General features: G+C 35.3%; 55 protein-coding genes (2 of these 55 cut by a window edge). 9 read left to right on the top strand and 46 right to left on the bottom strand.

The annotated features are described in order from the left end of the window. Together HZI73_RS12650 and buk are read right to left on the bottom strand one after the other, a co-directional pair. Nucleotides 1-550, bottom strand: the 5' portion of a protein-coding gene (locus tag HZI73_RS12650) for a phosphate butyryltransferase (protein WP_212698582.1). 377 nt of this gene lie to the left of the window's left edge; the window shows 550 of its 927 coding nt (coding positions 1-550); the start codon lies at nucleotides 548-550; the stop codon falls past the left edge of the window. Between the two features lie 12 nt (nucleotides 551-562). Further along, nucleotides 563-1,660 carry a butyrate kinase gene (gene buk, locus HZI73_RS12645; protein ID WP_246552494.1) on the bottom strand — a complete coding sequence of 366 codons (1,098 nt, stop codon included), beginning with the start codon at nucleotides 1,658-1,660 and terminating at the stop codon, nucleotides 563-565. 448 nt (nucleotides 1,661-2,108) lie between these two features. On the opposite strand from buk, the gene HZI73_RS12640 reads away from it, so the two are divergent. Next, complete coding sequence (locus tag HZI73_RS12640) at nucleotides 2,109-4,352, top strand: helix-turn-helix domain-containing protein (protein ID WP_212698581.1); 2,244 nt, start codon at nucleotides 2,109-2,111, stop codon at nucleotides 4,350-4,352. A 121-nt stretch (nucleotides 4,353-4,473) separates the two neighbouring features. On the opposite strand, the gene HZI73_RS12635 is transcribed toward HZI73_RS12640, so the two are convergent. From HZI73_RS12635 to HZI73_RS12620, 4 genes are all read right to left on the bottom strand, one after another. Continuing rightward, nucleotides 4,474-5,598 (bottom strand): aldo/keto reductase, encoded by a 1,125-nt coding sequence (locus HZI73_RS12635; protein WP_246552492.1) that lies wholly within the window; start codon nucleotides 5,596-5,598, stop codon nucleotides 4,474-4,476. A gap of 162 nt (nucleotides 5,599-5,760) precedes the next feature. Next, nucleotides 5,761-6,951 (bottom strand): D-alanyl-D-alanine carboxypeptidase family protein, encoded by a 1,191-nt coding sequence (locus HZI73_RS12630; protein WP_212698580.1) that lies wholly within the window; start codon nucleotides 6,949-6,951, stop codon nucleotides 5,761-5,763. A 293-nt stretch (nucleotides 6,952-7,244) separates the two neighbouring features. After that, nucleotides 7,245-8,558, bottom strand: coding sequence for a pyrimidine-nucleoside phosphorylase (locus HZI73_RS12625; protein WP_212698579.1), 1,314 nt, complete (start codon nucleotides 8,556-8,558; stop codon nucleotides 7,245-7,247). Between the two features lie 32 nt (nucleotides 8,559-8,590). Further along, nucleotides 8,591-9,757, bottom strand: coding sequence for a phosphopentomutase (locus tag HZI73_RS12620; protein WP_334300234.1), 1,167 nt, complete (start codon nucleotides 9,755-9,757; stop codon nucleotides 8,591-8,593). 660 nt (nucleotides 9,758-10,417) lie between these two features. Here HZI73_RS12620 and HZI73_RS12615 point away from each other — a divergent pair. Together HZI73_RS12615 and HZI73_RS12610 are read left to right on the top strand one after the other, a co-directional pair. Then, nucleotides 10,418-10,963: an NADH peroxidase gene (locus HZI73_RS12615; protein WP_212698577.1), complete on the top strand. Its 546-nt coding sequence runs from the start codon at nucleotides 10,418-10,420 to the stop codon at nucleotides 10,961-10,963. A 249-nt stretch (nucleotides 10,964-11,212) separates the two neighbouring features. After that, on the top strand, nucleotides 11,213-11,560 hold the full coding sequence (locus tag HZI73_RS12610) for a hypothetical protein (RefSeq protein ID WP_212698576.1): 348 nt from the start codon (nucleotides 11,213-11,215) through the stop codon (nucleotides 11,558-11,560). 120 nt (nucleotides 11,561-11,680) lie between these two features. Here HZI73_RS12610 and HZI73_RS12605 read toward each other — a convergent pair whose 3' ends face one another. The 4 genes from HZI73_RS12605 to HZI73_RS12590 all read right to left on the bottom strand — a co-directional run bounded on the left by HZI73_RS12605 (nucleotide 11,681) and on the right by HZI73_RS12590 (nucleotide 14,948). Then, nucleotides 11,681-12,538, bottom strand: a complete 858-nt coding sequence (locus HZI73_RS12605) for an aminoglycoside 6-adenylyltransferase (protein WP_212698575.1) — start codon at nucleotides 12,536-12,538, stop codon at nucleotides 11,681-11,683. A gap of 224 nt (nucleotides 12,539-12,762) precedes the next feature. Then, nucleotides 12,763-13,344 (bottom strand): hypothetical protein, encoded by a 582-nt coding sequence (locus HZI73_RS12600; protein WP_212698574.1) that lies wholly within the window; start codon nucleotides 13,342-13,344, stop codon nucleotides 12,763-12,765. Next, a complete protein-coding gene (locus HZI73_RS12595) occupies nucleotides 13,331-14,296 on the bottom strand; it encodes a hypothetical protein (RefSeq protein ID WP_212698573.1) in 966 nt (321 codons plus the stop codon). Before HZI73_RS12595 ends, HZI73_RS12600 begins: the two co-directional genes overlap by 14 nt. 157 nt (nucleotides 14,297-14,453) lie before the next feature. Next, nucleotides 14,454-14,948: a metallophosphoesterase family protein gene (locus HZI73_RS12590; RefSeq protein ID WP_212698572.1), complete on the bottom strand. Its 495-nt coding sequence runs from the start codon at nucleotides 14,946-14,948 to the stop codon at nucleotides 14,454-14,456. A gap of 366 nt (nucleotides 14,949-15,314) precedes the next feature. Here HZI73_RS12590 and HZI73_RS12585 point away from each other — a divergent pair, with 366 nt between their 5' ends. Further along, a complete protein-coding gene (locus HZI73_RS12585) occupies nucleotides 15,315-16,097 on the top strand; it encodes an endonuclease/exonuclease/phosphatase family protein (protein WP_212698571.1) in 783 nt (260 codons plus the stop codon). A 93-nt stretch (nucleotides 16,098-16,190) separates the two neighbouring features. Here HZI73_RS12585 and HZI73_RS12580 read toward each other — a convergent pair whose 3' ends face one another. The 6 genes from HZI73_RS12580 to HZI73_RS12555 all read right to left on the bottom strand — a co-directional run bounded on the left by HZI73_RS12580 (nucleotide 16,191) and on the right by HZI73_RS12555 (nucleotide 21,645). After that, nucleotides 16,191-16,607, bottom strand: coding sequence for a hypothetical protein (locus tag HZI73_RS12580; RefSeq protein ID WP_212698570.1), 417 nt, complete (start codon nucleotides 16,605-16,607; stop codon nucleotides 16,191-16,193). A 301-nt stretch (nucleotides 16,608-16,908) separates the two neighbouring features. After that, the gene (locus tag HZI73_RS12575) at nucleotides 16,909-17,931 is read right to left on the bottom strand and encodes a hypothetical protein (RefSeq protein WP_212698569.1); all 1,023 of its coding nucleotides are present in this window, start codon (nucleotides 17,929-17,931) and stop codon (nucleotides 16,909-16,911) included. A 20-nt stretch (nucleotides 17,932-17,951) separates the two neighbouring features. Further along, nucleotides 17,952-18,863, bottom strand: a complete 912-nt coding sequence (locus HZI73_RS12570) for a DMT family transporter (protein WP_212698568.1) — start codon at nucleotides 18,861-18,863, stop codon at nucleotides 17,952-17,954. A 174-nt stretch (nucleotides 18,864-19,037) separates the two neighbouring features. After that, a complete protein-coding gene (locus HZI73_RS12565; RefSeq protein WP_212698567.1) occupies nucleotides 19,038-19,400 on the bottom strand; it encodes a hypothetical protein in 363 nt (120 codons plus the stop codon). Nucleotides 19,401-19,580: 180 nt separating this feature from the next. Next, complete coding sequence (locus HZI73_RS12560; RefSeq protein ID WP_212698566.1) at nucleotides 19,581-20,486, bottom strand: GNAT family N-acetyltransferase; 906 nt, start codon at nucleotides 20,484-20,486, stop codon at nucleotides 19,581-19,583. A gap of 337 nt (nucleotides 20,487-20,823) precedes the next feature. Beyond that, complete coding sequence (locus HZI73_RS12555; RefSeq protein WP_212698565.1) at nucleotides 20,824-21,645, bottom strand: hypothetical protein; 822 nt, start codon at nucleotides 21,643-21,645, stop codon at nucleotides 20,824-20,826. Between the two features lie 384 nt (nucleotides 21,646-22,029). On the opposite strand from HZI73_RS12555, the gene HZI73_RS12550 reads away from it, so the two are divergent. After that, nucleotides 22,030-22,731: a DUF421 domain-containing protein gene (locus tag HZI73_RS12550; RefSeq protein WP_212698564.1), complete on the top strand. Its 702-nt coding sequence runs from the start codon at nucleotides 22,030-22,032 to the stop codon at nucleotides 22,729-22,731. 135 nt (nucleotides 22,732-22,866) lie between these two features. Next, nucleotides 22,867-23,901 carry a threonine aldolase family protein gene (locus tag HZI73_RS12545; protein ID WP_212698563.1) on the top strand — a complete coding sequence of 345 codons (1,035 nt, stop codon included), beginning with the start codon at nucleotides 22,867-22,869 and terminating at the stop codon, nucleotides 23,899-23,901. Between the two features lie 96 nt (nucleotides 23,902-23,997). Here the strand turns inward: HZI73_RS12545 and HZI73_RS12540 are convergent, their stop codons facing one another. Continuing rightward, nucleotides 23,998-25,110: a uroporphyrinogen decarboxylase/cobalamine-independent methonine synthase family protein gene (locus tag HZI73_RS12540; RefSeq protein WP_212698562.1), complete on the bottom strand. Its 1,113-nt coding sequence runs from the start codon at nucleotides 25,108-25,110 to the stop codon at nucleotides 23,998-24,000. 207 nt (nucleotides 25,111-25,317) lie between these two features. Here HZI73_RS12540 and HZI73_RS12535 point away from each other — a divergent pair, with 207 nt between their 5' ends. Continuing rightward, nucleotides 25,318-26,166: an AraC family transcriptional regulator gene (locus HZI73_RS12535; RefSeq protein WP_212698561.1), complete on the top strand. Its 849-nt coding sequence runs from the start codon at nucleotides 25,318-25,320 to the stop codon at nucleotides 26,164-26,166. An 84-nt stretch (nucleotides 26,167-26,250) separates the two neighbouring features. Then, nucleotides 26,251-26,457: a heavy-metal-associated domain-containing protein gene (locus tag HZI73_RS12530; RefSeq protein ID WP_212698560.1), complete on the top strand. Its 207-nt coding sequence runs from the start codon at nucleotides 26,251-26,253 to the stop codon at nucleotides 26,455-26,457. Nucleotides 26,458-26,542: 85 nt separating this feature from the next. Here the strand turns inward: HZI73_RS12530 and HZI73_RS12525 are convergent, their stop codons facing one another. From HZI73_RS12525 to HZI73_RS12395, 27 genes are all read right to left on the bottom strand, one after another. Continuing rightward, a complete protein-coding gene (locus HZI73_RS12525; RefSeq protein WP_212698559.1) occupies nucleotides 26,543-27,916 on the bottom strand; it encodes a glycosyl hydrolase family 18 protein in 1,374 nt (457 codons plus the stop codon). Between the two features lie 142 nt (nucleotides 27,917-28,058). After that, entirely contained in the window at nucleotides 28,059-28,760 is a 702-nt protein-coding gene (locus tag HZI73_RS12520; protein ID WP_212698558.1) for a M48 family metallopeptidase, read from the bottom strand. Nucleotides 28,761-28,765: 5 nt separating this feature from the next. Further along, nucleotides 28,766-29,422, bottom strand: coding sequence for an undecaprenyl diphosphate synthase family protein (locus HZI73_RS12515; RefSeq protein ID WP_212698557.1), 657 nt, complete (start codon nucleotides 29,420-29,422; stop codon nucleotides 28,766-28,768). A gap of 127 nt (nucleotides 29,423-29,549) precedes the next feature. After that, nucleotides 29,550-30,389, bottom strand: coding sequence for a class I SAM-dependent methyltransferase (locus HZI73_RS12510; RefSeq protein ID WP_212698556.1), 840 nt, complete (start codon nucleotides 30,387-30,389; stop codon nucleotides 29,550-29,552). 34 nt (nucleotides 30,390-30,423) lie between these two features. Further along, the gene (locus HZI73_RS12505) at nucleotides 30,424-30,720 is read right to left on the bottom strand and encodes a DUF2651 family protein (protein ID WP_212698555.1); all 297 of its coding nucleotides are present in this window, start codon (nucleotides 30,718-30,720) and stop codon (nucleotides 30,424-30,426) included. Between the two features lie 99 nt (nucleotides 30,721-30,819). Continuing rightward, nucleotides 30,820-31,701 (bottom strand): site-specific tyrosine recombinase XerD, encoded by an 882-nt coding sequence (gene xerD, locus HZI73_RS12500; protein WP_212698554.1) that lies wholly within the window; start codon nucleotides 31,699-31,701, stop codon nucleotides 30,820-30,822. A gap of 69 nt (nucleotides 31,702-31,770) precedes the next feature. Further along, nucleotides 31,771-32,394 (bottom strand): stage II sporulation protein M, encoded by a 624-nt coding sequence (locus HZI73_RS12495; protein WP_212698553.1) that lies wholly within the window; start codon nucleotides 32,392-32,394, stop codon nucleotides 31,771-31,773. A 241-nt stretch (nucleotides 32,395-32,635) separates the two neighbouring features. Continuing rightward, entirely contained in the window at nucleotides 32,636-33,166 is a 531-nt protein-coding gene (locus HZI73_RS12490; protein WP_212698552.1) for an NUDIX hydrolase, read from the bottom strand. Between the two features lie 22 nt (nucleotides 33,167-33,188). Beyond that, the gene (proC, locus tag HZI73_RS12485) at nucleotides 33,189-33,983 is read right to left on the bottom strand and encodes a pyrroline-5-carboxylate reductase (protein WP_212698551.1); all 795 of its coding nucleotides are present in this window, start codon (nucleotides 33,981-33,983) and stop codon (nucleotides 33,189-33,191) included. Nucleotides 33,984-34,006: 23 nt separating this feature from the next. Beyond that, on the bottom strand, nucleotides 34,007-35,437 hold the full coding sequence (gene purB / locus HZI73_RS12480) for an adenylosuccinate lyase (protein WP_212698550.1): 1,431 nt from the start codon (nucleotides 35,435-35,437) through the stop codon (nucleotides 34,007-34,009). Between the two features lie 238 nt (nucleotides 35,438-35,675). After that, nucleotides 35,676-36,869: a pyridoxal phosphate-dependent aminotransferase gene (locus HZI73_RS12475; protein WP_212698549.1), complete on the bottom strand. Its 1,194-nt coding sequence runs from the start codon at nucleotides 36,867-36,869 to the stop codon at nucleotides 35,676-35,678. A 419-nt stretch (nucleotides 36,870-37,288) separates the two neighbouring features. After that, complete coding sequence (locus HZI73_RS12470) at nucleotides 37,289-37,549, bottom strand: stage V sporulation protein S (protein WP_212698548.1); 261 nt, start codon at nucleotides 37,547-37,549, stop codon at nucleotides 37,289-37,291. Between the two features lie 260 nt (nucleotides 37,550-37,809). Beyond that, a complete protein-coding gene (gene rny / locus HZI73_RS12465; protein WP_212698547.1) occupies nucleotides 37,810-39,369 on the bottom strand; it encodes a ribonuclease Y in 1,560 nt (519 codons plus the stop codon). 161 nt (nucleotides 39,370-39,530) lie between these two features. Then, nucleotides 39,531-40,148: a regulatory protein RecX gene (locus tag HZI73_RS12460; protein ID WP_212698546.1), complete on the bottom strand. Its 618-nt coding sequence runs from the start codon at nucleotides 40,146-40,148 to the stop codon at nucleotides 39,531-39,533. A gap of 53 nt (nucleotides 40,149-40,201) precedes the next feature. Further along, nucleotides 40,202-41,128 carry a hypothetical protein gene (locus tag HZI73_RS12455; protein WP_212698545.1) on the bottom strand — a complete coding sequence of 309 codons (927 nt, stop codon included), beginning with the start codon at nucleotides 41,126-41,128 and terminating at the stop codon, nucleotides 40,202-40,204. Between the two features lie 272 nt (nucleotides 41,129-41,400). Continuing rightward, entirely contained in the window at nucleotides 41,401-42,450 is a 1,050-nt protein-coding gene (gene recA / locus HZI73_RS12450; RefSeq protein ID WP_212698544.1) for a recombinase RecA, read from the bottom strand. Nucleotides 42,451-42,577: 127 nt separating this feature from the next. After that, a complete protein-coding gene (locus HZI73_RS12445) occupies nucleotides 42,578-43,819 on the bottom strand; it encodes a competence/damage-inducible protein A (protein ID WP_330619758.1) in 1,242 nt (413 codons plus the stop codon). Between the two features lie 48 nt (nucleotides 43,820-43,867). Further along, nucleotides 43,868-44,401, bottom strand: a complete 534-nt coding sequence (pgsA, locus tag HZI73_RS12440; RefSeq protein ID WP_212698543.1) for a CDP-diacylglycerol--glycerol-3-phosphate 3-phosphatidyltransferase — start codon at nucleotides 44,399-44,401, stop codon at nucleotides 43,868-43,870. Beyond that, nucleotides 44,385-45,722: a 30S ribosomal protein S12 methylthiotransferase RimO gene (rimO, locus tag HZI73_RS12435; protein ID WP_212698784.1), complete on the bottom strand. Its 1,338-nt coding sequence runs from the start codon at nucleotides 45,720-45,722 to the stop codon at nucleotides 44,385-44,387. Before rimO ends, pgsA begins: the two co-directional genes overlap by 17 nt. 316 nt (nucleotides 45,723-46,038) lie before the next feature. Continuing rightward, on the bottom strand, nucleotides 46,039-46,887 hold the full coding sequence (folD, locus tag HZI73_RS12430) for a bifunctional methylenetetrahydrofolate dehydrogenase/methenyltetrahydrofolate cyclohydrolase FolD (RefSeq protein ID WP_212698542.1): 849 nt from the start codon (nucleotides 46,885-46,887) through the stop codon (nucleotides 46,039-46,041). Nucleotides 46,888-47,109: 222 nt separating this feature from the next. Beyond that, nucleotides 47,110-48,780, bottom strand: coding sequence for a formate--tetrahydrofolate ligase (locus HZI73_RS12425; RefSeq protein WP_212698541.1), 1,671 nt, complete (start codon nucleotides 48,778-48,780; stop codon nucleotides 47,110-47,112). Between the two features lie 42 nt (nucleotides 48,781-48,822). Then, nucleotides 48,823-51,267: an FtsK/SpoIIIE family DNA translocase gene (locus tag HZI73_RS12420; protein WP_246552490.1), complete on the bottom strand. Its 2,445-nt coding sequence runs from the start codon at nucleotides 51,265-51,267 to the stop codon at nucleotides 48,823-48,825. A gap of 63 nt (nucleotides 51,268-51,330) precedes the next feature. Further along, on the bottom strand, nucleotides 51,331-52,203 hold the full coding sequence (locus tag HZI73_RS12415; RefSeq protein WP_212698540.1) for an undecaprenyl-diphosphate phosphatase: 873 nt from the start codon (nucleotides 52,201-52,203) through the stop codon (nucleotides 51,331-51,333). 379 nt (nucleotides 52,204-52,582) lie between these two features. After that, nucleotides 52,583-53,155, bottom strand: coding sequence for a hypothetical protein (locus HZI73_RS12410; protein WP_212698539.1), 573 nt, complete (start codon nucleotides 53,153-53,155; stop codon nucleotides 52,583-52,585). 1 nt (nucleotide 53,156) lies between these two features. Further along, nucleotides 53,157-53,468 (bottom strand): DUF3795 domain-containing protein, encoded by a 312-nt coding sequence (locus HZI73_RS12405; RefSeq protein ID WP_212698538.1) that lies wholly within the window; start codon nucleotides 53,466-53,468, stop codon nucleotides 53,157-53,159. Next, complete coding sequence (locus HZI73_RS12400; RefSeq protein WP_212698537.1) at nucleotides 53,465-55,036, bottom strand: MutS-related protein; 1,572 nt, start codon at nucleotides 55,034-55,036, stop codon at nucleotides 53,465-53,467. The genes HZI73_RS12405 and HZI73_RS12400 overlap by 4 nt, the downstream gene beginning before the upstream one ends. Nucleotides 55,037-55,049: 13 nt before the next feature. Continuing rightward, nucleotides 55,050-55,817: a (S)-benzoin forming benzil reductase gene (locus HZI73_RS12395; protein ID WP_212698536.1), complete on the bottom strand. Its 768-nt coding sequence runs from the start codon at nucleotides 55,815-55,817 to the stop codon at nucleotides 55,050-55,052. 180 nt (nucleotides 55,818-55,997) lie between these two features. Between HZI73_RS12395 and HZI73_RS12390 the strand changes: the two genes are divergently transcribed. Beyond that, complete coding sequence (locus HZI73_RS12390) at nucleotides 55,998-56,804, top strand: helix-turn-helix domain-containing protein (RefSeq protein ID WP_212698535.1); 807 nt, start codon at nucleotides 55,998-56,000, stop codon at nucleotides 56,802-56,804. Between the two features lie 285 nt (nucleotides 56,805-57,089). On the opposite strand, the gene HZI73_RS12385 is transcribed toward HZI73_RS12390, so the two are convergent. Both HZI73_RS12385 and HZI73_RS12380 read right to left on the bottom strand, forming a co-directional pair. Continuing rightward, on the bottom strand, nucleotides 57,090-57,290 hold the full coding sequence (locus tag HZI73_RS12385) for a YlzJ-like family protein (protein WP_212698534.1): 201 nt from the start codon (nucleotides 57,288-57,290) through the stop codon (nucleotides 57,090-57,092). Beyond that, nucleotides 57,290-57,671: the 3' portion of a ClpP family protease gene (locus HZI73_RS12380; protein WP_212698782.1), read on the bottom strand. Its footprint extends 374 nt past the window's final position; the window shows 382 of its 756 coding nt (coding positions 375-756); its start codon lies beyond the right edge, outside the window; it ends in the stop codon at nucleotides 57,290-57,292. Before HZI73_RS12380 ends, HZI73_RS12385 begins: the two co-directional genes overlap by 1 nt.

The following is a 57,671-nucleotide window of genomic DNA, read 5'->3' as shown; positions in this document are numbered from 1 at the left end:
TGACCTTCTCCTTGGCACATATAACAGCAACTTTGGGTATTTCTATGCTCATGCTATGAGCTACTGTTACAGCATTCTGTATAATCTGTTTTTTTGTCTCAAGATCTGGTGCAATATTCATAGCCGCATCAGTTACCAGCAGTAAACGTTCATATGTAGGAATATCCAGCACCCCCACATGGCTCAGGACATTACCTGTTCTCAAATTGGCTTCTTTGTTTAGCACCGCCTTTAAAATAATGGACGTATCCACTAATCCCTTCATTAATATGTCTGCTTTTCCTTCTGTCACTTGCTTAACTGCCACAGCACAAGCTTCAGTTACATCTTCTATATGGATAATCCTATCAGGACTAACTGTCCAACCCATAGCATCTGTAATCTCTCTAATTTTTTTCTCATCCCCCACAAGAATAGGCTTAACAATACCTTCATCTGTAGCTATTTTCACCGCCGTTAGAACATCCTCATCTTGTGCAACTGCTACGGATAGTATGCGAGGTTCTTTATTTTTAGCTAAAGCCATTAAATCATCAAAATTACGTATCATTATCGATTCTCCTTATTTATAGATCTTAGCTTCCTCTTCTCCATTAAGAACGCGAAGAGCGCCTTCTGCTAACGCCATTAACTCATCCTCTCCAGGATACACAACAAGATTACCTAAAAAGCTTACACGCTCTTTTAATTGTCTTGTGAATAAATCTGAATGAGCAACGCCGCCTGTAAAAATAATCTGGTCATATTCACCTTTCAAGACCGTTGACATAGCTCCTATGGCCTTAGCTACCTGATAGATCATTGCATCATAGATAAGGGCTGCTTTCTTATCCCCCTGTTTAATCCTATCTTCAACAATACGTGCGTCATTAACACCAAGGTAGCTAACAAGACCTCCTTTACCCATTAGCATTTTTTTAATTTGTTTCTGGGTGTACTTTCCAGAAAAACATAATCGAACAATTTCACCTGCTGGTACTTCACCAGCACGTTCAGGCGAAAAAGGACCATCACCATCAAGTGCATTATTCACATCAATCACTCTGCCCTTTTGATGAGCACCAACGGATACACCGCCACCAACATGAGCAACAATAAAATTACAATCTTCATAAGCCTTACCTAGACGCTTAGCAGCTCTTCTTGCCACAGCTTTTTGATTAAGGGCATGAAATAAACTCATGCGTGTTGTGCCCTCAAGCCCTGTAATTCGTGCAATGTCTTCCATTTCATCCACACAAGGCGGATCAACAATAAAAGAAGGAATACCTTGCTCATCAGCTAATTCTTTCGCCATAATGCCAGCGATGTTGGATGCATGACCTTTTATGGCCCATTCTTTCAATGTATCAACTATATGATCATCTAACTTATACGTGCCGCCTTCAACAGGTCCAAGCAGTCCGCCTCTACCTACAATACTTCTTAGGCTGGAAAGTTCTATATGATGTGCTTTTAAAGCTTCTATAACAGCTTCTTTTCGAAATTCATACTGATCCAGTATGGTATCAAAGGTTTCTAACTTGCTTGCTTGATGACGCAATGTTTTTTCAAATACCAGTTGTTCACCATCAAACACCCCAATTTTTGTTGATGTTGACCCTGGATTAATCACCAATATCCTTGAATTGCCCATATGAAATACCTGTCCTTTCTTCATATACATAACTAATAGAAGTCCACATAACCGTTTAATAATTTGCCATAATGATTCATTAAAACAACAACTTATTAAACTAAAAATAAATATATTGAACAATTAAATGAAGTGTAAAAATGTTAGTCTAACATAAATAGCTATTAATTATTTATATGTATTCACGATATAAGCTTACCATTATTTAGATTTTTTATCGGTGCTACTTTTGGCAAAATAGGCTTCTTTTTTTGTCAACTTTATTTAAATGGATAGGCTAAGACAAATTTTATACCTTCCAAAGTAACTTTTTTGCTCTACATCACATTGACAACCCTATGATGATTAGCTACTATAAAAGAGACACGTGAACATGTAACTGCACCAGATAAAATATCAAGGTATATTGGACTTTTAAGAAAAGCCACCAACAAGCAACCTTTTCATTAATAAAAAACAAGGATGGTCGTATATGAATACAAAATTTGAAATCATCAAGCATAGCGGTAACTTACCTTTTAGTATATTCTTACATGAAAGCAACCGGGTATATCCTATGAACTGGCACAAGGAAATTGAAATTCTCTTTGTTTTACAAGGTGCCATTCGGGTTAAAATAAGAGATACAAGTTATATGGTCAATGAAGATAACATTATTCTTATTAACAGTTATGAAATGCACGAAATTACACCTATGGAAGAGAATATTGTTATATTAGTATTCCAACTTGACCCTTATTTCTATCAAAAATATTATAATGGTTTTACAGAAATTATCTTCCATATGAATTCAACCATGCTTAGTAAAGATCCTAATACCTATAGTACCATAAAAGAAAATTTAGTTATGATGATGTGGTACCGGTTGAATAAAGAAAATACCTATCAAATAAAATTACTCAAACAGTCCTTAGCACTGGTAGAACTGCTTCTTAGAAATTTTAAAAAAACCATGGTATATGACCGGCAATTAAATGACCGGTCACAACAACGCCTCATATCCATCATTGAAAAGATTAATAAAAATTATAATAAAAAATTGACACTCAGTCAAATAGCTGATCAAGAATATATTAGCATCCATTACCTTTCTAAGTTTTTTAAAAACCGAGTAGGTATAGGCTTTAATAAATATTTGAACCTGTTTCGCCTGAATATGTCCATGAATGATCTCCTTAATTCCAATAAGATGATTATTGATATCGCTCTGGACCACGGCTTCTCAAGTGTGAAAGCCTACAACAAATTATTCAAAGAAACGTATAACGATACGCCTAGCGCTTTTCGGAAAAAATACTTAAACGAATTGTCCCCTAAAAAGAAAGTGTCCTATATCTCTAATAACGGACGTTACATTCTTCATAATTATATACAACACCATGCCAAAGACTTTTTATCAGGTAATTTGAACCAAGTCTATTACTTGAATCTTAATATGCTGCAAAAGGATACAACACCTATAAAAAAAGAAAAGGTGATTCAGCTCAACCTTCCACCCATGGGATTCAATATAGTCATGGGTCAAAAGCTTCATGAGATTGTATCAGAGATAAAGATTGATTATATTCGCTTTAACGCATTTACCCATATGGTCATGTCTTATGATTCACAAGAACCACATTGGTTTTATATTGACCAGATTCTGGATACATTTATGGCATTGGGGACCCACCCTTTTCTTACCCTTGCTTATGATGAACAGTACGGTTCTATACAGCAATGGTTTTTATTAACAGAAAAGTTCATTCAACATTGTGTGCACAAGTACGGCATCCAAAAAGTTAGCCTATGGAAATTTGAACTGGTTTGTGAAACGCTTCAAGATATGGGTCAACACATACACTTTCTTAAGAAAGTCTCCCAACACCATTCTGCCCTTAAGCTGGGTATTACTTTACATGCTCAGGATGAAGGATTGTTACCTGATCTATTCAACCAGTTGATGGTTCCTCATTTGTCTTTCGTGACTTTAGAAATAGAAGCTAAGGATTATGACACTCGTAAAAATACCGTGTCAGGATTGCTGACACAGTTGAATCTACGTCACTTGCAGTTGTATTGCCACCTTATCTACCCAGCCAATGAACTCAATGACACATGCTTTATTGGTAGTTATTATATTAAGCAATATCTATCCAACCACCGTCATACGACACTCATTATACCATTTATGGATCATCCTACCCCTACTAAGCCTTTTCATGGGGCGTATGGTTTATTAACGTATAATGGTTTAAAAAAAGCTTTCTATAACGTTTATTATCTCTTAAGCAAACTTGATGGGGATGTAATTAGTCAAGGTGATTATTATATAGCCGTTAAGAATCATGATCGCTACTATATATTGTTGTATTATTACCACCAACAGCTGGATCATATACTCATTGATCCAGACAATACCATGACTTACAGTACCTACAAACAACAGGTGATGAGCCGATTAACCACCATTGTCTACGCAGGGCTTAAGTTAAATCATAGTCACTATAAAGTACGTACGTATGTTCTTAATGAAGACAATGGATGCATCTTTACCCATTGGATGAATATGGGTGCGCCTCAACATATGGATCAAGAGGATATGCGTTTTCTTATGAGCAAAGAACGCATGAAACTGCATGTTGCCAGTATTCCTGCAAAAGATACATTACATCTAGAGTGTTCCATGAAATCCAATGAGATACAATTAGTGGAAATATGGGAAGATATTGAATAACAAACCATTTCTTTTAAGGGCTCGTTTAACATTAAAATCATTCTTGCATGAAGCAAGAATGATTTTAATGTATCCAAACAATTATTATAATATTGTTTAAGTTTATAAATTGACTCAATGGTTAAACCATGATTTTACCATACGTATAATCCAATTTATAATCTATATTTTTTAATTTCTTAATGATATCAATATGATAGGGACATTTATTTAGACATTCACCACATTGGGTACATGCTTTTGCACTGACCCCTATTTTCTGATACAATTCAATGGCTTTTTCTTTGGTACCAAACCAATGCTTCAATCGCTCTTTTAATGCATAGTCTGCTGCACTTCCAAATGTACCATCCACCATCTGACGGTCGTATAATGCTTCTAAGAAAAACACATACGGAATATTGATGTTTTCTTGACATGGCAGACATTTTCCACACTGCCGACAAACATAATTACCTAACTCTTCAGCTCTCTGCATGAGGTTTTCAATAGCGTCATCTGTCATTTGCTTATAGTTGTTGGCATAACCAAAATCAATGTCTAACATGTCCCTTGTATTCATACCTGTCACTACAATGGAGACATCTTGGTTAAAGGCATATGTAAAAGCTTGTTCAACATGTTTATAAAGATAACCATCTGCTAAGGGTTTCATTATAATGACACCAACATTTTTTTCTTTGGCTAAAGGCAGAAGTTTTCCAAGAATATCTGGGAAATTACATACATCAAAATAGTTAATCGTTGTCATGACGACTTCAAAAGGGTATGTATGAAGTGCCGTAATTAAACTTTCTGGGTGCCCATGCATGGATAGTCCAATGTGCTTAACTTTTCCTTCTTTTTTTGCTTCTTCAGCTGCTTTTATTGCTCCGTCCTCTGCTAATATTCTTTTCAATGTTTCTGTGGAGTCTATAGCATGCATCAATAAAATATCCACATAATCGGTTTGTAAATTAGCTAAACTTTGATTGATGGTTTTCTTACATCCTTCATAATCACGATCATGGGCCTTTGTAGCTAAGATGTATTCTTTTCTTCTATGAGAAACTGCTTTTCCTATTTTTATTTCTGATTCACCATTTCCATAGCTTGGAGCAGTTTCAATATAGTTGCCACCTTGGTCCAGATATTGATTAAGAAGATATTCTGCTTCTCCGTAAGGTATCTCACACAGATGAAAACCACCAAATCCCAATAGACTTACTTCCACACCTGTTTTTCCAAGTACTCTTTTCTCCATCATTCAATACCTCCTTGATTTGATAGCATCTATTATAACATACAAATACCATAAGTGTTATGCATAAACCATTTATTGTACATTTAGTTAATAGTATAATAAAAGTGTGTTTCACAGCTTAATGTAAAACACACCTTTAACATCCATCATGCAACACTATTTCATTTATTGAAAGAACATCTTTAATAGTTTACCAATATAGTACCTAAATGTTGCTTTCGGTACATCTTTATCCGCAACGAGATCAATACGCCCCACGACTTCATCTCCAGCTTTATAGATAACCTCACCTAGTTTATCTCCAGCTTTTACGGGTGCATCAATACTTTCAAGCAGCTCAACATCATGGGTTACTTCCATACCGCTATTATTATCTAAAATACAACTAAAATCCTCCATAGCAATACCATCTAACTGATCCGATGTACCACGATTAACAGGTATATTCCCTAAAGATTTACCTTTAATTGGGTCTTTGTATAATTTGGTGTTAGCAAAGCCATATTCTAATAGCTTAATGGTTTCTTGGAAACGAGCTTTTGGGTCAGGTGCTGCCATGATAACGGCAATAAGGTCAAGATCATTTTTTCGTGCTGTTCCAGATAAACAGAATTTTGCAAGGCTAGTGGAGCCTGTTTTTAAGCCAGTTGCATATTCAGGGTACCATTTTAACAGTTTATTAGTATTAACCAATTCACTGACTTCTTCACCATTTTTTCTCTGATGCACCAATGTATCCATCCAGATTTTAGTAAAATCATATACCTGGGGGTATTTATTGATGAGTTCTCTGGACATAAGCGCTACATCATAAGCACTTGTCACATGACCATCAGCATCCAGACCACATGCATTAACAAAATTGGTATTTTCCATACCAAGTTCTTTTGCTTTATTGTTCATCATCTGGACAAAAGCTTCTTCACTACCAGCGATATGCTCTGCCATTGCTACTGCAGCATCATTGCCTGATGCAACGGCTATGCTTTTTGCTAGCTCCTTCACAGGCTGTATTTCACCCGTTTCTAAGAAAACAGTTGAACCACCAAAGCCTGAAGCATGTTCGCTTACCAAGACATCTTCATCCCACTTAATTTTACCGCTTTCTACAGCTTCATATAAAAGTAACAACGTCATGATTTTCGTAATACTTGCTGGCCGTAACTTTTCATGTGCATTGAGTTCATAAATTATTTTACCTGTTGTTGGTTCCATCAGTAATGCTGATTTAGCTTTTAGTTCTAAATTGGCAGTTGGAGCCGTTTTGGCATCTTCACCTGCATAAACAGTTGCGTACAGACCATTGCTTAATAATAAGGTTAGACTCAGTACATAACAAAACAACCTTTTCTTCATTCACTGCTCACTCCTTCTATGACAAATCATCCTAAGATATATAACCAATAGCAATAACGTGGACCATATAAGCTATCCATTTTCCAATATGTAACAGATTCATTTCAACTTACATATTGTACTAGATAAAAACTCAATTGTCATCATGAAATTACTAAAAATAAGTTAATTCTTACTATTAGAGTAAGCTTTTTGAAGAAATTTATCCTTAAATTTCTCTGGTAATTCTTTCATCTATATAGGATAGAAACAGCCGGATATTTTAACATTAACCATGGTTTATATCATTTGTTTTATTGATCTTTGGTAATAATTTTCTTAATAAAAGAGGAGGCTTCTGGCTTCTTATCTGAAATATCATAGGCTGCTAACACACGTTCTTTTGCCACTTGCATTTTCTCTTTATCGTTACCATGCATGTAAGCAAGGGTATCCCCTTCTTCTACTTTATCACCACGCTTTTTATCCAACACAAACCCAACACTTAGGTCAATAATACTCTCTTTTGTCTCCCGTCCCCCACCAAGAATTAATGTTGCAACACCTATTTCATCGGCTTCAATATGAGATACATAACCTGACTTGGGCGCTTTAATGGCTTCAACGAAATTTGCTTTTTTAAATAAATCTGTCTGATCTACAAAATCTTTATTACCACCTTGGGCTTCAACAAGGATTCTTAACTTTTCAAGTGCGGTACCTGTGCTTATGGTTTCTTCCAATAGGCGTCTGCCCTCTTCAGCTGTTTCAGTACGGCCTGATGCTTTAACCATATAACTGCCTAGAGTTAAGCAAAGTTCCACCAGATCCTCTGGGCCATTTCCTTTTAATGTTTCAATGGCTTCGATCACTTCCAAGCTATTACCAACAGCCCTGCCAAGGGGTTGATCCATGTCAGAAATTATGGCTATGGTATCACGACCAAGACCTGTTCCAATAGCAACCATTTCCTCAGCTAATTTTACAGCATCCTTTTCTTTTTTCATAAAAGCACCACTGCCTGTTTTAACATCTAATACAATGGCATTTGCACCAGAAGCAATTTTTTTACTCATAATACTACTGGCAATTAGGGACATGTTATCAACGGTAGCTGTTACATCTCGAAGGGCATATAATTTTTTATCTGCTGGAGCTAGATTAGCCGTTTGCCCAGCAATAGCAATCTTTAGATTATTTACATTATCTATAAATGTCTGTTCTTCAACCTTCGTATCAAATCCATCAAATGCTTCCAATTTGTCAATGGTGCCACCTGTATGGCCAAGACCTCGTCCTGACATTTTCGCTACTGGGATATCAAGGGCTGCAACCATGGGAGCAATAATGAGTGTTGTCTTATCCCCTACACCACCTGTACTATGTTTATCTACTTTCGTACCTTTTATCTCAGACAGGTCAAGCATATCACCACTTTTAGCCATTGCCATGGTCAACGCTAGTGTTTCTTTATCGTTCATACCTTGGAAATAAATAGCCATTAGTAATGCCGCCACTTGATAATCAGGTATTTTACCATCTGTATAGTGCTCAACAAAATAATTAATCTCTTCTTCTGACAGCACTTCACCTAACTTCTTATGTTCAATAATGTCGTACATCCTCATTCTACATACATCCCTTCTATGACTTCATCCTATTATTTCTTCATTTCTTTTAAGAAACTCTCACCTATTTTGAGTGCTTCAAGATTAAATATGTCGCTGATTGTTTGACCGATATCTGCAAATGTTTTTCTTGTCTTAAGGTCTACGTTTTCTTTTAGTGGTTTACCATAAGCTAATAATGGTACGTATTCCCTTGAATGATCGGACCCTGGCATCGTTGGATCGCAACCATGGTCCGCATTAATGATGAGAATATCCGTATCCTTCATGTTTTCAATGATTTCAGGTAATCTTGCATCAAATGCTTCAAGCCCCTTTGCATAACCTTCCACATCATTTCGATGTCCCCATTTAGAATCAAATTCCACTAGGTTGGTAAAAATTAATCCTTTGTTATCTTTCTTCATATAAGCAATTGTGCCATCTACCCCATCCATATTATCCTTCGTATGAATAGCTTCTGTAATACCTTTTCCTGAGAAAATATCTTCTATTTTACCGACACCGATTACATCTAGACCATGTGCTTTCATGTTATCCAGTACTGTCGCTTCTGGTGGCGTTAAAGAAAAATCTCTTCTATTTGCTGTCCGATAAAAGGAACCTGGTTCACCTTTAAAAGGACGTGCAATAACCCGTGCAACAGCATGCTCTCCTGTTAACATATCCCTAGCTTGACGACACATTTCATATAACTTTTCAATGGATATAATATCCTCATGTGCTGCAATTTGGAATACACTATCTGCTGACGTATAGACAATGGGGCGTCCTGTTTCCATATGTTCTTTGCCAAGTTCTTCGATTATAGCTGTACCAGATGCTGGCTTGTTCGCTAATATTTTCTTACCTACAAATGCTTCAAACTGATCTGTTATTTCTGATGGAAATCCATCTGGATATGTTGGAAATGCTACTGGTGAATAAATGCCTACCATTTCCCAGTGGCCTATTGTGGTGTCTTTTCCATTAGACAGTTCAGCAACCCTACCATAAACACCCTTTGGTTGTTTTACTTGTTCAAGATTAATCATGCCTTCTATATTGGCTAAACCTAGTTTGCGCATGTTAGGTATATCTAGCCCATATTCTTTAGCAATATTTCCTATGGTATGACTTCCTACATCACCAAATTTTGCTGCGTCAGGTAATTCTCCCATGCCTACGCTGTCTAATATAATCCATATTACTCTATTGATCATATGATAATCCTCCTTTATTCTATAACGCCATACCTATTGAACATAATAGAAGCCTGTTCTTATTAAGCGCCTCATATCATAGTTGAGTATGTATTATATGCATCGTTATTTGATGCCAAATTAACATGTATCATTAATCATACAAGTTTTTTCCATAGATGTATACGACATGTGTCCCCCTGTACGATTACATGAATTGACATGATGAAACTTTATCCATCTATATCCATCTTTATTATATCAAATTTTTTTATAAACCTATAGATTAATTTATCATAATCATAAAGTTTCATACGTTTATATCTCCATTTATCATAACGTCAAAAGACTAGTAGTCTGACGACTACTAGTCTTTATCGTATGAAGCTTATAAATTGCCTTTCACCCTAACCACACCTTTCATATAAGACTTACGTCTAAATCAGATGCATAAGCGAAAATCATCAAATATAAGCAAAATGTAAGATGAGTAATCATCTCACTAATGCTAGTATAACCGATATACAGATATTTATGCCTTATGGTGATTGGTATATAATTGAAAAAAATAAAAAATTTTTCATTATGCTATTGACATCAATAAGAATTATGATATAATAAATTCAACGGATAACAATTATCCAATAATATTAATTATTAAATAGGAGGATATTAGATATGAAAAAATTTATATGTACAGTTTGCGGATACGTTCATGAGGGAGATAGTGCACCAGAAAAATGTCCACAATGTGGCGCACCAGCAAGCAAATTTCAAGAGCAATCGGATCAAGAGATGACATGGGCTGACGAGCATCGTATTGGAGTTGCTCAAGATGTTGATCCAGAAATCTTAGAAGGTCTTCGCATGAACTTCACTGGCGAATGTACAGAAGTAGGCATGTACTTGGCAATGGCTAGACAAGCAGATAGAGAAGGCTATCCTGAAGTGGCTGAAGCTTACAAGCGTATTGCTTGGGAAGAAGCTGAACATGCTGCTAAGTTTGCTGAATTACTAGGAGAAGTCGTAGATGCAGATACAAAGACCAACCTTCAAAAGCGTGTCGATGCTGAACATGGTGCTTGTGCGGGTAAAAAAGACATTGCTACAAAAGCTAAGCAATTAGGCTACGATGCTATTCATGATACTGTTCATGAAATGTGCAAGGACGAGGCGCGACATGGTATGGCTTTTAAAGGGTTGTTAGATAGATATTTTGGGTAGGCGTTTATAGCCTCCTTCCGAATAATATAGTGAATATTTTTTGTTGATAACACATAGAAAGCCCAAATCTTTATTATAGGTTAAGGGCTTTTTTTATATCATCATAACCACTTATATCAATAAAAGATCAATATAAATATAGTCACAATATGTAAAACTTACAACCTAGTTTTTGACATTTATTTCTAAATATTTATGATAAAATATAGTCAGTTCATATATCAAATCATAAAAAGGAGGAAATATAGGATGAAAAAGAAATGTATGATACTTTTACTCACACTTATTTTTACACTGGGATTACCTCTTTCCATAAGTGCATCAAGTACTTATTCAGTGGATGTTAGTGGTTATGCTGATGTTACTTGCACCATTACTTCTTCACCTGCTGATACAACTGGTTCATATTACATAAAATGCTATTCACCTGGAGGTTTATTCACTACAAAGACAGTTTCCAAAGATCCATCTGGTGTAACTACTGTTTCCGTTCCGGTAAGACCTTGTAGATCACAGGTTAACTGGTATGTGGTTTATAGTAATGGTCAAGAAATAGGATCAGATGGTACATGGGTTCCCTATGCTAATGTAGATTAAGATGGAATCGTACTTTAAGTTAATCATTACAATTAGAAAAAGCCTATCCTCATTCGTGAAATAGGCTATTTTTTATTAGATATTTATTAATTATGCGATAGGTCTCATTTTATCTTATAATCATTTTTTGTGTGCTTTAATCCAATCTTTAACACTCTTTTCAATATGTACTGGATATACATAATCCAATGTATTAGCAATATGTTGTGAAATTCTACTATATAGTGTTAGTGTAGCATTTAAAGCACGTAAACTATCGTGTTTATCATAATGTCCAAAACAATGACTTAAATCAACTAATACATCCTCTGGTGCCCATTCATTAAGGAACCTTCCAGCATGCCATGTATCATAATCATCCCCATTTATCGTCTTGGAATACCATTCCATCATTTGTAATAATAATTCTTTTATATTCCCATCTCTTGCTTTTGCAACCCACATTTCTCCTCGCATAATTTGCTTAGCGGTATATAGTGTGGTGAACCAAAACATGTTAACGTGTTGAATAAATAGTTCTTCGTTAATTTTATTCTGTTCTGGTTTTTTAAAGGACTTAGGAATAATATTTGCTGACATTTTTTCCTTATCAATTAATGTACGAACACCTCTATGAAAAAAAGTAGGGATACTCTGTGTTCTTATCATATCTTGAAGTTTATTATAGGGGTGTATAACAAAATCAACTTGCCAACCACCTTCAAAAAGACACAATCTTTCAGGGTCGCCTCCAGCTGTCTGATACACAAAGCTACATATTGGTTTCCCTATGTTTTCTACCCATTTAGAATCCATTAAATAACCCTGAGGACTTGATGTATACATAACAATATCTAAATCTGAATTATCATCAGCTGGGTGGTCATGGCGTGCCCTTGACCCCACAACAAATGCAGCCCTAATGTCATCTACTGTCTTCGCCCATTCTACAAATTTTTTCTCAAATTCATGATACACTTCTCTAGCTTCACAACGCATACACTACCTCCATTATGGTTGATAACATTAACTCTTTCTGCTAATCTTATCCCTTACTTTTATATTACGTTAAAGGTTTATAGCTACATAATCGTTCTATCGAATAACTCCATTATTATCATCATATCAAATTTTCACCTATATATCCACTATAGAATAATGTACTCCTATTGTACGTAAGTTATTTAAACTACCACTTCTGGCACCCATAAAAAAAGGATTCATTATACAGAATCCTTTTCATTTTTATCAAGTATATTTTTTTTAAGCCTCTCCACAACTTCAGGTGGAATACTTTTTTTACTTTCTTTAATAGTATCTAAGACTTTATTAATATCTTTTACTGATAGAGCAAAAAAGATTAGTCCATAAATCAAACATATCAATTCAAAAACAGCTAAGAAATCAATAAGATAAGGTGATATCGTATATTGGAAATCTAACACACGCAATAATTTTTCTAAATCTAGAATAAAAATTAAGGCTAGAAAAATAGATATAATATTAAACCACAAACCTGTTATGATCTTGCCATTTTTTTTGTCCATGATGGAAGTACTTCTTAGTTTTTTAATAATGTCTTGGTCTGAAACACTAATGAGCAATCCTAATCCAGTAAACATGAATCCAGCTAAGATCGAAGCAACTGTTAATAAATTAAAATGCAGACCACTGTTATTGATTCCAGTGAGCTCATTTAGTTTAGAATAATCAGATAACCAAGACAGGACACATAGTACGATTGATATGCATAGGGCTGTGTATATTTTTTTCTTCAATGTGTCACCCCTTTTATCCTGCTTCATTAATATTATTGGAATTGGTTATGTAGATTAAATCCTCTCTGTTGGTTCGGTAGGCTTCAAGTAATTGATTGTAAAATTCTTCTGTGATTTCACTTATATTATAGTATATTCTTTGACCGTTTTCAACATGATAGGCCCTTATATCAATGGGGTAACTAAAAAGTCCTGCTTTAAAGTCAAAGTCCTGCATTTTTTCATTAGGACCTTTACCTCGTAATACGGCCTTATTATAGTGTTCTTTCGTTGCGCTTATAGCATCTAAGATTCTTGTAATTTTAGAACTTTCTGTTGTTAGGGGTCTTCTTGCTTCACTCTGAACCACAAGTGTTAAGGAGCGAATATCATCTTTTACGATATCTATAATTTGATTTTCATTAAGGCCAAGTACTTTTTCAAGATATTCTGCATCAGGTATGGGTAAATTAATGGTGATTTTGCTGATTTCAGAACCTGGGTCGTATAGCTTTTTAACGCTTGTCTGGTTAGGTATATTTATGACTTCTGTATAGTACTTATGATGATGTAATCTTAGAATTCGGTTAATAATATTCCCCGATGGAGCTGCTTGAGTTGATACAATTCCAAAAATATGGGTGTCATAGTTTAACAAGAAATATGTAAAAATCTCCACACCTTTTGTGATGGCTTCTTGAGGTGTCAATACATCATTGCTGCCATAGGTGTTGTAATCTCTAAGTAACATGGAACTACTTTCTTTTCTTTTACCTACTCTGCAAAATAAGTATTCCTCTGTATCACTGATGATGTCCATTGTTATGTTATCTTCTCCTGCATTGGATAAAATCAATGAATAGTAATCTTCATTTTGAACTTGTACCGCATACTTATCAAATACTTTACTGAATATTTTTTTTATGCTTTTTGTAGATAATTGATTACTATCTGTTCTGAATAATTTAATTTGATTGAAATACACCTTTTTTGTAGCCATTCCATCACCCCTCATATTCAACAAAAACATATATACTCTATATTATATTAATTGTTGAATCAAAACTCAATATGGAACATTTGTTTTATATTATTTTACCAAAAATATACATTTCAATCCTATTAAGGGGTGGGTCTAAATTGCTCATCACTACAACCTACTCATCCTTATATAATTCTTTTATCTTATCAAAAGCGACAGGTTGATAATCATGATGTTCCACACTTACATTGTAATACTGCTCACCTTCCATCTTATTCCCATGAATATGGCCATGAATGTTGACATACGGCATATGCTTGTTCATATACATGGGTTCATGAGACAGCATATAAAAGTTATCCAGTATAACACCACCATTGATAACATCATTAAATCCTGCGTTGTGCCACCATGCAGCACTATGGCTTCTATCATGGTTGCCTTTTATTAATATTTTATATCCATTTAACTGATGGATGATTACTTTGATTTCATCATAATTGCCAAATGCAAAATCACCTAGATGATAGACTGTGTCTTTATTGGATATGTTTTTATTCCAGTTTTTAATAAGCGACCGATTCATTTCTTCTACGGACTCAAATGGTCTATTTTCATAATGAATAATGTTTTTGTGGTTGAAATGTGTATCACTAATTAAATAAATCATGGTTTCACTTCCCTTAATCTCTTCCTTTTCTTTATCTTTTGTCTAATGATATGTCACCATACGTTATTTACATTCATTTGCATATTGACATATCATCTAAAGTAAGATGATGCATCTTCCAATCATTGACTATCTCTACCTATTGTACTACAAACATCTCTTCTCGTATATCGATATATTTAGAATTGCATTACAGCCCAAATCTATAGTTGTATGTCTGCTGCTCTTAACTACCATATTAGAAAGGTACATCATCCTATGCAAAATTAAATCGATAAACATATTGTAATCTGCTAGCTACCCTACTATAATATAAGAAAACCATAAGAAAGAGATGATATCATGGATAAGGCATCACTTTGTATAATGACGTTTAATATCCGTTATGATAATGATTGGGACAAGGAACATAGCTGGGAATCTAGAAAAGAACGTGTTGTAGAAAAAATAAAAACAATAATGCCCCATTCTTTAGGCATTCAAGAAGGTCTCATTCATCAAGTGAAATACCTTGCTTCTAAGCTTCAGCATTATGACTATGCAGGTATCGCTCGTGAAGATGGTCATGAAAAAGGTGAATTTGCTGCAATTTTCTATGATACCAAGAAGCTTAAACTACTAGAAACTGATACCTTCTGGCTATCTGAAACACCTGAACAAATAGGTAGTTTGGGTTGGGATGCAGATTGTACACGCATATGCACTTGGGCAAAATTCCAAGTGATAAATTCAAACAACGTATTCTATCATTTTAATACGCATTTTGACCATGCTGGTTCAGTGGCTCAGAAAGAAAGTGCAAAACTTATCATAAAAATTATAAAAGAAATCGCAGGTCGTTTTCCTACAGTACTCTCTGGTGATCTGAATGTAACACCTGATTCAGAAGCTTATAACATACTAACTGGCAAAGTATCCACAGAAAATTATCATTCTCACGATTGTTTAAGCGATACATGTCTAAATGAAAAGGGTCACCCTGTCCTGAATGGTACGTTTACGGATTTTGGTCAATGTAAGGACATTCTCAAAATCGATTATATTTTCACCAAAAATACTGTCCAAGTAAAAGAGGCTTGTATTTTGGATAATCCTAAAGATACCGTCACATCTGATCATTATCCCATTATAGCAACAATACGTATTTAGTTCACTATAAAAGGCTATTACATCATGCATTCTACATCTTGCATTTATGCAATAGCCTTCTATTGGTATCATTAATATGTACTATACTTCCAGCTATAAAGTCTCTCCATAATTGTCGAAGAACGCCTCTAGTAAATCTGGATTAATGGGTTTAACAAACCGATAGATAATTTCCATATCGTCTTTTTGAACAGATAAATATTCATTGTTGTAGATTACCAAATTATTATCATCTGTAATAATTCGAACATAGGTCTTGAAATCTTTCTCCCACGGCATGGCCTTTTTAATCCTCTTAGATATAAAAATATTAAATAAATCTACACGTTTTCGCTCATCTTGAATCGTCATTTTATGTCTTCTACCTTGGCATTTTCCAATGGTACATGATCGATATCTTTCAACATTAATCACTTCGCTTACGTATAACGCTTTATTTATAAAGGCAAAGACACCCCAAAAAATAACCCCCACTATGGCAAAAACAATTAAATATTTTATTTTACCCATATTACACCTCTATATTTGTCATCACATATGCCGTTTCTTATGTCATGCAAAAAATATATGCCCCTCTTTTTCTACACTATAAAAAATTATATCACCTTAAAGCGTCATAGTAAAACATTTTTCACCTTGTTAACAAAAATATAATACTTTTTATGTTCTCGTGCAATACTAATGGACACTTAATAATATATTCGTAATCTATTTGTAATATATATGCATTATAACACTTATGAAAAAGGAACTTCATTATCCGTTCATGGATGAAGGTCGTTTCTAAGGATGTGATATAATCGTAATCTTTTTAATGCACCAAATCAGCAATACTTGCCATCTGCTTATTGGTTAAGGGTAATCTTAAATGGATTTGCTGTTTTAATTTGCTTGGAATTGGCTTTCCAATAATTTTATTGGGTTCGATTATATGGGACTTTTCAAGAATATAGGGGGCTGTTTCTATTCTTTGTTGCAAAGACATCCGTGTTCCCCAGAATTGCCTTTGCTCTTCACTGAGTAAGTTAAGTGCTTGTTTAACTTTATTTAAAGCTTGGTTTCCTTTACCACTTGATGGCTTCGATGTTGTTCGTACATTATCTTCAGGTATATCGCCTTGACGAGTTGCAATCTGTGATACCACAATATCCTTTAAGGCATCAAGGGTATAAACATTGCTGCCATCTTTTAAACGTATGATTAATGTTCTTCTATCTTCAGGGCTCAATTGGTTAATAAATGCTAGCTCTTGTTCTTTTAATTCTCTCAACTTGGCATAAGCAGCCTTGCTTGCATGCTTAGTGTGGTTATCCTTCTCAATTGCCTTGAATGCTTTGTCTAACTGTTTATCTGTAAGGGGCAATCCTAGCTGTAGCTGCTCTCGACTAAGCTGAGGCAATGCTTCATAATCTAAAAGATATTGTTGTGCATTTATGATGCCTTCTTGTTTTTTAGATAAGATTTCATCCATCTCACTGTTCATGGACTTTTGTTCTATTAATACTTTTTTAGCTACTCGACCATCAATTCCTGTATACTTTTTAATACATTCCGAGCCAAGTTTATAGGTAATATCCTTCTGGCGATGTTTAACAATGAATTGGTATCGAATAGATCGCCCACATAAACATGTATAAGGTCTTAGCCCCGGTCCACCATCTTTAGTCTCCACTAACACCCATTGATTAATGGTTGCCTCAATATCATCAAGGGTTATTTCATCCTTAAGCTCAATACCACGTAATCGAATAAGTTCTTCCTGCCACATATCTTTAGGTGATCTTTTTATATGTGTGTTCAGAAATGCTCGTTGCTCTTTGTTCAGCTCATTCATGACATAACCCTCCCTTACCATTACGCTACTTTTTTAACATCTTCTACATCCCCCATTTTCTTTGCTTTCCATTTATCTGCAATGACAACACCCACTATGATTAACACACCACCAAAAATCATTAATGGCTCTAACTTGTGTTTTAAAAAGATAAAAGAGCCAATCACAGTAACAAGTGGAATCAAATAGATATAATTGGTTGCTTGTACTGAACCTATTAACATGACCGCTTTATTCCACAGTACATAGCATAGTGCGGATGCAACTATCCCTAAAAATATCAAATTAAAGATGATATTTGCGCTCCACCCTTTTGATACCATATCCGCACCAAATAACTTGATAAATGGCAAGGTTGTTAGTATACCGTAGAAAAATGTTTTTCTCACCATATAGATGGGATGATAATTGCCAGTTAACTTTCTTAGACTCACAGAGTATATGCCCCACATAACGGCAGCGGCAAGAGCTAAAAAATCACCTAAAGGATTAATGGCTAACTTCACTTGACTATTATACATGACAAAAAACACACCAATGATGCAAAATGCAAAGCCCACCAAGATGCTCTTGTCAAATTTCTCATCTTGAGAAAAGAAATGTGCAATAATGGCTGTATACAGCGGTGCTGTAGTCAGTATAAAAGCCACATTACTGGGCAAAGTATATGTTAAGCTTATATTCTCTGCAATAAAATATAACGATACCCCTGATAACCCTAGAATAAAAAATATGAACTCTTCTTTGAGAGATAGAAATTTGAAATTCTTAGGATATATCGCACATAATAATAGAAACGCCATACCAAATCGAAACACCATAATCTCAATGGGATCTAAAACATCTAACAGTACCGCTGTGGATATAAATGTCAGTCCCCATATAATAATTGCAAATAAGGCAAAAACATGGCCCATTACTTTTTTTGACATATGTAAATCCTCTCTTTTTTATAGAATGACTGTTCTTGCTTAATGTTACTATAATTATAATTTATTGTAAATATATTTTGTACTTCTTTTAACAACTTATAATCTATTATTCCAGCTAACAGATGATACCGATTAAGACAGAAAAAGCACCTTCATGGGGTGCTTTTTTTTATATCACTCATCAAATGAACAGTCAATATCATCTGAACCGCTATCTTCATAAGTGTCGAAGCTATTATTTTCATAGATTTCATAGCTATTATCTTCGTATACTTCATTGTCATCGTTTTCATCATCCTCAATATAGCTATCATCACCATAATCTTCGCTTTCAGAAGTGACTGCATAGAGTGTTTCATACGCATCATCATCCATCATCTCTTCATTTGCATCATACATGTCTTCTCCCTCTCCCCCTCTAGAGGCATGTTTTCTCAATCGAGAGAATACAAGAAATATCAAGCAACCAATAATGATAAACCAAACAATACCAGATGGATTCTGATTAACACTCACCACATAGAATAAATAATTCATAATTTCCCCCTTTAATGATTTAAATACTACCATAATATAACATTTATCGCCGATACATTCAATATTTATCTGAACATTTATTAAAATCTTTCTTCTTTAACATGAAAAAGGCAGCGAAACCTATCACTACCTTTTCAAATTTCCCTTCTATTATGGATGATGCATATATGTTTAAATCAATTATTCGTTTGTTAAGTCATAATGAAAACATGCTACGGCTTCCACTTGTTTAAACCCTTCTTGGATATACAACGATTTCGCTCTTTCATTTTCTGCATTGACACAGAGTGTCGTTCTTGTATATGATTTTTCTTTGGCAAATTGTAACGAGGCTCGTAATAAACACCGCCCTAAACCTTTACCTTGATAGTCCGGTATTATGGCAAGTGGTCCTATATTCATGGCTGGGAAACCTTCATAGTCATCTTTTTCTCCTTTAACTATACCTATGGGTCTATCCTGGTCATAAAGAATCATCATACCTCCTTCTATGTATTCATTTTCTGCAATCATTTTTTTAACATTTTCAGGTGTAATCGGTGTTTCACTACCTTTTAACTTAGCAAACCCAGCATTTCGAACATCACACCATACTTCTTCATCCATATCAGGTTGAAAAGGGCGAATTGTATAGCCTTCTGGAAAATTATATGCTGGTACATCCCGTTGGTCTCTTACCAAAAAATAAGAATATCTTTCTATTGTAAAATGGAGTTGTTTTATATCGTTCATCAATTGTTTATTGATAATAGGAACAAATAAATAGACATTATCTAAACCACCTGTATGCAGTAATATAGCTTTCATGAGCAGGTTGTAATAAGCAAAACCTTCTATTTCAGAGTGAAATATTCGAAAACGTGCCCTTTTGCCCCTTCGGTTATAATCATCTATAATAAGTGATACCGCTGCTACCATATTTCCTTGACCATTTATACCAACATAAGTTGGATTCTCATGATTAAGTTGAAATGCATCCAGATCTTCATCGTATAGATAAGACTCGTCAACTTCATGTCGATGTTTCTTACAGTAATTAATAAATTCTTGAATCCTTTCATTTTTTAACGCTTGTACTTCCATCATGTCATTCACCCTTTATAAGTATTCATGTTCCAACATCCTAGCTTTCGTATACCAGTTAACATTTTATCTTGCCATTATTTAGAGTATAGTTTATTTTTAATTGACCGTCAATGTACTGTTAGCGTCTTATGCTTGATTAACAAACTCTACACACTTTTCTATATCCATGGTATATATTACTTGATTATTAAAGTTTTTGATTCTCTGTACCATAAATCTTTAATAATATGTGTAAAACGAGCCTATCAACAATTGATAGACCCGTCTTAATATACTAATAACCACTTAATATTTTGTAGAACAGTGTATTATTTTATATGCTCATTATGCTTTATGATTAATTGTTCCAACATTTGAAATGATAACTTTCATTATCAGCACTTCCGTTTACTGTTACATAAACTCTATAGTGATGGTACTGCTGAGCATTAAAAGGGATAACTTTTGATTGACCTAAAGTATCTAAATAACCTTCGTAAACATATTGGTGGGTAATCATATCATATACAAAAAAATAGAAGTTAGCATCGCTGCCAGGATAAAATACAAAATTTTTACTTCCACTGTTTTTAGCAGTAAACATAAAATAGTCTTCATCATTAGAATCAGAAATTTTAGCACTTATTAGAGCATCTTCTGTACTAAGTTTGTTAACGCATTCTATTGTGTTGTTAAACTCCGATTCTTTACTATCAATAGTAACTGATTCATACGAAGTTTCACCAGATAAGGATGCTTCATATCTTGAGTTATTACCATTACTTGATTTAATCATAATAATACACTCATGATCTGCTTCAAAGGAAAATTCTTTAGTAATGGTTCCGCTAATATCACCATAATGTATAAGCTTATTATCATCAGTTCTATCAATAATGTAGTAATTAAATGTGGTACCATCCTGATCAATAAACAAGAATGTTAATTTCTTTCTTTCATCAGGTGTGTAAGAAAAGTAATCTACATCATTACTATCACTTATTTGTCCACTAAAAGGCTGTCCAAGTTGAATTATGTTAGCATCATCCCTTGTGTTATTAGGTTCAATTTCCTGATTATAGATTGGAACGCCAGCATAGATACTATTATTGAAACAAACCATTAGAAACATCATCGTAATACATAAACTAATTCTTTTAATACATTTCTTATTAATCATTCTCTTATTCTCCTCTTATTTTCATTTTAGTGGTTAATTGTTATTTAGAATTAAAATATTTTGTCATTCTTATTGTATGAATATATTCACCCTTATATTAAATTATGCTATGTACTCCTCCTTTCATATTCCTTATAACAGTAACCTTGTTTATTTTATCATATATTTTTTTATTTTTTTGTCAAATCTTGTCCAATAAGATATTAAGTTTTATATTTATTTTTTATATCTTTTTTTTTAGCATATTTAATTTATTTTCATCATACTACATCAAAATAATAACAAAATACTACTAACTTCTTACTGCCCTTTTCTATTATAAATAATTATATTCCAACACATTTGGGAAAACTATAACCAATCGAAAACAAAGGAGCTAGTTCAATGAATATATATCTCACTATTGCATTTAGAATAATTACGATTATGAGCATCTTATTAGTATCCATTATCCTTATATATGGTAAGCGACCAATTGGTGAGCTCCCAGTATTTGATTTTTTAACCATACTCGTTATAGGTTCTGTTACTGGTGCAGATATTGCAGAACCGGATGTGCCCCATTTGCATATCATTTATGCCATTATTGTCATGTTTGCATTTCAAAGATTGATTACGCTGGTTTACTTAAAATCTGATCTGTTTAGAAAACGTGTCACTTTTCCTCCAATGGTTGTGGTTAAAGATGGTAAGATGATTTATGCCAATCTAAAAAAAGCTAAAATTTCTATTGATGAAATATTAATGCTATTAAGAGAAAAAGATATATTTGACATCAATGATGTCAAATATGGTATCCTTGAGCCTAGCGGCGTTATTTCCGTTCTACGCAAAAATTTTGCTGAGCCTGTCACCAAAAAAGATATGGCTGCACCTTCTCAAGCTACGGCATATAAACATTCGATTATCATAGATGGTAAACTCCAATATGAAAACATTGCCTTCCTTGGTTCATCTAAAGAAGAGATTATTCGACTGATTAACGGCCAGGGTTACCCTAATGTTTCCGACATTTTCTATGCTTCTATGGATAAAAACAAAACCCTATCGATCTCTCCTTATGATATTAATCAGGATGACATCTGACATGGCTAATTGGGCTGGTATACATTTACTCCATAGGATGTTATAGTATATGTGTTGGTATTTTGAAGCCAAGTTACGTTATGCATAATGCACAACTTGAAAAGCACGTAAACAGAAATATTGGAGGATAATCGTATGTATAGTTTTATGAATGATTATAGTGAAGGAGCACATCCTAGAATTCTACATGCACTAATAGAAACAAACATGGTACAAGCAAAGGGTTATGGCGAAGATATGTTTACACAAGAAGCCATTACCTTAATCAAAGATAAAATAAACAGCCCTAATAGTGATATACACTTTTTCTCAGGCGGTACACAAACCAATTTGACAGTGATATCTGCGTTCTTACGTCCTCATGAAGCCGCTATTGCAGCTACAACAGGTCATGTACTTGTCCATGAGGCCGGCGCAATTGAAGCAACAGGACATAAAATCATTGGATTAGAAGTTAGTGATGGTAAACTTAATCCAGAACATATTGCATCAGCCTTAAGTGTACATACAGATGAACATATGGTTAAACCAAAACTTGTGTATATCTCTAATTCCACAGAAGTTGGAACCATTTACACAAAAAAAGAACTTGAAGAGATTAGTCGGTTTTGTTGTGATCACCAACTCTATCTATTTATTGATGGTGCAAGACTTGGGTCAGCTCTGTCTTCTTCACAGAATGACCTTACCTTACCTGACTTAGCTAGGTTATCCGACGCCTTTTATATTGGCGGTACAAAGAATGGCGCACTTATTGGTGAAGCTCTCGTGATAAACTCCAAATGTCTACAAGAGGATTTTCGATTCCATATGAAACAAAAAGGAGCACTGCTGGCTAAAGGAAGAATTCTAAGCTTGCAGTTTTTAGAACTCTTTAAAGACAACTTATTCTTTGATCTTGCAACCCATGCTAATCAGATGGCTTGGCTTATGCAAGAAGCCATTGATTTACTGGGTTATAAATTTTTGGTGCATCCGTCTACCAATCAACTCTTTCCAATTTTGCCAAACAGCATCATTCAACAACTTGAAGAAAACTATCAGTTTTACAGATGGTCAGAAGTTGATAAAGAGCATTCTTCCATTCGACTGGTCACTTCCTGGGCTACAACGGATAAAATGGTAACGTCATTTATTGAAGACCTTAAGCAATTAACACATTCAAACTAAAGCATTCAAAAGGTCATCTACAAGTAATTACTAACTGTAGATGACCTTATGTAGTATTAAAAATTCATGATCGTATGATTTAACTTTTACACCATTCTATAAGAATTCATGGCAATGCCTTAACTTAATAGCCTCTTCATAAGAAGGGGCATAGGATTGCAAGGTAATGCCTGTATCAAATGTCCCTCTATAATTTTGATACTCCTCTGCCGATAAATGATAGCTGATTATAGCCGTTTTATTCGCTTCAAAACGTTCTTTTAAGAGATCTAAATAGGTTTCACCAAACTCCACATTACCCATGTGTCCAAAATTCATACCTTGGTTATAGGGTGTCTCAGCCATATCAAATACAATCTGGTCTGCTCTTCCACAAAAATGAATACTTCCTGAACCAAATGTTTCAAGAATCTTCGTGTCATAGGGTAATACAAATTCTTCAAACATGGCTTTTGATAAGTTCACAGCTGAATCATTACGCAATAATACCTTTCCTTTATATAATGAACCCCAATGGTAGTTAAAGGCGCCTTGCTCATTAATAATCTCATCGTTCAAATAACCTTTTAACTTCTTCATCAGTTGGATATATGTTTCTGTGACTAAGTTCATGAGCTCATGTACCAAGTCAGGTGTATCGTACATGGCTATATAAATATCTGGTCCCCATATAAGGTGTGCTACATCAAATGGTCCTTGAAGATCGGGATGATATAATTTAATATAGGTATTACACTTTTCATAGGGTTGTAACTGCTCTCTGTAGTACTCGTAAGTTTCCGTCATTCTTTTTCCAAAACCTGTATGAAGGTCAGGCACACCACGATGAATAATGTCACGAATCATGTCAACACTGTCCACATGATCTACCCATGGCAGATTGGTATCTTTAACAACACGTGATATCATGCCAAAGAGGCTTGGTAACGTACCAACACCGTAATTGGAACGTAAGGTGAGCAAGCCATCGTCTTTAGACTCTACTGACGTTACGCCTCCTGCTAATTCGTTATACAACATATTTTCCATATTTTCAAAAGTAGCACCATAGGGCAACTTAGCAAACTTATGTTGTGGATACATAATACGGATTGGTAATCGTTCCATTGGTTTATAATGTAAGGCATTAATAAGCTTGTTTTCAACTTGATCCAAATGCTCAGGCTCAATGTTTTCCTCTAAGTATGCCAATATATCTTGTAATGCCATCTGTCTTTCACTCCTTTTATGATAAAGTATATCATAACTATAACACACAACATTAGTAAGTTCTTGCTCTATATTACTAATATTCTTGCATATCTTGTGTTTTTTGATATAATGTAAGAAAACCATCCATGCCTTAAGGCTATAGTTTTTAGAGGTTATCATCATAATAGAGAATTCAGGAACGACTTAACGATAGAGGTGATGTATATGGATAATGCACACATGGGAAAAACCCTTTTTTCTACAGATTTTCAAGTGTTCCATCAACGTTCAGACCATTATACCATGGATTTTCATTTTCATGATTTATTTGAAATTTATTTTAATGTTTCTGGTGGTGACCGGTATTTAATTGAAAATAAAGTATATAAAAATAATCCAGGTGATCTCTTTGTTCTGAATAACTATGAAGTGCATAAAGTTATGGCTAAAAAAGATACCACATATGAACGTGTTATTATCATTTTTAAACCTGAATATATCGATCATTTTTCTATAGAAGACAACAACCTTCTTCAATGTTTTCTTAGACGAAAAAGAGGACATTTTAACAAAATCCATCTCTCAAAAGAGCAGCAAAGGGTATTTTTAAACCATGTTACACATTTAACTACCATTCAAAAAGAAAAATTTGGTAGTAACTTATTAAAAAAAACTTATTTTATTCAATTACTCATCTATATCAATCAATGGTTTATGGATGAAACACACAATAAGTATCAAGACCAAATCTATGATATTCATGAAACCGTGGAAAAAATAATTGATTATATTGACCATCATTTAGCAGATCATATGTCTTTAGAACAACTGGCTAAAGAATTTAATATTAGTAAATACTATCTATGTCAACTTTTTAAAAAAAATACAGGTGTAACTGTCAATCACTATATTACTGCAAGACGAATAGCAGAAGCCAAAAAATTACTTCATGCACATAAAAATGTCAGCGAAGTGGCTGAACGCACTGGATTTAATGATTATACCCACTTTATTCGTACATTCAAAAAATGGGTTGGTATGCCACCAAAACGTTATACTCGCACATTTTACTAATATTCTTCCCAAGAATTATCGCGTATATAAAGACTCCGAAATTCAAAAAATAAAGTTAAGAAATAATTTAAAAGGGATGATAGGATGAATCATATACGTATTAGGGTGGATGGTATTAGAAGTGACACAGAAAAACAACAAATAAAAAATGCACTGGATAAATTTGAAGGGGTCAGAGAGGTAGCTGTTGACCCTACGACACGCTCAATTAGTGTAAAATTTAATCCCCCATCAACAGAACAAGAAATTGTGGATTGTATCAGGTCAACAGGTCATGACCCAATATCCTAAATAATTACTTAAAAAGCAGACCCTTAGGAGATACAAGAAGGGTCTGCCTTATTTTTAGTCATTAACACAGGATAATAGTTTTTCCTTATGGTATCAAGTTGCTCATCTGATACCAAATGTCAAAACCAGCTTCTTGGCCAAATGGACCATAATAGTTTGGTATGGTGCCTATGCGCCATAGGGATATACCAGCTAAATCATAGTCATGAGCTAATTTTATTTTAGCCAACACACTATCCCAGTTTTCATACCAAATATAATTATCCTGATTTTTATCGTTTACATAAGTAAGATAGGGATTTTCATACACCTTATTATAATGAATCACATCCTGTATATCCTTTTTTTGCTTCTCTGTCTTCATTAATTCATGATACATACGATCATACACACGCCCGTAAGTTGGTGATGATGTAATGCGGGAATAAGTACCTTTTCCTTGTCCCACCCACTGTGTAACACCAAAGCTAATCTGTAAAATAATCTTATCCCGATACGACTCACCAACTTTATCAATCAGTGTCTCAATATCCTGCTTAATCACCTGTATTGGGCTAGGAGGGCTTTTAGTCAACTGAGCGTATAGACTTGTTCTAGCTTTTGTATCAAAGTCATGTTCCATTAGAATCATATAATCCACAATATCCAATATATCTTTATAATGATGGTAACCAAAATATTTGACTGAGGGTACGGCTACTTGAATCGTTTTTTCTTCACCTAGTGCTTCACGTAACTTTTTAAGAAAAAGTACATAGGCTTCCTGATCTTCTCTATTCACATTTTCAAAATCAATGGTAACACCATCAAATGATAACTTTGCATAAGATGCGTGTTTACCATGAACAGCTTTTACAATATCGCTAACAATTTTATCTGTATGTTTAAAAATGTCTTTAAAATAATCGTTACGGTTACTGTTATCATCAGCAAAGACCATCAGCGATTTTGAAACCTGAGAGTCGTTAACTTTCTCCAGGGTTTTATCATAACCATTAGGTACCCAAAAATCCCTTCCATTGAACACAAGTTCAACACCTTCTTTGGTTTTGTCGATACGACTCCAACCAAAAGATATGGCATCAAAATTATTCAATGTTTTGCCTCGATAGAATTCACTAAATTGGTCATAGGATGCAATGGCATAGAAACCATGAAGTACAAAGTCTTCTCTTAATTTAAAAGGTACTTTTGTCTGGTCACTAATTTCCAGCTTATCCCCCTTCTTCAATAATGTCTTATCCAATAGGGTAGCTGCATCTTCTATAGGCACATACGTCTGATCTTGGTAGGTGATCGACTTTACCTCTTCCTGCTTATCCCCATAAACCAAGGTTAACGACTTGATCCATTCTTCCAGTACCTCTGATATAGGTGCGGCACTGACAATTGCCCCCATGGATAGACTTGCTAGAATGATTATACCTACTATTCTTGTTAGCACTTTTTTCTTACGCATTATACACTCTCCTCATAAGTGATTGTTTTATCCTATACGTTTTATTATGTTTACCATTTGCACGCACGATGTACTGAATATGTATAGGAATAGATATATTATACCCCATTATGTTATTAAATGGGGTATCTTTCCTATTTTATTAATACAAATTTAATCGAGGTGCGTTTTCTTTTAACCATGCTTTACCTTGATGGTAATTGGGCAATATATTTTCCACTAACTGCCAAAAATCTTTGGAATGATTCATATGCCTAAGATGGCACATCTCATGAACCACCACATAATCTAAAGCATATGGTGGTGCCATCGATAGTTTCCAATTAAAATTGAGATTCTTCAAAGAACTACAGCTTCCCCATCTTGTTTTTTGTTGTTTAATCACCACACGATTGGGTTCTACTTGTATATACTTCTTATAATGATTTATCCGCTCTAACACCAGCATACGCGTAGCCTTACGATAGAAAATCTCTAACAAATCTCTGTATAAGGTTAAGTCCTTGGTAGGTGTGGTTATCTTAAAGCCTGCGTCAAAAATAAGATGAGCACGGACAACAGCTTTATCCAAAGTTATCTCAAGGGGATACTCTTTTCCTTGGAATAAGAAAAGCTCCCCATTGACATATTTTTTCTTAGGAACTGCTCTTTTTTGGTGTTCATCCAATTTTTTAATAATCCAAGGAGCTTTATTGGTTACAAGCTGGGCTATACGTTCTTGAGGAATACCAACTGGTGCTTTTACGACTATATTGCCATCTTGATTGATTCCGATGGCCAGGGTTTTTCTTTTACTATATTGAACATGATAGTCTATGGTTTGGTCATGGTATGTTAATTTCATCTCGATTAACCACCCAATGTGACATCTGTTGTCTGGTACCAATTAAGTGCTTCTAAAAAATGTTCCTTTTTAAAATCTGGCCAATAATCGTCAATCACATAGATATCCGAATAAACAGACTGTACAGGTAAGAAGCCGCTTAAGCGTCTACGACCACCCCATCTTATAATTAAGTCAATCCGTGAAATATCAGAAGAAGCAATACCAGCGGTACACATGTTCCCTGATTTTTGAGTTCCCCATCCTTGATTTAAATCCCACTTCCAATCATAGTTTACTAGGAAATTAAGATTAATAAGACCTTTGCCAAATTTCACTCTTTTGTTGGCGTAGGGTAATAATGCTTTTGGAAAAACAGAGGATTCTTGGTTACCTATCACAAGAAGGTTAGCATCCCGATGGGCTAAATGATCCACTGCCTGAACACATGCGTCGATAAACGCTGCTTTTTGATTAGCAGGCCGCTTGGTATTATCATGGGTAAATCCATAAAAAGTTGCTTCTTCTACACCATGAGCTAACATTAATTCGTAGAGTTGAAAACCCGGGTCTATACCGTGAAAATAACCATCCTTTTTATGCAATTGGTTTTCTACAGCCCATCTTCTATTGCCATCAGGTATAATCCCTATATGTTTAGGTACTTTTTTATATTCATTCATATTGTTTACTCCTTTGTCATCTTAAGTAGTGAAAGTATATGCTTACATTTTGTTCTACTAAAGCTATTTACGATTGGGAGTATATCTATTCATTTGAAGTCGCATAAATTTAATAAACTTAGGTATCTTACAACTTGGCTATTACATAATATACAGAGCGTTTAAATGTATACCCCTCTTTAGTACGATATTGATCAAGCCCTTGGAAAGCTTCTTTTTTTAATTGTTCAAGCCTATGCTTACCTGTTGCATGGATACGGTCAAAAATACCTCTAACGGCATTTGCATTCATTTCTGCCCACCATTGGTCTTTATTTTCATAGGAAAAAAAATGACTTTCTGGGAAAATCGTAATTTCACTAAATCCTGCACATTGAAAAATAGTTCGTATATTTTTTTCATCCGTTAATGACAGTATTGCTTTATTGTTTTGTTCTTTATTATTATTTATTGACGTGTTATTGGCATTAATTGGGGGTAAATACTTCTGAATAAGACCTTCAATCCAGGGATTATCATCCTGATCATCCCACGTTACCAAACAAAAAGAACCCTTATTAGCTAAAACCCGCCTAATCTCCGCAAAACTATCATCCGTATAGTAAAGATAAGGTAACCCAAATCCATTAACCACATAGTCAAACTTCTGGTTGTTAAATGCTAGTATCGCAGCATCCATTTCTAATATGCTTACGTTAGACAAATGTAATTTTTTTCTACGCTCTTCACATGCTTTTACCATGCCAATAGCAATATCTATTCCTATAACTTGGCCATAATCGCCTACTTTTTTAGCTGCTGGAAATAATGAAGCACCCGTTCCACATCCTACATCTAATACTTTACTCCCTAATGCTAACTGGCTTATCTCTATTAATCGCTGGCCAAAATAGTCCCAATATTTCGGTCCAATCTTTCCATATTCTTTAGCTACTTTATTCCATGTATCAACAACTCTCTTGTTCATTGTTGGGATTCTCCTCTACTTACTTGCAATATCATTAATTCTCAATGATATCTCTTGGTTCTTGACTGGATTGCTGGCGTCGCTTATGTTTAGTCATGATCTCTAATAACCAGGTTATAATGAAACTTAACATGACATAGAGTGAGACCCATGCTAAGAATGCTTTACCTAAGAAGAACCTTGCGATGAACAAATACGTTATTAATACAATACCTGCTACAATAAATTTATCTTTTATTATCACCCCTGCTATAATGCTGTATATGGTGGTGATGACAGGCAATGTAAATAACATTAACATGGCAGTATCCATAAAAAATGTTTCAACCATCTTCTTTCCTCCCCTAAAAGACACTAAATTTATATGTGAACATCATATTTACTGTTCTAATACAAAAATAACTACCTTAAAAAGGTAGTTTCTCTTGTCCTAAGCTCTTGGATGAGCCTTGGCATAGACCTCTTTCAGACGATTACTGGACATCTGAGCGTAGATCTGTGTGGTAGATATATCTGAATGTCCTAACATCTCTTGAACAGAGCGTAGGTCTGCTCCATTTTCTACTAAATGCGTTGCAAACGAATGCCGCAAGATATGGGGTGTAATTTTCTTATTAATACCTGCTTTACTTGCATACGATTTTACAATCTTCCAGAATCCTTGGCGACTCATGCTATGGCCTAAACAACTCACAAAAAGTACTTCTTCATGTGGGTCCTTTATCATAACAGGTCTAACTTCTTCCATATAACGCTTCAAAGCATTTTTGGCAACCTGTCCAATAGGAATGATACGCTCTTTTTTATTATCCTGACATTTTATATACCCTAGATTAATATTGATATCAAGTCTTTTTAATTGAATTAACTCAGATACACGAATCCCTGTTGCATATAAGACTTCTAGCATAGCCCTATCACGAATGCCCTTACAATCACCATTGTTAGGCTGATTAAGCAATATATCAATCTCATCTGTGGTCAAAACATTAGGCAATTTTTTTTCAATCTTAGGCGCCATGAGATTACCAGATGGGTCTTGTGTTATAATATTTTGCTTATAGAGGTAACCGAAATAACAATGAATAGATGCAATGCTTCTAGAGATAGTAGATGGTGCTCTGCCAATTTTTTCTAAATGGATTAAGTAAGAGTTAAGATTCGTATTTGTAATTTTACTAAGGGTTAATGCACTTGATTCAATATAATTAATCAGATTATTAACATCTCGCTTGTAAGATGCTATGGTATTATCAGATGAACCTTTTTCAGTTTTTAAGAACTCTAAGAAATTGTTTATGGTTTCTCTCATCGTTTTCTTCCTTTGCGTACTTCATACATTTGATTATAATATATTTTCGCACAAAAGTCGAATATTTTTTTACAAATTTATGGCAGAAATGTACCATTTTACTAATTGTGGATTAATATAGGTCTCAACAATGCTACCTACTATTGTGAAAATCAGGCAAATCACCAATACAAAAAAGTATTCAATGAGCATTTGTTTGTTCAAATTAAGACCCCTTGAGCGACTTCTTCTACTATACAGGTTTTGACAAAACTTAGTACTCTTTATGATTAAATAAACCATAACAGGCACATAGAATATGTATTGGGGTAGCAACATGATTATATACATCAAATAGCCTTTAAACCCATTCGTAATGAGCCCAATACTAAACAAAAAGCCTATACTAAATCCAAAATAAATAACCACCAAATAATTAATAGCCACCTCAAAGAAAGTAAAGCCCAATAACCATACCCCTAGTATAAGTTTCATTCTTTTCCATATAATGAATTTAAAAAGTTCAATGTTAAGATATTGGCTCTCTGGAAATTTGGTTAAAAAATAGCCTGACCAGAGCTTATATTCATCTAAACTATTTCCACTTAACCTGTTAGCAAATATAGCTCCAACAACAATAGCTACCATAAATAACATAAACTGTATCTTAAATATGTTGATTTTTAGTTTATATTTTTTTAACAAATGAGCCATTTTCATCTCCCCTTATCTCATGCAAGAGAGCATGGACTAATCTCTCTCATTGGTTCATTGGTTTTTAAGGAATTGTACTATAAACCATTAATTCATTATATGACCATCCATAAGATTATATGAATGCTTGTACTCAAAAAATCAATAAAAGTAATTGGAGAGGTAATACAAAAAAAGCCTACATCACCCATGCTTGTCTTAAGCATTGCGATATAAGCTCTCATGTATGACACACTATTCATTATAAAAACTTATTCTGATAGGCTAATAATGCCGTGATGGTTTTATTGTCCACGATTAAGCCATTATTAATCATATGAATACATGTATCAAAATCATATTTTTCTATGGTGACATACTCATCTTCATCCAAGTTCTGCTGAGTTTTTACAAGCTCTTTTCCCACGTAGATACTGATTATCTCATTTGTAATACCAATACTTGAATAAAACTTAATGACAAAATCCACTTGATTGGCTTTGTATCCCGTTTCTTCTTCTAACTCACGACTTGCACATACCTTCGGGTCTTCCCCTGGTTCTAGTCCACCTGCTGGTATTTCTAACACATAATCATCAGCAGCATTCCGGTATTGGCGAACTAAGATAATGTTGCCCTCTTCATCAATGGGTATGATGGCTGCCGCTCCGTTATGTGTCACCAATTCCCACTCTACTATTTTGCCATTGGGCATCTTTAATTCATCAATCACAAGGTTGACTCTTTTGCCTTTAAAAATCTCCTTGCGATTTAACAGTTGTATTTTATCCATCTATTTAACCTTCTTTATTCTATTAGATTGTCTTCGTTTTATCGTAACAACTTTTCATGGCTTCCATCACAGCACTTCTGAAGCCATTTTTCTCAAGTTCTGCAACAGCTTCTATGGTCGTGCCTCCTGGTGAACATACGGCATCTTTTAAAGCACCAGGGTGGATACCTGTCTCTAAGACCATCTTAGCTGATCCTAAGACGGTTCCTGCCGCTAATTGGTAAGCCATATCCCTAGGTAAACCCATACGCACTGCTGCATCTGCCATAGCTTCAATAAACATATACACATAAGCCGGTGAACTGCCCGATACGGGAACAACAGCATCCATTAAGTGTTCTGGTAACTCCACCATAACACCAAAAGCATTAAAAATTGCTTTTACCGTGTCACGCTCTTCTTGTATATATGTATCCTTAGAAAATGAAACAGCACTGGTACCTGCACCAACTAAAGCTGGCGTATTGGGCATACTTCTTACGACTTTAATGGTTTGACCCAAGTCTTCTTTTATTCTCTCGATGGTAACACCAGGTGATAAAGATATCATGACATGTTCAGGGGTTAGTGCACCTCTTATCTCCTCAAAAACCTCTTTAAAATATTGGGGTTTAATGGCCAATATAATATATTTTGACTCTTGAATGCACGCAATATTATTATCAGCTAGGTTCTGTCCTAATTCTTGGTGAACTTCTTTTAGCTTCTCTTTATTAGCATCTGTATACGTTAACTGTATACCATTAAGGTTCTTTATAATCCCTTTCATCATGGCATAACCCATGTTTCCTGTACCAATAAATCCAATCTTTTGCATTAGCATCGCCCTTTTCTTATTATTTATACGTTTAGCTCCGCTGACTTTCCTAATATGTCTTTGTTTTTGTCAATAATTGGTTGTACATATGCCGTTATAAAATCAACCACTTGTTCTGGTGAACGTCCAACAAAATTCTCAGGCTGTAAGATCGCTAGAATTTCTTCTTCCGTCATACCAAATGTGCCATCTGCTATAATGCGCTCAATGAGATCATTCTTCTTGCCTTCCATCTTCACTTGTTTCCCTGCTTCCATGGATAGAACACGAATCTTTTCATGAAGTTCTTGACGATCGCCGCCCCTTTTTACCCCTTCCATTAGAATCGTTTCTGTAGCCATAAAGGGAAGTTCACTCATGATACGTTGACGAATCACTTTATCATATACCACAAGACCGTCTACCACATTCATGTATATCTCAAGCACTGCATCTGTTGCTAAAAAAGCCTCTGGTACAGATAAGCGTTTATTGGCACTATCATCTAGTGTCCGCTCAAACCACTGTGTAGAAGCTGTCATTGCAGGATTAAGAGCATTGCAGATAATATGTCTAGCTAAAGAGGAGATACGCTCAGTACGCATGGGATTACGCTTATAAGCCATGGCTGATGAACCGATCTGACTCTTCTCAAAAGGTTCTTCAATTTCTTTTAGATTTTGTAGTAAACGTATATCATTACTGAACTTGTACGCTGATTGAGCAATGGTACTAAGCACATGGAGCATCTGAGAATCAAGCTTTCTTGGGTATGTTTGGCCTGTAACAGGGAATGTGCAATCATAACCTAAATGATGAGCTACGGTTTGGTCTAATTGCTTAACTTTCTCATGATCACCTTCAAAGAGGTTTAGAAAACTTGCCTGTGTACCTGTTGTTCCTTTTACCCCTCTTAACTTTGCTTTACCCAGTAAATGCTCTACATCTTCAAGATCCATTAATAGGTCTTCCAACCATAAACACGCTCGTTTTCCTACTGTGGTTAACTGTGCTGGCTGGAAATGAGTAAATCCTAAAGTAGGCATATCTTTATAGGCCAATGCAAACTGAGATAACTTATCCATGACATTGATAAGTTTATCTTTAATTAGTGCTATTGCTTCTGTCATAATGATAATATCTGTATTGTCACCCACATAACAGCTGGTTGCACCAAGGTGGATAATGGGTTTGGCAATTGTTGCTTGACAACCATAAGCGTATACATGGGCCATTACATCATGACGCACTTCTTTTTCTCTTTTTTTGGCAACATCATAATTGATATCATCTTGATGTTTTTTTAATGCTTCTATCTGCTCATCTGTGATATCCAGTCCTAATTCTTTTTCTGCTTCAGCAAGGGCAATCCATAACTTACGCCAAGTTTTAAACTTTTTATCTGGTGAAAATAAATAAAGCATCTCCTTACTAGCATATCTTGATGCCAGTGGTGTTTCATAAGCCTCGTACAATGTTAATCATCCTTTCCTATGTGTAAACACTATATTTGATGGTTCTTCACTAAAGGATACCGTTGACTGCAAGCCAAACGCTTCATCCATGTTCACTCATCATCGTCAACCCCATCATTTGGTGAAGAACAAGACTCTTCTATGATAAAGTAAAATCCTTCAATACGCAAGTAAATTTCCACAAAAAAACCATGCTCTATATAGCCATTATTACAACAACTTAAGAGCAAGGCCTATTTTATTGTAAGTTATTTAAAAAGGCTTCCATCCTGTCTAAACCTTTTTGGATGTTTTCCATGGAACTGGCATAGGATAATCGAAAGTGGGTTGAGTAACCAAAATCAGTACATGGTACAACAGCTACCTTTTGGTCATCTAATATCAATTTTGCAAAGGTATTTGCATCATCGATAACTTCATCTTTATAAGACTTTCCTAATGCAAGGTCTAAGTCAACAAATAAATAAAAAGCTCCTTGAGGCTTAATGGCAGAGATATAAGGCATCTTGGCGATACGCTCATACATATAATCTCTTCGTTTATTAAAAGCTGCTTTCATCATCTGTACACATTCTTGTGGACCACTTATGGCTGCTAAAGCTGCCTTTTGCGCTAAAGAGTTAGGATTAGATGATGCATGGCTCTGTATATTGGACATGATCTTAGCAATATCAGCTGGCGCTGCTGCATAACCTATTCGCCATCCCGTCATGGCATATGTTTTAGACACACCGTTAATCATAATCGTACGTTTATAAATCTCTTCATTAAAGGATGCAATGCTTACATGTTTTTCATTTCCATAAATTAATTTTTCATAGATTTCATCGGATACCACATAGAGATTATGCTTAACTACAAAATCAGCAATTTCTCTTAATTCCTCTTCTGTATAAACCATACCTGTTGGATTACTTGGGCTATTAATTAACAGTGCTTTTGTTTTATTGGTTAAAGCCCCTTCAAGTTCATCAATGGTTGCTTTATAATGGTTTTCTTTTTTAGTACGTACAATAACAGGTACGCCATCTGCAATCTTGACCATCTGCTTATAACTTAACCAGAAAGGTCCTGGAATGATGACTTCGTCAGAAGGATTGAGAATAGCCATAAATGTATTGGTAAGGCTATGTTTAGCCCCGTTACTTACAACAATCTGATTGGTTGCATATGTGACACCATTTTCATCTGCTAGTTTCTTACATATGGCTGCTTTTAGTGCAGGTATACCAGAAGCAGGTGTGTATTTTGTAAATCCATCGTCCATGGCTTTTACTGCTGCTGCTTTTATGTGGTCTGGTGTATCAAAGTCTGGCTCTCCTGCACCAAATCCTACTACATCTATACCATCAGCTTTCATTTGCTTAGCCTTAGCTGTTATGGCCAATGTGGATGAAGGTTTTATGTCTGCTGCTTTCTGTGATAAAATCATGTATCAACACCACCCTTTTCTTATATCGCTTATCTTAATTATACCTATTGTAATACATTTTATGCATTTTTGCAAGTTGTTGACATCAATTATTCATTTTTTACAGATTTTATTCTTTTTAATGGGTATAATTCGTGTATTTTGCAATTTTATATTTTGATGTTTCATTTCCAAATCATTTATTTCATGGGTGCAGGGTCTATTTATGTTTCGCAATAAACCATTATTTTCTATTATCCCTTTTATTAAAGCATTAACTTCTTGTAAAATCAAGTATTATGCCAACAACTCATTATATTAAATATCCAAACTCCCTATATAGGTAATTTAAAATACAGTAAAATCGTATTTTACATAAAAAAGAAAAGTGTGCTAATGCACACTTTAAATTTTATTTAACGTTATTCATGCTTGCTTCATTATTTGGATTGCACAATCAGTTTAATGGCTGTTCTCTCTTCTCCGTTAATATCAATATCAGTGAAAGCTGGAATACACACAAGGTCAATACCTGATGGTGCCACATATCCTCTTGCAATAATTATTGCTTTAATTGCTTGGTTTAATGCGCCTGCACCAATGGCTTGTAGTTCAGCGCCGCCTTGTTCACGGATTGTATTGGCAAGAGCACCAGCTACCGAATTGGGATTAGATTTTGCAGCAACTTTTAAAACTTCCACTTGTAAAGCCCCCCTTTTGAATAAAAATGGTTTAAACCTTATAATGTATTAATTCAATAGAAAATAGTATATTCCTTTTTTTCAATCAATTTTTTCTTAAAAGCGCAGTTGTTCTTAGGTAAATCCTGTCACATAGTTACATAATTTTTCTTAATAAGTGATTGAACTTTATTTAATTTGAAAATATCCTAGGAAAAAAATGTATTTATTATGGTATCATTTGTCCAATAAAAAAAACGTGATTTCTCACGTTTTTTTATTTATTTTGCATATTCAACTGCTCTTGTTTCTCGTATGACATTTACTTTAATTTGACCAGGGTACTCCAACTCTTCCTCAATTTTCTTGGAAACATCTCTAGCGAGTAATACCATTTCCTCATCGGTTGTTTGATCTGGAAGTACCATGATTCTAATTTCTCTACCTGCTTGTATAGCAAAAGATTTATCGACACCTTTAAATTCTGTAGCAATTTCTTCAAGCCTTTGAAGACGTTTAATATATGTTTCCAATGTCTCACGACGTGCTCCTGGTCTTGCAGCAGAAATAGCATCAGCTGCTTGAACAATAACGGCTATAATACTTGTAGGTTCAACATCGCCATGATGTGCCTCAACAGCATTAACAATTAAATCTGACTCTTTGTATTTTCTACATAAATCAGCACCAATAGAAACATGTGAGCCTTCCATCTCGTGGTCAACGGATTTACCAATGTCATGTAATAAACCTGCACGTTTAGCAATTCTCACATCAACACCGATTTCACCAGCAATTAATCCACTTAGATGGGATACTTCAATAGAATGTTTTAATACACTCTGTCCATAGCTTGTTCTAAATTTCATCTTACCAAGCAATCGCACTAACTCATGGTGTAAGCCGTGAACACCTGCATCGAAGGTGGCCATTTCCCCTTCTTCGCGTATGATATTCTCCACTTCTCGTTTAGCTTTTTCCACCATTTCTTCAATTCTTGCTGGATGGATTCTTCCATCAACAATGAGTTTTTCAAGTGCAATTCTTGCTACTTCTCTTCTTATTGGATCAAATCCAGAAAGTATAACAGCTTCAGGTGTATCATCAATAATAAGATCTATGCCTGTTAAAGTCTCTAAGGTTCGAATGTTTCTACCTTCGCGACCTATTATTCTTCCTTTCATTTCATCACTTGGGAGAGGTACTACAGATACTGTAGTCTCTGCAACATGATCAACTGCACATTTTTGTATAACATTCGCTAATATTTCTCTTGATTTCTTATTAGCCTCTTCTTTAGCTTTCACTTCCAATTCTTTCACAAGAATCGCTGTTTCGTGTTTCACTTCATTTTCAACAGACTTCAAAAGGTATTCTTTTGCTTGTGTGGAGGTGAGGCCAGAAATTTTCTCTAACTCTGTCACTTGTTGATTGTGTAGCTCTTTTACTTCCGTTTTCATTTTATTCAAATGATCTTCTTTTGATGCTAATGACGTTTCTTTTCTTTCAAATGCTTCTGCTTTTTTATCTAAAGATTCTTCTTTTTGAAGAAGTCGTCGCTCAAGACGCTGTAACTCATTTCTTCTATCTTTTACTTCTTTGTCTAAATCACTCTTGATTTTGTAAGTTTCTTCCTTAATCTCCAAACGCGCTTCACGTTTGATCGATTCAGCTTCTTTGATGGCATCATCAACAATTTTTCTGGCTTTTTGTTCTGCTGAACCATATTGTTGTTCGGCTACCTTCATTCTATAAGAAACACCAAGCTTAAAAGTAATTACTCCAACGATGATTGCTACGACTAATGTTATTCCCAATGCGACAAATAAATTTATGTCCAATGCTAACACCTCCTCTTTATTTATTTTTCATTGTGCATGATGTTATTTTCCATAACATATAAATTTTATAACGTTTTAGATATTATGTCAAGTTGTATTAAGAAGTCTTTTAGAATAATATGGATATTATACATAGTCTTGCCTTCATCTGTCCTATGGTTTTAGTATTTTTGCTCTATAAAATGACAAATTACCTTATTCACTAGATGATATGGATACCCTTTTCTTAGTAAAAATCCCATCATTCTTTTTTTTATTTTCTCATCCATTTGTTGTTGATTTTTATACTTTTTTTCCAAAAGAGCGTAAGCTACTTTTTCTTCGCATACATGGGCATCTTCCAGGTGCCTTACAATAATGTCCTTTGGTACGCCTTTTCTTCCAAGTTCCATTTTCATTTGTAATATACTTTTTCTTTCCTTATTATAACTGATATATTTATTTGCATAGGCATCATCATCAATATAATGGTACTCTTCTAAAAGAGAAAGGATATAGTCTATAACAACGGGACTGTTACCAGAAAGCTTTAATTTGTTAACCATCTCTAACTTCGTCATATCTCTTCTTTGTAATAAACGAAAAGCGCGATTACGTGCTCTAGGATAGACATAATCTCTATAGATGTTATTTAAAGAGGATTCCATTATCTGGTCTCCTTTATTCAATTTTAAGTATTTTATTTCACGATTGGTGAGAAAGAAAGCATATTCATGGTCCAAATAAATGTCAAGGTAATTTTTAAAACGCTTATTTTGTTGAATATCAGTTATGATCATATGCTCCACCTTCTATATAACATTTAGAAACAATTATCTTATTCTGTCATGGATTATGTTTTATCAATTCGATTAAATTGGTCAAGAGCCAACAAAGCTAGTAAAGTACCTAAACCTGTCCATTCTGCTTCAGCTATTTCCCATTGGGCTTCATATTCCTCACGCCATGACCAATTTGGCTTTATCACACCATGGTTACGTATCTGCTTAATGATATAGTCTAAGTTCTTATGGATATCAGCCATGGCCATACCAAAAGTTTCCTGTGATCTTCGTATAAAATCTAAGGGCTTAGCTACATAAGTATCCCAATCATTAGGATTGGTATTGACAAGTTGACCAATAGCAACCGTAAGCTTCTTTTTTATTCGATTAGCCTGTTTTGCAGGTAATGTTTCATACAAATCAATATAACAATAGATTTCATGAAAGGACTCAAAATTATCTGTTTCGTTAAGATGCCTAATGGCTGTTTCTAATAAATCATCAACATCTAATCGGGTTACTTGATGTCTATATTTATAGAGATAACCAATGAGTTCTGCTGATGGATTGCCCCAAAACTTGTCAATGATGGTCATACCCGTACTTGTATCGAATGTCCACCAAGGCGCGTGGGCATAATCATTCACATCTTCTGGTACAGTAACCCATCCTTTTCTGTCTGCTCGATATATATTTTCTAAATAAGCTACAGCATGCTTAATCATCTCCATAGCTTCTTCATGATGGTCAAGCTTACTAAGATGTCTCAAACCAACAGAAGTAGCCATAGGCGACGAATTAGGCAATACGAAATCGGATTCAATACCATGACCAAACCCACCGTCTTTATTTTGATAATTACCCAAAGAACGAATAATGTCTTTTTCACATGGCCGTACAAAATGATTTTCAAATAAATACCGTTCTAGAGGCCTTGCCTCTTCTATCATAAAACGACTGCACTGATTGAATAATAGCTTTGATAACGTCTCCATTTACTTTCCTCCATACCTTAGTTAAACCTCATATATTGTGCCATGATGTTGTTATTTTAAAGATATTATGATGACAAGGGTGTAAACGAATTTTACACGCTTGTTTTATTCTAAATCAGAATAAGCACAATAAGGTATAACTTCCAAAATCAAAGCAAGGGACTTGATCTGTATATTCTCAGACAGTCCCTTACTTTTAGATTATATATAGTTTGTGTATAAAGATTTTAGTTTGTTATGGGAACTAAACCTTCATACTTGCTCACAAGGTTTTATTTTTTGGCTTTTTCTTCCGTTTTTGGATTTTTATCTTCTGCCGTTTCTTTAACGGGTAGTTCATAATGTTTTCTTACAAGGGTATCAATCTCTTTTAATAAATCAGGATTGTCGATAAAGTACTGCTTAGCATTTTCTCTACCCTGACCTAAACGAATATCATTATACGAATACCAAGCACCACTCTTATTAACAATGTTAATATGTGTAGCTAAATCCAAGAGATCGCCTTCTATGGATATTCCTTTACCAAACATAATATCAAATTCAGCTGTCTTAAATGGTGGTGCAATTTTATTCTTAACAACTTTAACCCTTACACGGTTTCCAATCATGTCTGTACTTTGCTTCAATGTCTCAATACGACGCACATCAAGTCTTACAGATGAATAAAACTTAAGGGCACGACCACCAGTCGTTGTCTCAGGACTACCAAACATCACACCAACTTTTTCACGTAGCTGATTAATGAAGATCACAATACAATTCGAACGATTAATAACAGCTGTTAACTTTCTAAGCGCTTGGGACATCAACCTTGCTTGAAGACCTACATGAGAATCTCCCATTTCACCTTCAATTTCTGCTCTTGGTACAAGTGCGGCTACCGAGTCAATGATAACAATATCAATAGCACCTGAACGCACCATTGTCTCTGTAATTTCTAACGCTTGCTCACCATTATCCGGTTGTGATATATATAAATTATCAATATCGACACCTATCTTACTTGCATATTCAGGGTCAAGGGCATGCTCTGCATCAACAAAACCTGCAATACCACCCATTTTCTGAACTTCTGCTACCATATGTAATGCAACGGTGGTTTTACCACTTGATTCTGGTCCATAGACTTCAACAATCCTTCCCTTTGGAATACCACCAGCACCAAGGGCGATATCTAAACTTAATGCACCTGTAGGAACAGTTTCAACATGCATGTTTTCTTTGGATTCACCTAACTTCATGATTGAACCTTTTCCATATTGTTTTTCAATATTTAAAATTGCTGCATCCAATGCTCTTTTCTTATCATTTTCTTTCATAATTTTGCCCTATTAACTAGGTGCCCCCTTTCAAATTTAGGAAGTTACGAACTTATGTTCGCCTTTTATTATAATATACATTTGTGTTGGCGTCAACCTATTTTTAAAAATGTTGTGTTATCATTTTTCAGCTATTTAATTCATTCCACAACATAATAAGCCCTTGTACAACAGCTCTTTCTCTTACTTTATGGCGGTTACCATTAAAATGATATTTCTTGACAATGGTCTTCCCCCCACAATACACACTTATATAAACTAACCCTACTGGCTTTTCTTTCGTCCCTCCAGTTGGACCTGCAATACCTGTTATAGCAATGCCTGTGGATGTACCAGAATGTTTGACTAATCCTTCTACCATGGCTCTGGCAGTTTCTTCACTCACCGCACTGTAGGTATCAAGTATCTCTTTTTTAACCCCAAGATGTTTCATTTTGGCTTCATTTGAATAGGTGATAAAACCTTCTAAATACACATCGGAAACACCTGAACAGTTGATGATACGCCCGCTTAATAAACCTCCTGTACATGACTCGGCCACAGATAAGGTATACCCTTTTTCTCTCAATTCATCAACAACCGTTTCTTCTAATGTACGCTGGTCTGTGGTGTAGATATAATCCCCAACAATCCCCCTGACTTCTGCTTCCATGGTATCAATAAGCTTAATTGCTTCTGCTTCATCTTGGCTTTTAGCTGTAATGCGCAGATGTACTTCACCACTCTTAGCGTAAGGTGCAATGGTTGGGTTCGTTTGACGGTCAATAATATGCTGAATCTTCTCAGCAACGGTGCTTTCTCCGATACCACAGCATTTCAAAGTCCTAGAAAAGATAATACCGTCACTTAGGTCCTCTAATATGGGTTTAACGCTCTCTTGGTACATGGGTATCATTTCGTTAGGAGGACCAGGCAACACAATGATAATATTTTGATCTGTTTTTACCATAAAACCAGGTGCTGTACCGTTATTGTTTTCTAAAACCGTGGCACCTTCTGGTATCATTGCTTGTTTTAAATTGCTCTTAGCCATGGATATATGGCGGCTTTTAAAAAAAGATATAAGGCGCTTCATAGATGCCTCATGTTCCACAAGGGATAAACCCAGGGCTTTCGCTATGGTTTCTTTTGATAAATCGTCAGTTGTAGGTCCCAACCCCCCAGTTGTAATAATGATATCTGTTCTTTTCATTGCACGGTGCAATGTTTCCAATAAACGTTCTTCATTATCCCCTACAACTGACTGAAAGTATACGGAAATACCCATATCTGCAAGCTGTCTTGATAAGTATTGTGCGTTGGTATTCAAAATGTCACCCAGTAATAATTCCGTTCCTATTGCGATGATTTCAGCAGTCATATGGATCATTCCTTTCAAATTGTATATGGCTTTATGCCATACGTTATACGCATTGACTTATTCATGAAAGATATTTATATTTTTCGTTATATAATCAAGAGCAGACATTACCGTAAAGAAAACAGCGCCATAGATCAGAACCTGTTCAATAATCTCAATACCTGCAAAACTAAACTGACATAAAATAACAATAATCATCACCATAGTTACAGCGGTTTTTACTTTCCCCCACCAACCTGCAGCCATAACGACACCTTCTTTTGCTGCAACAATTCGAAAACCACTGATGATGAATTCACGACTAATAATCACAATCACCACCCAAGCAGCTATATCTCCGGATTCAACAAAATAAATCAAAGCGGCACTCACAAGCAGCTTATCAGCTAATGGGTCCATAAATTTACCAAAATTCGTCACCATATTCCTTGATCTGGCCAAATAACCATCCAGTAAATCCGTTAAACTTGCAATGATAAATAACGTGACACCGACAATATGGCCATAGGGTGCATCAATCACATACAAGGATAGTAAGAAAAAAGGTATTAATATGACACGAAACAACGTTAACTTATTCGCAATATTCATCTGAAATCTCTCCTATTAAATCATATTCGTTGGATGCACTTATTTTTACTTTTACCATATCACCTGATAAAAGCTCATAGGGACAACTGACAAAAACCATACCATCAACATCCGGTGCATCTCTGTAAGTTCTGCCACAATAAACCCTATCTTCTGGCATATAGCCCTCAATCATCACTTCTAACTCACAACCGATTAAATCATCATTTATTTTTCTTGAAATATGTTGCTGCATGGCCATAATGGCATCTTTACGCGTTTCTTTCAGCTCTTCGTCAATCTGATCTTCAAATGTTGCTGCTGGTGTATCTTCTTCTGGTGAATATGTGAATACACCTAAACGGTCAAATTGCATATCTTCAACAAATGTCTTCATATCTTCAAACTGTTCATGTGTTTCACCAGGAAATCCTGTAATAAGCGTTGTTCGAAGACAAATATCCGGTATCTTGGTTCTTAATTTTTTGATGACATGCTCTATTTTTTCCTGGGTACCTTTTCGAGCCATTCTTTTTAGAATCTGATTATTGGCATGTTGAATAGGCATGTCCAAATAATGAAGGACCTTCTGTTCGTCTCTCATCACATCAATCAGTTCATCTGTAATCTCTTCTGGATAACAGTATAACAAGCGAATCCATTTTAGAGCATCAATCTTGCATAATTCTTTTAAAAGAGCTGGTAACTTCTTATGACCATATAAGTCAACACCATACTTGGTCGTATCTTGTGCAACGAGGATAAGTTCTTTTACACCATTACTGACTAAGTACTTAGCTTCTTGTACAAGGCTCTCAATGGTTCTACTTTTTATTTTGCCTCTGATTTTGGGAATGATACAGTAGGTACAGTGATTATCGCAGCCTTCTGCAATCTTAAGGTAAGCATAAGAGCTTGATGACGTGAGAACACGGTCTGTCTGCGTCTCAACCATACGGTCATTGTCTTCAAAAGCAACGTATTTCTTCTGATGAAGGACAGACTCTACAGCATCAATGACTTTATCATAATTAGAAACTCCTAAGATAGCATCTATCTCTGGCATCTCCTTTACCAATTCATCTTGATAACGCTGTGCAAGACATCCCGTTACAATCAATGCTTGACACTTGCCCTTGTCTTTTAACTGCCCCATTTCAATAATGGTCTCTATGCTTTCTTCTTTGGCATCCTTTATAAATCCACAGGTATTTACAACCACTACATCTGCATCCTGCTGGTCGCTAATCAGCGTATAGCCCTTGTCTCTTAATAGACCTAACATCACTTCACTGTCAACAAGATTCTTGTCACATCCTAGTGAAATAAACGCAATCTTAATGTTCAATAAGAACACTCCTTCTATGTCAATTATTGATGATAATCCATTCATTGGTTAACTGGCTATCCTAAACCAAGAAAACGGTCAAGCTTACTATAGAAGATGACCTGACATGATTATACACTAAATACCCACTATTTTCTAGCACTTACTGTAAAAAAATAAAAGTGTTAACCTATCTATTACATTATCCTATTTACGTTCTAGGCATACATAGATGATTCACACTTTTTATTAAAATTATTACTTTGCTTACATGTCTCGTTTAAATGAAATATATCTTATCAAATACTACCTATTTTACATGTTACGAATACTAGGATAAGCTCTTACTCGCTGCCTCAACACAATTTTTCATTAACATAGCAATGGTCATGGGACCTACACCCCGAGGAACAGGTGTGATAGCCCCTGCAATCTCAGCACATTCGTCATAGGCTACGTCACCACATAGCTTACCATTTTCAAGACGATTCATCCCTACATCAATAATGGTAGCACCTTCTTTTACAAAGTCTTTTGTGACAAAATTAGGTCGACCAATGGCTACCACAAGAATATCAGCCTTCTTACAGACACCAGGCAAATCTCTCGTTTTTGAATGACAGATGGTAACTGTTCCGCTCTCCCGTAATAAGAGCATGGATACAGGCTTACCTACAATGTTGCTTCTACCAATGACAACGCAGTTTTGCCCTTGAATAGGGATATCATAGCGTTTTAATAGTTCAATAATCCCTGCAGGTGTACAAGACACAAATCCGTCTCTTCCTATGCTGAGATTACCAACGCTTATGGGGTGGAATCCATCCACATCTTTTATAGGGTCTATGGCTAATAATACTTTTTCCTCATTAATCTGCTTAGGCAATGGTAATTGTACCAAAATCCCGTGGACATCGTCTCTACCATTTAATGTAGCAATAAGTTCAAGAAGTTCTTCTTCTGTTGTTTCAGCAGGTAATTCATAAGATAGTGAACGAACACCCACATATTCACAAGCTTTCTTTTTATGTTTTACATAAACCTGTGATGCAGGGTCCTCACCTACTAATACAACAGCTAATGTAGGCTCAATACCTTGTTTTTTTAAATCCATTACTTGATCTCTCAATTCATCCTTAATGATACCAGATGTCTTTCTTCCATCAATTAAAATACTCATATAATGCCTCCCTTTTATCTTTAATAGGGCTGAATCATAAAAGTTGGCTAGAAGTTTTTGGCAACTATAAGAGGTTAAGCTTTTCAGACCCCTAAACGTCCGTATTTAGAGGGTCTGCGCTCCGCCGTCCATGGCTGCGCTTTACGCTTAATCTCTTATAGTTGCCTACGATATTGACGTTATTTTACTTTTATGAGACAGCCCCAACTTACATGTGTTTTATTAGAATAATCCTGTTATATTGCCTTCATGATCCACATCAATGTCTTCTGCTGAAGGTTTCTTAGGTAATCCAGGCATGGTCATCACATTACCTGTTATTAGAACGATAAAACCAGCTCCTGCCGAAACACGGGCTTCCCGTACCGTTATATCAAATCCTTCAGGTCTTCCTAGTAATTTGGGATTATCAGAGAATGAATACTGTGTTTTCGCTATACATATAGGCAGTTTATCTAATCCCATTTCTACTATTTTCTTAATAGCTTTTTTGGCTTTAGCTGTATAATGCACGTCATTGGCACCGTAGATCTTCTGAGCCACAGATGATACTTTTTCTTCAATGGTATCTTGTTCATCATATAATGGCTGGAAGTGACTTTCCTTTGTTTCAAGGGTATGGATGACTTTTTTCGCTAAGGAAATACCACCTTCCCCACCTTTTGCCCATACTTCTGATAGAGCAAACTCACAACCCATGGCTTCACATTTTTCTTTTACCAGGTTAATTTCTTTTTCAGAATCGGTTATAAAAGAATTGAGTGTCACCACAATGGGTACATGGTATTGCTGTAAATTCTCAATATGCTTTTCTAAGTTAACAAAACCAGCATCTACAGCTTCTACATTTTCTTCAGATAATGCATCTTTCTTAACGCCGCCATTGTACTTAAGGGCACGAATGGTAGCGACGATTACAATGGCATCTGGATGAAGATTGCCTTTACGACATTTGATATCCAAGAATTTCTCAGCACCTAAATCAGCACCGAACCCAGCTTCTGTAATGACAATATCACTTAACTTAAGCGCTAATTTCGTTGCTCGAATACTATTACATCCGTGAGCAATATTCGCAAATGGACCACCGTGCATAATTGCTGGTGTATTTTCAAGTGTTTGTACTAAGTTAGGTTTGACAGCATCTTTTAATAATGCAGCCATGGCACCTTGAGCTTTTAAATCACCAGCAGTAATGGGTTTACCCTCATAAGAATAAGCCACCACAATTTGACCTAATCGTTCCTTAAGATCAGCAATATCTTCAGCCAGACATAAAATCGCCATGACTTCTGATGCAACAGATATCATAAAACCGTCTTCTCGAGGTACACCTTGCATCTTACCACCAAGACCTACAATAATACTTCTAAGAGCACGGTCGTTCATGTCCACAACCCGCTTCCAGATGATCTGTCTTGGGTCAATTCCCAGAACATTACCTTGTTGAAGATGGTTATCAAGCATAGCTGATAAAAGGTTATGGGCGATGCTTACTGCATGAATATCACCTGTAAAATGTAAATTAATATCCTCCATAGGTACCACTTGTGCATAACCGCCACCAGCTGCACCACCTTTTATACCCATACATGGACCAAGAGATGGTTCACGAAGAGCAATGATAGCATTTTTACCCAGTTTACCCATGGCTTGACCTAAACCTACCGTAGTGGTTGTTTTGCCTTCGCCTGCTGGTGTAGGGTTGATGGCTGTTACCAATACTAATTTGCCATCCTCGTTGTCTTTAACCTTTTCCCATAATTCATCGGATAATTTTGCCTTGTACTTCCCGTAAAATTCAATATCATCTTCTGTCATACCAAGTTTCTCTGCAATGGTACTAATGTGTTCTAAGTTCGCTTCGTTAGCAATTTGAATATCTGTCTTCATGATAATCTCCTTTCTCCCGTCTGAATGTACTAACACCTCTTATTAAGGATTGGTATCACCCTCTGATGTTGCTGATGCTTCACTTTTCATGACCTCGTATTCCTCTTTTGTAATAAGTACCTTACGGGGCTTACTGCCTTCTTCGCCACCGACTATACCAGCATCGTGTAGTTGGTCAACAATACGTGCCGCCCGGTTGTAACCTACTCTAAATCTTCTCTGAATCATGGATGCTGAGGCTTTTTGCTTATCGATAACCAATTCAAGAGCCTCACCATAGTAAGCATCTTTATCTTCTTGTCCATTGATTGCCGATTTGTCTGTAGAAATCTGGTCTAAAATTTTATCGTTATAGGAAGTCTCTTCGTTAGCACTCTCTTTTAGGAATGCTACAATGTGTTCGACTTCTTTATCAGAAATGAATGCACCTTGTACCCTCAGTGGTTTCTGCATCCCCACTGGGTAGAAGAGCATATCTCCTTTACCTAATAATTTTTCTGCACCATTCATATCAATAATGGTACGTGAGTCTGTTCCTGATGACACTGAAAAGGCAATTCTTGATGGTATATTGGCTTTAATAAGACCTGTGATAACATCCACAGAAGGTCTTTGAGTAGCAATAATTAGATGGATGCCTGCCGCCCTTGCCATCTGTGCTAATCGACATATAGCATCTTCCACATCATTAGGTGCAACCATCATCAGGTCTGCAAGCTCGTCTACTATGATAACAATCTGAGGTAATGTGGTACCTTCTCCTGTTTTATGAACAAGTTTATTATACCCTTTTATATCCCGTACATTCGATGCTGCAAATAGTTTATAACGATCGGACATCTCACTAACTGCCCAATTAAGTGCTCCTGCTGCTTTTTTAGGATCTGTTACAACAGGTATGAGAAGGTGTGGAATACCATTGTACACGCTTAACTCAACGACTTTTGGATCAATCATTACCAATTTGACATCATTAGGACTGGATTTATAGATGAGACTGGTAATAAGGGTATTAATACATACACTCTTACCAGACCCTGTTGCCCCTGCTATGAGCATGTGAGGCATCCGTCCGATATCTGCAACGATAACTTTTCCTGCAATATCTTTTCCAAGAGCAAAGGCCACGTTAGATGGGAATTGTTTAAACTCATCTGTGTCAATGGTTTCACGTAAGAAAACCGAACTTACTTCTTTATTAGGTACCTCTATACCAACTGCTGACTTACCTGGAATTGGTGCTTCAATACGAATACCTGATGCCGCTAGATTCAAGGCAATATCATCGGCTAAGGATACAATTTTACTTACTTTTACACCTTGTTCAGGTTGTAACTCATAACGGGTAACGGTTGGTCCGCAACTGACGTTTAACACTTTGGCTCTTACACCAAAACTCTCCAAAGTCTTTTCTAATTTATCTGCATTTTTTAGAATAGCACTCTTAGAACCCTTATGTCCTCCAACAGGATTTTTCTTTAATAAATCAATGGATGGGAATGTATAGGCTAATTTTACTTCATTTTCTATCTGAATGTTTTCCACTAACGGTTCAGGAGATTCCTTCGTTGATGTGGTCGTTTTAGCTTCCGTTTTTGTTTCTTGAACAATTACAGGTTCTTCTTTTGGTACATATTTTTCTTCAACGATAGGATGATTAGTTTCTTCTGCTTCTTCTGCCTCTTCTTCCATGTGGTCAATCTCTGTGTCATCTATACGGAGTGTTACTTTTTCTAAGAAACCTCTTCTTTTTAAAACATGAATGGCTTCATCATCGTCTTCTTCTTTGCTTTCTTCCTCTTCTTTTCTATATTCTTCTGCCATACGTTCTCTTGCTTCTTTTGACTTCTCAAAGGCTTGCCCCAATGCTTGTTTTATACGTATACCCAACAACTTAAGAAATGTGAAAAGGGATTTTTCCGTTAATAACGTAACCAAAATAATGCAGCCAAGAATTAATACAATATAGGTACCAATAGAACCTATAAATAGAACCATTAAATCACCGAATAAACCACCAACAAAACCGCCACCAACACGACTCATTGAGTTTTTGTAATAATAAGCCATGATTTCAAAAAATTGCTTGGCACCGTTGATTTTAAGTACATATGCATCCTTCATATATAACACATGTGCACTTATTGATATTGTAAATACGAGAACCCCACCTAAATAGATGCGATTATTCAATAATTGATTACCCTTATTAAATAGCTTGAGAAAGGATGCTATGATAATAAGTAAGGGAATTAAATAAGCTCCAATACCAAATAATCCGAATAATAGATTATTAATAAATTTCCCTACTTCACCTGCTTGGTTCAGATAAACGCTGATACATAAAAACAATGAACATGCAAAAACAGATAGGACAATTATTTCGTATTGGAGAGTACTCATTTCCGTGTTTTTTTTATGATTTCTCGTTGTTTTTTTTGTCGTTTTTTTCTTCGTTGTGGATGATGTTTTTTTCTTTGGTGCCACATTGTCCCCCCCTTAAAAATCCTATCATTCAGTCAGTTGTCTTTTTGCATATCTTAGGCGTACTTACATGATAAAGTAAGCCCCAATCACAATAAGACCTACAGCAAAACAATAGTAAGCAAAATAATGTAGTTTATTTTGCTTAATTAATCGTATTAAAAACTTGATACATATATAGCCAACCAATGCTGATATAGCTGTCCCTGCAAGATAAGGAGCGGTAATAACCGATGGTATGGTACGAAGTGTCATATCTTTTAATTGTAAAAGCATGGCCCCAATAACAGCTGGTAAGGACATGAGGAATGAGAATTTTACGGCAAATTCTTTGTTAAATCCTCTTAATAAGCCAGCTACAATGGTTGATCCAGACCTTGATATACCTGGGAGTCCTGCTAGTCCTTGAAATACACCAACAAGGGCAGCATCCTTGTAAGTAGTCTTCCCTTCTTTTTTTGACCCTGAGGGTATTTTATTGGTTGTATACAATAAGCCGCCTGTTATGAGCAGACATATACCCGGTATTAATAATATATTAAATGCTTTTGTAATGGTATTTTCCAATAGTAAACCAATAATTGCTGTTGGTATACTTGCAACAATAATAAGCATCACAAATTTCTGATGTTCATGGTTAATGATGGGAGGTACTTTTCGATTATGATGCAAGATCATATTACTTCCCTTAATATAGATGTACCTAATACATCCTCCGATAATACTGAACCCGCCAGCTATAAGTTCCAGCACATCTTTATAATAAACAGCTACAATAGCTACCAGTGTACCCATATGTAATAACACTTCAAATAATATGCTATCCAGTTCTAGTCCCAAAATGTTTCTTGTAATTGCCAGATGTCCCGAACTGCTAACAGGTAAAAATTCAGTAAGCCCTTGTATAACCCCCATAATAATTGCTTCAACAAATGACATCCATTCTTATCCCCTTTCCCTCTATGCATGTTATATTTTAACCCTTTTGGCATATTATTGCAAGGGACTTTTCCCCTACTCTCCACCATCTAATGAATATTTAATCTTACCTCTTTTGTATTCATCAAGAGCAATAAATATGCCTGTTACTTTCTTATTGGTCATTGCTTACTTTTCATTCTATCAGTCTATAGCTCTAGTTGCCTAATAAGAGGATAACTAATCAAGCATATCATAAAACTAATACGATTTCCCCGCTTACAACTTGAAAAGTTACCAAAGAGGTGTCTCATGGTAACTTTTCAATTTATTATTATAATCATTGTATATGCCTATGTATATGGGTTTTTAGCACCAAACGAAGTTAGCCGTTAATTCCCTATAGTATCTTCAACGGTTTCAACTTATATCGATGAAGATAATAGCCTCCAAAATTAAACGTTAGTGAATCGTGTTTGTAAAATTCATCCTTGTCATATGTAAAGCTGATTAAATCATTAGGACCTCCACCACATTGAGTATAATCCGCATTTTCACCCTTTTCATTAACAATTGTATAACTTGCAAATGAACTAACGGTACATGGAGTACCTTGGTCATTAATATAATGTTGCCCTTGAAGCAAACATTCTCCTTCAGAGAATGACCATTTTATGTTGCTATCAATTCTGATGGTTACTCTCTCATCATCAAATCTTATTTCTGACAGGCAAATATCTGTACTATGGGCATGGTGGATTAACTGATTTATCTCGTGTTTACCATATGCTTCAAAAGGATATTGATTAGGATGTATTGTAACACACAAAGGCTCTTTATACAGACCAGACTCTGTAACCGTATATCGATTATAATCAAATACAGCTCTTCTGGATGGATACAAAAAATAGACACTATTACAAATTAACGCCAACACCACTAACCCTATGTAAACCTTCAATCGTTTTTTCATCTTAACCCTCATTAATCAATCCCCTAAGCAGATCCACACGGTCTTGAACAATCTGTTGATGTTCCTCTTTCGTCCACTCAGGATTTTTATTAGCCCAAAACTTACTGCAAGGGATCTCTTGACATTCACCACAATGCTGCAAGTGTTTATCCTTTTTACAACATGCATAAAAATCGCAAACATCAAGACCTACATCATGCAGCCAACAGGCTACACCCTCAACTGCATGACACCCTTTACAATCGTTATTAAATAAATCACATTCACTGCATATACACCCACAAACACCAAGGACAGGATTCATTAAGATCATTCTCCCTTCTCATTTTCATAAGATAATTCCACCTCTTCTATACGCTTATTAATCCTGTTAATCAAGTCTTCTGGATACTTAATAAACGCTAAAATCTTTACAGCATTCCGTGTTGTCGTAATACCTTTTCTGATTTTATAGTCAAATTCTAGAGCGTCTTTGGTTACATGTTCCGTGAAATAATAGTAGTCATAATCGTGAAGTTCAGGTAATATCTGCAAATCATGTGTTGCCACCAATGTCTTGGTGTTGGCTGCTGCTAGTGTGTTCAATATTTCCATGGATGCAGCTAATCGTTCCACAGGGTTTGTACCTTTAAAAACTTCATCAATTAAGATCAGTGATGGATAGTCATCATCCTTTAATTCTACCATGCGTTTAATGGCTTCTGCTTCTGATAAGAAATAACTCTTCCCTTGCAACACATCGTCATTAAGGCTTATGGACGTAATTAAACGGTAGAATGTTGACCTATAAGCTTTGGATAAGCTGGTACATATACTCTGAGCAAATAGTACATTCAAGCCGATACTACGCAGAAAAGTTGATTTACCACTCATATTGGATCCTGTTATAGCGATGGACTGATTCACTTCAATGGAATTGGATATAGGATTCTCCACAAGTGGATGGTACATATCCGTCATTCTAATCTGAGGTTCATTTTCAATTATGATAGGTTCACAATAATAATCTAAATCCTCCCGATATCGATTAATGCTCAATATGGCATCCAATTCACCAATTAATAAGTATAATGCCATAATCTCTTCCTTATGTTTATTAACTTGCCGCGATATCATTAAAAAATTTATCTCTTTCATCAAAAAGACTATGTTAAAATAATCAGCAAGTAAATCCAATCCCTCTACACGAAACAAGACTGCACCTTTATTGGTTATACCTTTTAACTGGGCATTTAACCTATCGATTCGATCACCTAATTCAGGCATAACCTGATGAATAAATTTTTTATTATTTTTGCTAAACACCAAAATCTTTATTAAGTAACTCAGTGCTTGTAGCTGTATACCATATTTGGTATTAAATCGAAAATGAATAAAAATATTCACACTTGATACCAACAATAGAAAGATAAAAGCATTGATATCAATTGACAGTGAATAGACAATGATACCCAAGTTCGTCAAGGACAGCAGTATAAAAATGATTAACAGAAGATAATTTACAAAAAAAGCCGTCCCCATAATTTCTCTAAAATTATAAGGGTAATATTTTATCTTAGAAAGTTTTTTCCTCAACTTCTGTGATATGGATGATTCCTTCTGAAAATGACTTAAATAATCCTGACGTTCTTTTAATGCCGTCTCATTATCCATCGGGTTCTTTAACCAGCTATAAAGTCGTTCTTCCCCTGGTGTTGTCACCGTATAATTGATTTCTGAAAAGATATTATCCATATCTAAATCTTTCCAAGTCGTATGATCGATAGCTGTTTCTTCTCTTAAATACACCTTATTAATTGCTTCAAGCTGTTTAAAATCAATTTCCTTTAGTTTTCTTTTTCTAATAAACGTTTTGTCTATTTTTCCGAATAAATCAAGCATGTCTTTTCCTCACTTATTCACGGTCAACTAAGTATTCTTGTATATCCACAACGCGTTTCTTTCCCCATTGTTGGTGAAGTAATAGTTCTATGATAATATCAGCTACTTTTTCAGGGGCAAGGAGTATGCCGCTTTCTTTAAAATCAATAAAACGCTCTAATTGTGTAAAATCATTTTTATCCGATTCTCTAATGTCCGATTGCATCTGCGTATCCACAATACCTGGTGCAAAAGATAGCATTTCTACGGGGTATGCTTCTTGCTCTTCTTCAAGGTCTGCACATTGCGTAAATAAATCAAGGCCAGCTTTGGCACTGCAATAAGCACTCCACCCATGATAAGGCTTTTTACCTGCTCCAGAGGAAATATTGAAAACCCGCTTTTTCACCTGAAGTGAACGCACATGCTTCGTAAACTCTGATGTTAAAAGCATAGGTGCAAGTAAATTAACATGGATATTCTGGATAATTTCTAAATCTTGACATCGACCAACAGGTTTAATAGGTTTGACCACACCAGCATTATTAATTAAAAAGATCCCGTCTATCTGCTCCTTCTCTATTTTTAAAAAAATATCTTGCATAAGTTGTTCGATTCCATAGACTTCATTCAAATCATATGCAATAGAATATAATTGAACTTGCTTATCTCTGGCTGCTTCAAGCAATTGTTGATTCTCTGTTCTTGAGATACAAAATAAGCAATGATTTTTATGTAATACTTGTCGAGCGATAGCTTCTCCAATTCCTCTAGATGTACCTGTAATAATAAAATAATTCATACTTTCCCTCCTTATTCTGATTAATTAAATCTACTCTCATTCATATTTTACCATTGTCATGGTACCTTGACAATAAGAACTCCGTTACTTCTTTCACAAATAAAGTGCCTGTTAATACGGACTGTTTCTTCTCTTGTCTATTGTTTATGCATCTGATATAGTATGTTTAGGAGGCATGTGATGAAAAATAATTATTTATTAATCAACGAACTGGCAACATTATTTGATGTGACCACACACACCCTACGGTTTTATGAGCAAAAAGGTTTAATTACACCTGTTGCAAGAACGGAAAAAGGCTATCGTCTATATGATTTTGAATCCATATCACGACTCGAAGAAATCCTCATGTGTCGTTCTATTGACATGCCTATCCATGATATTATCGATTACCTCAACAGGAAAAGTGTTGATCATTTATCCCACCATCTCTCTCGTTTGGAGACTCAATTGGATAAAAAAATTCAAGCATTACGAGACATTAAATCTCAGCTCAAATCTGGTCAAGAAACCATTGATTATTATCGTATCCATAAAGACACTTTTTTTACTCAGTCCTTTGAAGAACGTTATTTACTATTTCTTGAAGATATTGATGATGCCAAGGACTTCCAGTTAAGTGAAAAAGATTTTTATCATGCATTTCTAAAATCAAGTCATAATCAAGCTCTTAAGTTAAGTAAAGATCTGGTTTTTATATCAACCCGAGCTACAACAAAACTCTATCTTTTAATTCATCCAGCAGATATCTCCAACTTCAATATGAAGGACTTAAGAATCCTTCCAAAAAGTAACTACCTATGCCATTTTCATGTGTCAACATCCCAGAAGGACTACATGAAACTCTTAAGGAAGGTTGAAGCGTATTTAAAGAAGCATCATCTGACATCAGAAGACTATCTCATTGACATTTTATCCACGAACTATAGCATTATGACAGAAAAGTCAGACCTAACATGTATGCAGCTGCCCGTATACAACATCTAATTCATATCCAGTACAAAGCGACTACGTCGCGTCTTGCGAAGCAAGTTGTTGCGTTAGGAAAGTTTCCTTGACGCATATGAAAACGCTTTTATTTCATATGCTATATTCAGAGGACTTTCCTATAAGAAGTACAAAGCGACTACATGGCATCTTGCGAAGCAAGTTGTTGCTAGGAAAGTTTCCTTCACGCATATGAAAACGCTTCTATTTCATATGCTATATCCACAGAACTTTCTTATAAGATAAAAAAGAAACTGTATCCCCCATAGTGTACAGCTTCCTTCTTTACATTTTCAATTCACTTCCCGGGCTATATTTTTCATCCAGGTATACCTTGGGGTCTGTGGATATCACCCGCTTAATAATCATTTTATCATCTTTACGGTAGACCTGAATAGTAAGACCATTGTGTGCTACTTCTTCGTATTTATACTCTTCCTCGTTGGTTGAAAATAACTGGTCATAAGGTACGATGGAATAAAACATTATTCACCCTCCTGATCCTTATTGTCCTTAGATGCTTTATGATCTTCTTCTTTTTTCTTATCCCCTTTATAGGCCTCAATCATCTCATATAGTTTTTTAATGGCTTTATCAATACCGCCAAGCTCATCAATAATACCCTCTTTAACCGTTTCCTCTCCAACAACGATGGTACCTACATCTTTAGCTAACTGACCAGTATCTAACATCAATTGCTTAATACGCTCACGACTGATTTTGGAATTACGTGTAATAAAATCAATGATACGGTCCTGCATTTTATCAAAATACTCGAAGGTCTGAGGTACGCCAATCACTGTGCCACTCATACGTACTGGATGAATGGTCATGGTGGAACTTGGTACAATAAAAGAATATTTTGCA

The sequence above is a fragment of the Vallitalea pronyensis genome (assembly GCF_018141445.1).
Classification (GTDB): domain Bacteria; phylum Bacillota; class Clostridia; order Lachnospirales; family Vallitaleaceae; genus Vallitalea; species Vallitalea pronyensis.
The sequence above is the reverse complement of the archived record's forward strand: the minus strand, read 5'-3'. Positions and strand labels throughout refer to the sequence as shown.

Excerpts from the sequence above, each read along its gene's own strand:
- buk (WP_246552494.1), bottom strand. The coding sequence starts at position 1,660 with ATGAAGAAAGGACAGGTATTTCATATGGGCAATTCAAGGATATTGGTG.
- HZI73_RS12640 (WP_212698581.1), top strand. The coding sequence starts at position 2,109 with ATGAATACAAAATTTGAAATCATCAAGCATAGCGGTAACTTACCTTTT.
- HZI73_RS12635 (WP_246552492.1), bottom strand. The coding sequence starts at position 5,598 with ATGATGGAGAAAAGAGTACTTGGAAAAACAGGTGTGGAAGTAAGTCTA.
- HZI73_RS12630 (WP_212698580.1), bottom strand. The coding sequence starts at position 6,951 with ATGAAGAAAAGGTTGTTTTGTTATGTACTGAGTCTAACCTTATTATTA.
- HZI73_RS12625 (WP_212698579.1), bottom strand. The coding sequence starts at position 8,558 with ATGAGGATGTACGACATTATTGAACATAAGAAGTTAGGTGAAGTGCTG.
- HZI73_RS12615 (WP_212698577.1), top strand. The coding sequence starts at position 10,418 with ATGAAAAAATTTATATGTACAGTTTGCGGATACGTTCATGAGGGAGAT.
- HZI73_RS12610 (WP_212698576.1), top strand. The coding sequence starts at position 11,213 with ATGAAAAAGAAATGTATGATACTTTTACTCACACTTATTTTTACACTG.
- HZI73_RS12605 (WP_212698575.1), bottom strand. The coding sequence starts at position 12,538 with ATGCGTTGTGAAGCTAGAGAAGTGTATCATGAATTTGAGAAAAAATTT.
- HZI73_RS12600 (WP_212698574.1), bottom strand. The coding sequence starts at position 13,344 with ATGAAGCAGGATAAAAGGGGTGACACATTGAAGAAAAAAATATACACA.
- HZI73_RS12595 (WP_212698573.1), bottom strand. The coding sequence starts at position 14,296 with ATGGCTACAAAAAAGGTGTATTTCAATCAAATTAAATTATTCAGAACA.
- HZI73_RS12590 (WP_212698572.1), bottom strand. The coding sequence starts at position 14,948 with ATGATTTATTTAATTAGTGATACACATTTCAACCACAAAAACATTATT.
- HZI73_RS12585 (WP_212698571.1), top strand. The coding sequence starts at position 15,315 with ATGACGTTTAATATCCGTTATGATAATGATTGGGACAAGGAACATAGC.
- HZI73_RS12580 (WP_212698570.1), bottom strand. The coding sequence starts at position 16,607 with ATGGGTAAAATAAAATATTTAATTGTTTTTGCCATAGTGGGGGTTATT.
- HZI73_RS12575 (WP_212698569.1), bottom strand. The coding sequence starts at position 17,931 with ATGAATGAGCTGAACAAAGAGCAACGAGCATTTCTGAACACACATATA.
- HZI73_RS12570 (WP_212698568.1), bottom strand. The coding sequence starts at position 18,863 with ATGTCAAAAAAAGTAATGGGCCATGTTTTTGCCTTATTTGCAATTATT.
- HZI73_RS12565 (WP_212698567.1), bottom strand. The coding sequence starts at position 19,400 with ATGAATTATTTATTCTATGTGGTGAGTGTTAATCAGAATCCATCTGGT.
- HZI73_RS12560 (WP_212698566.1), bottom strand. The coding sequence starts at position 20,486 with ATGATGGAAGTACAAGCGTTAAAAAATGAAAGGATTCAAGAATTTATT.
- HZI73_RS12555 (WP_212698565.1), bottom strand. The coding sequence starts at position 21,645 with ATGATTAATAAGAAATGTATTAAAAGAATTAGTTTATGTATTACGATG.
- HZI73_RS12550 (WP_212698564.1), top strand. The coding sequence starts at position 22,030 with ATGAATATATATCTCACTATTGCATTTAGAATAATTACGATTATGAGC.
- HZI73_RS12545 (WP_212698563.1), top strand. The coding sequence starts at position 22,867 with ATGTATAGTTTTATGAATGATTATAGTGAAGGAGCACATCCTAGAATT.
- HZI73_RS12540 (WP_212698562.1), bottom strand. The coding sequence starts at position 25,110 with ATGGCATTACAAGATATATTGGCATACTTAGAGGAAAACATTGAGCCT.
- HZI73_RS12535 (WP_212698561.1), top strand. The coding sequence starts at position 25,318 with ATGGATAATGCACACATGGGAAAAACCCTTTTTTCTACAGATTTTCAA.
- HZI73_RS12530 (WP_212698560.1), top strand. The coding sequence starts at position 26,251 with ATGAATCATATACGTATTAGGGTGGATGGTATTAGAAGTGACACAGAA.
- HZI73_RS12525 (WP_212698559.1), bottom strand. The coding sequence starts at position 27,916 with ATGCGTAAGAAAAAAGTGCTAACAAGAATAGTAGGTATAATCATTCTA.
- HZI73_RS12520 (WP_212698558.1), bottom strand. The coding sequence starts at position 28,760 with ATGAAATTAACATACCATGACCAAACCATAGACTATCATGTTCAATAT.
- HZI73_RS12515 (WP_212698557.1), bottom strand. The coding sequence starts at position 29,422 with ATGAATGAATATAAAAAAGTACCTAAACATATAGGGATTATACCTGAT.
- HZI73_RS12510 (WP_212698556.1), bottom strand. The coding sequence starts at position 30,389 with ATGAACAAGAGAGTTGTTGATACATGGAATAAAGTAGCTAAAGAATAT.
- HZI73_RS12505 (WP_212698555.1), bottom strand. The coding sequence starts at position 30,720 with ATGGTTGAAACATTTTTTATGGATACTGCCATGTTAATGTTATTTACA.
- xerD (WP_212698554.1), bottom strand. The coding sequence starts at position 31,701 with ATGAGAGAAACCATAAACAATTTCTTAGAGTTCTTAAAAACTGAAAAA.
- HZI73_RS12495 (WP_212698553.1), bottom strand. The coding sequence starts at position 32,394 with ATGGCTCATTTGTTAAAAAAATATAAACTAAAAATCAACATATTTAAG.
- HZI73_RS12490 (WP_212698552.1), bottom strand. The coding sequence starts at position 33,166 with ATGGATAAAATACAACTGTTAAATCGCAAGGAGATTTTTAAAGGCAAA.
- proC (WP_212698551.1), bottom strand. The coding sequence starts at position 33,983 with ATGCAAAAGATTGGATTTATTGGTACAGGAAACATGGGTTATGCCATG.
- HZI73_RS12475 (WP_212698549.1), bottom strand. The coding sequence starts at position 36,869 with ATGATTTTATCACAGAAAGCAGCAGACATAAAACCTTCATCCACATTG.
- HZI73_RS12460 (WP_212698546.1), bottom strand. The coding sequence starts at position 40,148 with ATGATCATAACTGATATTCAACAAAATAAGCGTTTTAAAAATTACCTT.
- HZI73_RS12455 (WP_212698545.1), bottom strand. The coding sequence starts at position 41,128 with ATGGAGACGTTATCAAAGCTATTATTCAATCAGTGCAGTCGTTTTATG.
- recA (WP_212698544.1), bottom strand. The coding sequence starts at position 42,450 with ATGAAAGAAAATGATAAGAAAAGAGCATTGGATGCAGCAATTTTAAAT.
- HZI73_RS12445 (WP_330619758.1), bottom strand. The coding sequence starts at position 43,819 with ATGATCCATATGACTGCTGAAATCATCGCAATAGGAACGGAATTATTA.
- pgsA (WP_212698543.1), bottom strand. The coding sequence starts at position 44,401 with ATGAATATTGCGAATAAGTTAACGTTGTTTCGTGTCATATTAATACCT.
- folD (WP_212698542.1), bottom strand. The coding sequence starts at position 46,887 with ATGAGTATTTTAATTGATGGAAGAAAGACATCTGGTATCATTAAGGAT.
- HZI73_RS12425 (WP_212698541.1), bottom strand. The coding sequence starts at position 48,780 with ATGAAGACAGATATTCAAATTGCTAACGAAGCGAACTTAGAACACATT.
- HZI73_RS12415 (WP_212698540.1), bottom strand. The coding sequence starts at position 52,203 with ATGTCATTTGTTGAAGCAATTATTATGGGGGTTATACAAGGGCTTACT.
- HZI73_RS12410 (WP_212698539.1), bottom strand. The coding sequence starts at position 53,155 with ATGAAAAAACGATTGAAGGTTTACATAGGGTTAGTGGTGTTGGCGTTA.
- HZI73_RS12405 (WP_212698538.1), bottom strand. The coding sequence starts at position 53,468 with ATGATCTTAATGAATCCTGTCCTTGGTGTTTGTGGGTGTATATGCAGT.
- HZI73_RS12400 (WP_212698537.1), bottom strand. The coding sequence starts at position 55,036 with ATGCTTGATTTATTCGGAAAAATAGACAAAACGTTTATTAGAAAAAGA.
- HZI73_RS12395 (WP_212698536.1), bottom strand. The coding sequence starts at position 55,817 with ATGAATTATTTTATTATTACAGGTACATCTAGAGGAATTGGAGAAGCT.
- HZI73_RS12390 (WP_212698535.1), top strand. The coding sequence starts at position 55,998 with ATGAAAAATAATTATTTATTAATCAACGAACTGGCAACATTATTTGAT.
- HZI73_RS12385 (WP_212698534.1), bottom strand. The coding sequence starts at position 57,290 with ATGTTTTATTCCATCGTACCTTATGACCAGTTATTTTCAACCAACGAG.